This is a genomic window from Paenibacillus yonginensis (assembly GCF_001685395.1).
GTDB classification, from domain to species: Bacteria; Bacillota; Bacilli; order Paenibacillales; family Paenibacillaceae; genus Fontibacillus; species Fontibacillus yonginensis.
Genome location: NZ_CP014167.1, coordinates 518,605 through 575,548 on the forward strand (window position 1 = coordinate 518,605; position 56,944 = coordinate 575,548).

Annotated in this window: 52 protein-coding genes and 3 riboswitches (2 of these 55 running past the window's edge); of the genes, 29 read left to right on the forward strand and 23 right to left on the reverse strand. The window is 52.5% G+C overall.

The window, feature by feature from the left end:
- From AWM70_RS02315 to AWM70_RS02330, 4 genes are all read left to right on the forward strand, one after another.
- On the forward strand, positions 1–1,278 hold the 3' portion of the coding sequence (locus tag AWM70_RS02315) for a glucose-6-phosphate isomerase (protein ID WP_068694006.1). The gene continues 78 nt to the left of window position 1, outside the view; only the last 1,278 of its 1,356 coding nucleotides appear in the window; the start codon falls outside the window, past its left edge; the stop codon is at positions 1,276–1,278.
- A 188-nt stretch (positions 1,279–1,466) separates the two neighbouring features.
- Positions 1,467–2,099 carry a YigZ family protein gene (locus AWM70_RS02320; RefSeq protein ID WP_068694008.1) on the forward strand — a complete coding sequence of 211 codons (633 nt, stop codon included), beginning with the start codon at positions 1,467–1,469 and terminating at the stop codon, positions 2,097–2,099.
- 3 nt (positions 2,100–2,102) lie between these two features.
- A complete protein-coding gene (locus AWM70_RS02325) occupies positions 2,103–2,693 on the forward strand; it encodes a TetR/AcrR family transcriptional regulator (RefSeq protein ID WP_068694009.1) in 591 nt (196 codons plus the stop codon).
- Positions 2,694–3,009: 316 nt separating this feature from the next.
- The gene (locus AWM70_RS02330; RefSeq protein ID WP_068694011.1) at positions 3,010–4,074 is read left to right on the forward strand and encodes a sulfate/molybdate ABC transporter ATP-binding protein; all 1,065 of its coding nucleotides are present in this window, start codon (positions 3,010–3,012) and stop codon (positions 4,072–4,074) included.
- 116 nt (positions 4,075–4,190) lie between these two features.
- Here AWM70_RS02330 and AWM70_RS02335 read toward each other — a convergent pair whose 3' ends face one another.
- From AWM70_RS02335 to AWM70_RS02345, 3 genes are read right to left on the reverse strand one after another with little or no spacing between them, the layout of a single operon-like run.
- Positions 4,191–5,300, reverse strand: coding sequence for an ABC transporter permease (locus AWM70_RS02335; RefSeq protein WP_083180098.1), 1,110 nt, complete (start codon positions 5,298–5,300; stop codon positions 4,191–4,193).
- The gene (locus tag AWM70_RS02340; protein ID WP_068694013.1) at positions 5,297–6,313 is read right to left on the reverse strand and encodes an ABC transporter ATP-binding protein; all 1,017 of its coding nucleotides are present in this window, start codon (positions 6,311–6,313) and stop codon (positions 5,297–5,299) included. The genes AWM70_RS02335 and AWM70_RS02340 overlap by 4 nt, the downstream gene beginning before the upstream one ends.
- 3 nt (positions 6,314–6,316) lie before the next feature.
- The gene (locus AWM70_RS02345) at positions 6,317–7,477 is read right to left on the reverse strand and encodes a COG1470 family protein (protein ID WP_068694015.1); all 1,161 of its coding nucleotides are present in this window, start codon (positions 7,475–7,477) and stop codon (positions 6,317–6,319) included.
- Positions 7,478–7,769: 292 nt separating this feature from the next.
- Here AWM70_RS02345 and AWM70_RS02350 point away from each other — a divergent pair, with 292 nt between their 5' ends.
- The 3 genes from AWM70_RS02350 to AWM70_RS02360 all read left to right on the forward strand — a co-directional run bounded on the left by AWM70_RS02350 (position 7,770) and on the right by AWM70_RS02360 (position 10,159).
- Complete coding sequence (locus AWM70_RS02350; protein WP_068694017.1) at positions 7,770–8,381, forward strand: RNA polymerase sigma factor; 612 nt, start codon at positions 7,770–7,772, stop codon at positions 8,379–8,381.
- Positions 8,356–9,267 (forward strand): anti-sigma factor, encoded by a 912-nt coding sequence (locus AWM70_RS02355; protein WP_068694019.1) that lies wholly within the window; start codon positions 8,356–8,358, stop codon positions 9,265–9,267. The genes AWM70_RS02350 and AWM70_RS02355 overlap by 26 nt, the downstream gene beginning before the upstream one ends.
- A 103-nt stretch (positions 9,268–9,370) precedes the next feature.
- Positions 9,371–10,159, forward strand: coding sequence for an MBL fold metallo-hydrolase (locus tag AWM70_RS02360; RefSeq protein WP_068694021.1), 789 nt, complete (start codon positions 9,371–9,373; stop codon positions 10,157–10,159).
- Between the two features lie 98 nt (positions 10,160–10,257).
- Here the strand turns inward: AWM70_RS02360 and AWM70_RS02365 are convergent, their stop codons facing one another.
- Both AWM70_RS02365 and AWM70_RS02370 read right to left on the reverse strand, forming a co-directional pair.
- Positions 10,258–11,058: a Cof-type HAD-IIB family hydrolase gene (locus AWM70_RS02365; protein WP_068694023.1), complete on the reverse strand. Its 801-nt coding sequence runs from the start codon at positions 11,056–11,058 to the stop codon at positions 10,258–10,260.
- Positions 11,059–11,132: 74 nt separating this feature from the next.
- Positions 11,133–12,137: a lipoate--protein ligase gene (locus AWM70_RS02370; RefSeq protein WP_068694025.1), complete on the reverse strand. Its 1,005-nt coding sequence runs from the start codon at positions 12,135–12,137 to the stop codon at positions 11,133–11,135.
- 205 nt (positions 12,138–12,342) lie between these two features.
- Positions 12,343–12,513: riboswitch (cobalamin riboswitch) on the forward strand.
- A 191-nt stretch (positions 12,514–12,704) separates the two neighbouring features.
- Between AWM70_RS02370 and AWM70_RS02375 the strand changes: the two genes are divergently transcribed.
- The 4 genes from AWM70_RS02375 to ltrA all read left to right on the forward strand — a co-directional run bounded on the left by AWM70_RS02375 (position 12,705) and on the right by ltrA (position 17,456).
- Positions 12,705–13,715 carry an ABC transporter substrate-binding protein gene (locus AWM70_RS02375; protein WP_068694026.1) on the forward strand — a complete coding sequence of 337 codons (1,011 nt, stop codon included), beginning with the start codon at positions 12,705–12,707 and terminating at the stop codon, positions 13,713–13,715.
- A complete protein-coding gene (locus AWM70_RS02380; RefSeq protein WP_068694028.1) occupies positions 13,712–14,758 on the forward strand; it encodes a FecCD family ABC transporter permease in 1,047 nt (348 codons plus the stop codon). Before AWM70_RS02375 ends, AWM70_RS02380 begins: the two co-directional genes overlap by 4 nt.
- Entirely contained in the window at positions 14,755–15,549 is a 795-nt protein-coding gene (locus AWM70_RS02385) for an ABC transporter ATP-binding protein (RefSeq protein WP_068694030.1), read from the forward strand. Before AWM70_RS02380 ends, AWM70_RS02385 begins: the two co-directional genes overlap by 4 nt.
- Positions 15,550–16,037: 488 nt before the next feature.
- Positions 16,038–17,456 carry a group II intron reverse transcriptase/maturase gene (gene ltrA / locus AWM70_RS02390; RefSeq protein WP_068693838.1) on the forward strand — a complete coding sequence of 473 codons (1,419 nt, stop codon included), beginning with the start codon at positions 16,038–16,040 and terminating at the stop codon, positions 17,454–17,456.
- 149 nt (positions 17,457–17,605) lie between these two features.
- On the opposite strand, the gene AWM70_RS02395 is transcribed toward ltrA, so the two are convergent.
- Positions 17,606–19,294, reverse strand: a complete 1,689-nt coding sequence (locus AWM70_RS02395) for a methyl-accepting chemotaxis protein (RefSeq protein ID WP_083180099.1) — start codon at positions 19,292–19,294, stop codon at positions 17,606–17,608.
- A 222-nt stretch (positions 19,295–19,516) separates the two neighbouring features.
- On the opposite strand from AWM70_RS02395, the gene AWM70_RS02400 reads away from it, so the two are divergent.
- Positions 19,517–20,218 (forward strand): queuosine precursor transporter, encoded by a 702-nt coding sequence (locus AWM70_RS02400; protein WP_068694032.1) that lies wholly within the window; start codon positions 19,517–19,519, stop codon positions 20,216–20,218.
- 108 nt (positions 20,219–20,326) lie between these two features.
- Here AWM70_RS02400 and AWM70_RS02405 read toward each other — a convergent pair whose 3' ends face one another.
- From AWM70_RS02405 to AWM70_RS23385, 3 genes are all read right to left on the reverse strand, one after another.
- The gene (locus AWM70_RS02405) at positions 20,327–21,415 is read right to left on the reverse strand and encodes a M24 family metallopeptidase (RefSeq protein WP_068694034.1); all 1,089 of its coding nucleotides are present in this window, start codon (positions 21,413–21,415) and stop codon (positions 20,327–20,329) included.
- A gap of 131 nt (positions 21,416–21,546) precedes the next feature.
- Complete coding sequence (locus AWM70_RS23380; protein WP_169823392.1) at positions 21,547–21,747, reverse strand: MBL fold metallo-hydrolase; 201 nt, start codon at positions 21,745–21,747, stop codon at positions 21,547–21,549.
- A 123-nt stretch (positions 21,748–21,870) separates the two neighbouring features.
- Positions 21,871–22,044 (reverse strand): hypothetical protein, encoded by a 174-nt coding sequence (locus AWM70_RS23385; protein WP_169823393.1) that lies wholly within the window; start codon positions 22,042–22,044, stop codon positions 21,871–21,873.
- Between the two features lie 167 nt (positions 22,045–22,211).
- Between AWM70_RS23385 and AWM70_RS02410 the strand changes: the two genes are divergently transcribed.
- Positions 22,212–22,439, forward strand: coding sequence for a hypothetical protein (locus AWM70_RS02410; protein ID WP_068694036.1), 228 nt, complete (start codon positions 22,212–22,214; stop codon positions 22,437–22,439).
- Between the two features lie 82 nt (positions 22,440–22,521).
- On the opposite strand, the gene AWM70_RS02415 is transcribed toward AWM70_RS02410, so the two are convergent.
- Both AWM70_RS02415 and AWM70_RS02420 read right to left on the reverse strand, forming a co-directional pair.
- Positions 22,522–23,490 (reverse strand): 2-hydroxyacid dehydrogenase, encoded by a 969-nt coding sequence (locus AWM70_RS02415; protein WP_206093413.1) that lies wholly within the window; start codon positions 23,488–23,490, stop codon positions 22,522–22,524.
- Between the two features lie 311 nt (positions 23,491–23,801).
- A complete protein-coding gene (locus AWM70_RS02420; protein ID WP_068694038.1) occupies positions 23,802–24,272 on the reverse strand; it encodes a MarR family winged helix-turn-helix transcriptional regulator in 471 nt (156 codons plus the stop codon).
- A gap of 214 nt (positions 24,273–24,486) precedes the next feature.
- Between AWM70_RS02420 and AWM70_RS02425 the strand changes: the two genes are divergently transcribed.
- Together AWM70_RS02425 and AWM70_RS02430 are read left to right on the forward strand one after the other, a co-directional pair.
- On the forward strand, positions 24,487–25,452 hold the full coding sequence (locus tag AWM70_RS02425; protein WP_068694040.1) for an alpha/beta hydrolase family protein: 966 nt from the start codon (positions 24,487–24,489) through the stop codon (positions 25,450–25,452).
- A gap of 41 nt (positions 25,453–25,493) precedes the next feature.
- Positions 25,494–26,441 (forward strand): alpha/beta hydrolase family protein, encoded by a 948-nt coding sequence (locus AWM70_RS02430; protein ID WP_237167809.1) that lies wholly within the window; start codon positions 25,494–25,496, stop codon positions 26,439–26,441.
- Positions 26,442–26,619: 178 nt separating this feature from the next.
- On the opposite strand, the gene queF is transcribed toward AWM70_RS02430, so the two are convergent.
- From queF to AWM70_RS02465, 7 genes are all read right to left on the reverse strand, one after another.
- Complete coding sequence (gene queF, locus AWM70_RS02435) at positions 26,620–27,117, reverse strand: preQ(1) synthase (protein ID WP_068694044.1); 498 nt, start codon at positions 27,115–27,117, stop codon at positions 26,620–26,622.
- Between the two features lie 61 nt (positions 27,118–27,178).
- Positions 27,179–27,853: a 7-carboxy-7-deazaguanine synthase QueE gene (queE, locus tag AWM70_RS02440; protein ID WP_237167891.1), complete on the reverse strand. Its 675-nt coding sequence runs from the start codon at positions 27,851–27,853 to the stop codon at positions 27,179–27,181.
- Between the two features lie 119 nt (positions 27,854–27,972).
- Positions 27,973–28,482 carry a 6-carboxytetrahydropterin synthase QueD gene (gene queD, locus AWM70_RS02445; protein ID WP_068694046.1) on the reverse strand — a complete coding sequence of 170 codons (510 nt, stop codon included), beginning with the start codon at positions 28,480–28,482 and terminating at the stop codon, positions 27,973–27,975.
- Positions 28,479–29,147: a 7-cyano-7-deazaguanine synthase QueC gene (gene queC, locus AWM70_RS02450; protein ID WP_068694049.1), complete on the reverse strand. Its 669-nt coding sequence runs from the start codon at positions 29,145–29,147 to the stop codon at positions 28,479–28,481. The genes queD and queC overlap by 4 nt, the downstream gene beginning before the upstream one ends.
- Positions 29,148–29,285: 138 nt before the next feature.
- Positions 29,286–29,329: riboswitch (PreQ1 riboswitch) on the reverse strand.
- Positions 29,330–29,547: 218 nt separating this feature from the next.
- Positions 29,548–30,450 (reverse strand): cation diffusion facilitator family transporter, encoded by a 903-nt coding sequence (locus AWM70_RS02455; protein ID WP_068694050.1) that lies wholly within the window; start codon positions 30,448–30,450, stop codon positions 29,548–29,550.
- Between the two features lie 234 nt (positions 30,451–30,684).
- Positions 30,685–31,491, reverse strand: coding sequence for an adenosylmethionine decarboxylase (gene speD / locus AWM70_RS02460; RefSeq protein ID WP_068694052.1), 807 nt, complete (start codon positions 31,489–31,491; stop codon positions 30,685–30,687).
- A gap of 179 nt (positions 31,492–31,670) precedes the next feature.
- Entirely contained in the window at positions 31,671–32,552 is an 882-nt protein-coding gene (locus AWM70_RS02465; protein WP_068694054.1) for a radical SAM/SPASM domain-containing protein, read from the reverse strand.
- 248 nt (positions 32,553–32,800) lie between these two features.
- A riboswitch (cyclic di-GMP riboswitch) is annotated at positions 32,801–32,886 on the forward strand.
- Between the two features lie 197 nt (positions 32,887–33,083).
- Between AWM70_RS02465 and AWM70_RS02470 the strand changes: the two genes are divergently transcribed.
- From AWM70_RS02470 to AWM70_RS02490, 5 genes are all read left to right on the forward strand, one after another.
- Positions 33,084–33,521 (forward strand): GAF domain-containing protein, encoded by a 438-nt coding sequence (locus AWM70_RS02470; RefSeq protein WP_068694056.1) that lies wholly within the window; start codon positions 33,084–33,086, stop codon positions 33,519–33,521.
- 17 nt (positions 33,522–33,538) lie between these two features.
- Positions 33,539–35,164 carry a thiamine pyrophosphate-binding protein gene (locus tag AWM70_RS02475; protein WP_068694058.1) on the forward strand — a complete coding sequence of 542 codons (1,626 nt, stop codon included), beginning with the start codon at positions 33,539–33,541 and terminating at the stop codon, positions 35,162–35,164.
- A gap of 47 nt (positions 35,165–35,211) precedes the next feature.
- Positions 35,212–35,553: a hypothetical protein gene (locus AWM70_RS02480; protein ID WP_068694060.1), complete on the forward strand. Its 342-nt coding sequence runs from the start codon at positions 35,212–35,214 to the stop codon at positions 35,551–35,553.
- A gap of 19 nt (positions 35,554–35,572) precedes the next feature.
- Complete coding sequence (locus tag AWM70_RS02485) at positions 35,573–36,562, forward strand: ketoacyl-ACP synthase III (protein ID WP_068694062.1); 990 nt, start codon at positions 35,573–35,575, stop codon at positions 36,560–36,562.
- Positions 36,563–36,877: 315 nt separating this feature from the next.
- Entirely contained in the window at positions 36,878–37,255 is a 378-nt protein-coding gene (locus AWM70_RS02490; RefSeq protein ID WP_068694064.1) for a hypothetical protein, read from the forward strand.
- Between the two features lie 56 nt (positions 37,256–37,311).
- Here the strand turns inward: AWM70_RS02490 and AWM70_RS02495 are convergent, their stop codons facing one another.
- Both AWM70_RS02495 and AWM70_RS02500 read right to left on the reverse strand, forming a co-directional pair.
- Complete coding sequence (locus AWM70_RS02495; protein WP_068694066.1) at positions 37,312–38,463, reverse strand: anthranilate phosphoribosyltransferase; 1,152 nt, start codon at positions 38,461–38,463, stop codon at positions 37,312–37,314.
- An 18-nt stretch (positions 38,464–38,481) separates the two neighbouring features.
- Positions 38,482–39,084 carry an ANTAR domain-containing response regulator gene (locus tag AWM70_RS02500; RefSeq protein WP_068694068.1) on the reverse strand — a complete coding sequence of 201 codons (603 nt, stop codon included), beginning with the start codon at positions 39,082–39,084 and terminating at the stop codon, positions 38,482–38,484.
- 278 nt (positions 39,085–39,362) lie between these two features.
- Here AWM70_RS02500 and nirB point away from each other — a divergent pair, with 278 nt between their 5' ends.
- The 3 genes from nirB to cobA all read left to right on the forward strand — a co-directional run bounded on the left by nirB (position 39,363) and on the right by cobA (position 43,144).
- Positions 39,363–41,804 (forward strand): nitrite reductase large subunit NirB, encoded by a 2,442-nt coding sequence (gene nirB / locus AWM70_RS02505; RefSeq protein WP_068694070.1) that lies wholly within the window; start codon positions 39,363–39,365, stop codon positions 41,802–41,804.
- 52 nt (positions 41,805–41,856) lie between these two features.
- A complete protein-coding gene (gene nirD / locus AWM70_RS02510) occupies positions 41,857–42,213 on the forward strand; it encodes a nitrite reductase small subunit NirD (protein WP_068694072.1) in 357 nt (118 codons plus the stop codon).
- A gap of 109 nt (positions 42,214–42,322) precedes the next feature.
- Positions 42,323–43,144, forward strand: a complete 822-nt coding sequence (gene cobA, locus AWM70_RS02515; protein WP_068694075.1) for a uroporphyrinogen-III C-methyltransferase — start codon at positions 42,323–42,325, stop codon at positions 43,142–43,144.
- 115 nt (positions 43,145–43,259) lie between these two features.
- Here cobA and AWM70_RS02520 read toward each other — a convergent pair whose 3' ends face one another.
- The gene (locus AWM70_RS02520) at positions 43,260–44,312 is read right to left on the reverse strand and encodes a phosphotransferase (RefSeq protein ID WP_068694077.1); all 1,053 of its coding nucleotides are present in this window, start codon (positions 44,310–44,312) and stop codon (positions 43,260–43,262) included.
- Between the two features lie 257 nt (positions 44,313–44,569).
- Here AWM70_RS02520 and AWM70_RS02525 point away from each other — a divergent pair, with 257 nt between their 5' ends.
- Positions 44,570–47,806, forward strand: a complete 3,237-nt coding sequence (locus tag AWM70_RS02525) for an alpha-mannosidase (RefSeq protein ID WP_068694079.1) — start codon at positions 44,570–44,572, stop codon at positions 47,804–47,806.
- Positions 47,807–47,942: 136 nt separating this feature from the next.
- Here the strand turns inward: AWM70_RS02525 and AWM70_RS02530 are convergent, their stop codons facing one another.
- Positions 47,943–48,878 (reverse strand): helix-turn-helix transcriptional regulator, encoded by a 936-nt coding sequence (locus AWM70_RS02530; RefSeq protein ID WP_068694081.1) that lies wholly within the window; start codon positions 48,876–48,878, stop codon positions 47,943–47,945.
- An 88-nt stretch (positions 48,879–48,966) separates the two neighbouring features.
- Between AWM70_RS02530 and AWM70_RS02535 the strand changes: the two genes are divergently transcribed.
- The 3 genes from AWM70_RS02535 to AWM70_RS02545 all read left to right on the forward strand — a co-directional run bounded on the left by AWM70_RS02535 (position 48,967) and on the right by AWM70_RS02545 (position 52,155).
- Complete coding sequence (locus tag AWM70_RS02535) at positions 48,967–49,530, forward strand: dihydrofolate reductase family protein (RefSeq protein WP_068694083.1); 564 nt, start codon at positions 48,967–48,969, stop codon at positions 49,528–49,530.
- Positions 49,531–50,088: 558 nt separating this feature from the next.
- Positions 50,089–51,237 (forward strand): ribosome small subunit-dependent GTPase A, encoded by a 1,149-nt coding sequence (rsgA, locus tag AWM70_RS02540; RefSeq protein WP_083180102.1) that lies wholly within the window; start codon positions 50,089–50,091, stop codon positions 51,235–51,237.
- 123 nt (positions 51,238–51,360) lie between these two features.
- Positions 51,361–52,155 (forward strand): SDR family NAD(P)-dependent oxidoreductase, encoded by a 795-nt coding sequence (locus AWM70_RS02545; RefSeq protein WP_068694085.1) that lies wholly within the window; start codon positions 51,361–51,363, stop codon positions 52,153–52,155.
- 69 nt (positions 52,156–52,224) lie between these two features.
- On the opposite strand, the gene AWM70_RS02550 is transcribed toward AWM70_RS02545, so the two are convergent.
- Complete coding sequence (locus AWM70_RS02550) at positions 52,225–52,644, reverse strand: cupredoxin domain-containing protein (RefSeq protein ID WP_068694087.1); 420 nt, start codon at positions 52,642–52,644, stop codon at positions 52,225–52,227.
- Positions 52,645–53,467: 823 nt separating this feature from the next.
- On the opposite strand from AWM70_RS02550, the gene AWM70_RS02555 reads away from it, so the two are divergent.
- Both AWM70_RS02555 and AWM70_RS02560 read left to right on the forward strand, forming a co-directional pair.
- On the forward strand, positions 53,468–55,207 hold the full coding sequence (locus AWM70_RS02555) for a methyl-accepting chemotaxis protein (protein WP_068694089.1): 1,740 nt from the start codon (positions 53,468–53,470) through the stop codon (positions 55,205–55,207).
- A gap of 130 nt (positions 55,208–55,337) precedes the next feature.
- Positions 55,338–56,944 carry the 5' portion of a non-ribosomal peptide synthetase gene (locus AWM70_RS02560; RefSeq protein WP_068694091.1) on the forward strand. 1,456 nt of this gene lie beyond the right edge of the window, so the window shows 1,607 of its 3,063 coding nt (coding positions 1–1,607); it begins with the start codon at positions 55,338–55,340; the stop codon falls past the right edge of the window.

Sequence of the window (56,944 nt, forward strand, 5' to 3'; positions counted from 1 at the left end):
CCTATTCGTCTGGCTCATGAGCAGCTGCATAAAGGCACTGGCGCAGGTTCCGACTACCTGGGCTGGATTGACCTGCCTACAGCTTATGACAAAGAAGAATTCGCCCGCATTCAGCAGGCTGCCAAGAAGATCCAAAGCGATTCCGAAGTTCTGATCGTAATCGGCATCGGCGGTTCTTACTTGGGCGCACGCGCAGCAATCGAAGCGTTGCAGCATTCTTTCTACAACCTGCTTCCTAAAGACAAACGGAAAACACCAGAAATCTATTTTGCCGGCAACAACATCAGCTCCACTTATGTAACGCATCTGCTGGACCTGATCGAAGGCAAAGATTTCTCGGTTAACGTCATTTCCAAATCCGGTACAACAACTGAACCTGCGATCGCTTTCCGTATCTTCCGCAAAGCTTTGGAAGAGAAATACGGTAAAGAAGAAGCCCGCAAACGGATCTACGCAACAACGGACCGCGAAAGAGGCGCGCTGAAGAAACTGGCTAATGAAGAAGGCTACGAAAGCTTCGTCATTCCTGATGATGTAGGCGGACGTTATTCTGTTCTTACCGCTGTAGGTTTGCTGCCAATCGCGGCTGCCGGCATCAACATCGAAGAAATGATGAAGGGTGCGGCAGACGCGGCTAAAGAATACAGCAACCCTAACGTGGCCGAGAACGGCGCCTACCAATATGCAGCTGTCCGCAACGCTTTGTACCGCAAAGGCAAAGTCACTGAAATTCTGGTGAACTACGAGCCATCCCTGCACTATGTTTCCGAATGGTGGAAGCAGCTGTACGGCGAAAGCGAAGGCAAAGACTACAAAGGCATTTATCCGGCTTCCGTAGACTTCTCGACGGACCTTCACTCGATGGGCCAATTCATCCAGGAAGGCAACCGAAACATCTTTGAAACCGTCATCCAGGTTGAAGAAGCTAAAGCCCATATCACGATCGAAGAAGATCCGGCCGATCTGGATGGATTGAACTTCCTGACTGGCAAAACGATGGACTTCGTTAACAAAAAAGCGTTCCAAGGAACGCTGCTGGCGCACACGGACGGTCAAGTGCCTAACCTGATCGTAAACGTGAAAGACATGAGCCCGTATTCCTTCGGCTACCTCGTTTATTTCTTCGAGAAAGCCTGCGGCGTGAGCGGCTACTTGTCCGGCGTTAACCCATTTGACCAGCCGGGCGTTGAAGCTTACAAGAAAAACATGTTTGCCCTGCTTGGCAAACCAGGCTACGAGAAAGAAAAAGCCGAGCTGGAAGCCAGACTTACCGAGTAGTTTTTAGCGGTTAGTTCTTAACTTTCAAGCCTCAAATAGGCTATAATAATAGTCAGACCTCAAGAAGCAGTTCGCGGCCTTCAGGCGGAACTGCTTTTTGATTACAACAAGACACATTTATTTGTGGAAAGCTTGCGCTTTTTATCGAACCATGCATCATTAACGGCATAAAAGGAAGGATCACACATATGCTTACTACATACAAAACGGTCCGCCGCGAAGGCAGCAAAGAAATTGTCATCAAGAAATCGAGATTTATCGGACATATCCGGCCTGTGGAGACGGAGGAAGAAGCGGTCGCTTTCATCGAAGAAATCAAGAAGCAGCATTGGAACGCTACACATAACTGCTCAGCTTACATGATTGGCGAGCGGGATGAAATTCAGAAGCAGTCGGATGATGGAGAGCCGAGCGGAACGGCGGGTAAACCTATTTTGGAGGTGATCAGAAATCAGGGGCTCAAAAATGTCGCAATCGTAGTTACCCGTTATTTTGGCGGAATCCTGCTAGGGGCTGGAGGCCTTATCCGGGCCTATACGGACGGAGCCGTCGCAGCTATTGAAGCTGGAGATCCAATTATTCGTGTACTGCACCGCGAAATTGTTGTAGAATTGGACTATACCTGGTTGGGCAAAGTCGAGAATGAGCTGAGAAATCGGGGAATCCGAATGGGACAAACCGAATTCACCGACAAAGTGAGACTCACTTGCCTTCCGCTTGAGCCTGAGGCCGAGCAGTTTAAAGCATGGATGACCGATTTGACACAAGGACAGTCTCAGATTACGGAAGGTGAAAGCATCTTTTATATCGAAGGAGAGTAGTCTATGGCGAGAAGAGCAGTAGAACATGAATTGACGAGAGAGAGGATCATGGAGGCAGCCAGGCATTTGTTTATTACCAAAGGATACCGATCGATTTCCATGCGAAGCATCGGTCAGCATCTGGGCTACAGTCATGGTTCGCTGTATTATCATTTTAAGGAAAAAGCCGAGTTGTTTTACGCGATTGTCATCCAGGATTTTCACCATGTTGCCCTGCTGTTTGACCAGGTTATGGAGAGGCCGCTGGAGCCGGGTTTAACTCGAATTGAGCAGCTGATGCTGGAATTTATCAAATTTGGTTTGGATCACCCGCATCAATACGAAATCATGTTTATGCTTCGGGACGAGGAGATTCTGGCTTACTGCAGATCCGAACAAACCAAATGCTATGAGCATTTCGCCTCGATCGTCCGCAAGCATTTGAAGGAAGAAGGACACCCGCTTCGGAATCATGTTACAATCCCACATCATATGTTCCTCAGTTTGAACGGATTTATTTCCAACCATATTCAAGGCCGGGTGAGTTTTGAGGAGATCAAACCTTCAGCCATTGCACACGTTCAATTTCTGAACTACAACATCAATGCCGGATAAGCGGCTTTTTATTTAACCTTATCGCTTTAGTCAATTACATCAATATAACGTTAACTCATTAATTAATTAAACCAATAAGTTTATAAAGTCAGAGTAATAATCATCTTTTCCGTTCCCTGCAGGCTGCAAAAAGCTTGTCCAGCGATGAATCAGCAGATTGGCTTTTTGCGGCAGCATAAGGGACAACCCTGGGCTTTTCCAGATTCTCCTATTCCTCGTTGACGATCCCGCTCCGGTCTGTTAAAGTATTTTTAAAATCATAGTAATTTGATGAGATTAATCAATTAAAGCAGGGGCACAGGGAGGTCGAACTGGAATGCATGTCGAAGTCCGGCATTTGGATAAACATTTTGGAGATTTCCATGCCGTCAAGGATGTCAGCTTTGAAATTGAAAAAGGAAAATTAATTGGTCTGCTGGGTCCAAGCGGCGGGGGGAAAACATCCATTCTCCGCATGCTGGCCGGCTTGGAGCAGCCGGATCAGGGAGATATTTTATTTCATGGCGAACGTGTAAACCGATTGAGCCCGCAGGATCGCGGCATTGGGTTTGTATTTCAAAGCTATGCCCTGTTTAGGCACATGACGGTTTTTGACAATATAGCGTTTGGACTAAAGATCAAGAAACTGGCAAAAGCCCAGATCCGGGAGCGGGTCATGGAGCTGGTTGAGCTGACGGGTCTTAAAGGTTTTGAAAAAAGACTTCCGCACCAGCTGTCCGGCGGACAGCGCCAGCGGGTTGCTTTTGCCCGCGCGCTTGCCCCGAGTCCCCAGCTGCTGCTGCTGGATGAACCTTTTGCGGCGATTGACGCCAAGATCAGGCAGGAGCTGCGCTCCTGGCTGCGCGAGCTGATCGATGAGGTTGGAATTACGTCCATCTTTGTAACCCACGATCAGGAGGAAGCCATCGAAGTGGCGGACGAAATTATGATTATCAATCAAGGAAAGCTTGAGCAGAAAGGCACTCCTTGGGATCTATATAAGGAGCCGAATACGCCGTTTGTGGCCTCTTTTATCGGTCAATCTACGCTGGTCGAGCATGCCGCCGCTTTAAAAGGGTTTGAAGAAGAATCCGGGGGCGGCAGCACACAGGCGTTGATCCGACCTGAATATATTGAAATTGGACCGGAATCCGAGTTTGCGCTGCTTTCGGCAACGGCCGGCGGAGTGGTCAAGCACCTGCATTTCCGCGGCAGCGAGTGGCTGGTGGAAGTCGAGGTTGGCGGACAATCGCTGACGACCTTCCGCTCGCTGGAGAAAGAAAATCTGGAGGTTGGACAGGAAATCCGAGTGCTTGTTCACCGTGCTTACCTGTTTAATGAAGAGCGCAGCTGGATTGCCGAAAATCCGCTGAAACGGGACCCGTTCAGCGTTATCATTTAAAAAATATCCGCGTTAATGCACATAAAACGCCAGGCCGCTTTTTCCAACATAGGAGAAGGCAGCCTGGCGTTTGTGCAATGAACCTCATCGGCAGTTATATACGCTTAGGGGTTACGTTACACTCTGGAACGGACTTCCTGACGCATGAACAGAACATACGACAGACCAAAGCAAATAATCGTTGCGGCGAGCAGACCGGTCAGCTGCGGCCAAATCAGCAGCAGGCTTTGCCCCAGCGACAGAGGGCTGGCAATCGCTCCGACGAGCTGATCCATGGTCAGCGGGCCCAGCGAACGAACGCCGGGCGAAAGCATGGTCGTTATGGTCTCCGAGAACAGCTCCGTCGGCGAAATCCGGTTCAGCGTCAAGATGAAGTTGATATGGTTCAGCTGGGTTTCCGGCGCCGCCGTTTGCGCTACCGCCGTCGCGCTGTCGATCATGTTGATGATCATGCTGTAAAAAATAGTGAAAAACAGCCAGATGGCGATTGAAGACAAAGCTGAAGTCGCCGCCTGCCGGAAGCGGATTGAGAAGAGGATCGACAGGTTCAGCCAGAAGCCGATATAGATGACAGCCATCAGCAGGAAAACAATAATCCGCAAAAACTCCTCCGGCGTAGGCGGATACCCGATCGTAAACAATCCCAGCCCCATCACCAGAAAACCAAGCGAAAAAACAACAACGGTGATGACGAACAGGGCGGAAACAAATTTGGCTTTGATGAAGTCGTCCCTGTAAATGGGCTGCGACAACAGCCGCCCCAAGGTGCCTTTGTTCCGCTCGGAGTTGACGGCGTCAAAACCAAGCGTAATCCCGATCAAAGGGCCAAGCCAGGACAGGAACGTGGAGAAGGACGGCACGGCCAGCGACGAACTCGTTAAGGTATACATTTTTAGAAATAAAAATGTATCGCTGGTGCCGGAAGCGTCTTTGGCAGCTGCATCGCCGGAGCGGATGGCGGTAACCGCTGCATAAATGGAGCCGATGCAGGCCAGCACAATAATGGCCATCAAGATGCCAAAACGCCAGCTTCGGAAATGGTCGCCGCATTCTTTCTCCACCATCACCCAAAAGGAGGAAGCAGTGCGGGAGCGTTCACCCGTCTGCTCCAGATCGCGGCGGGGACGAAGCTGTGCCCAGACCTTCCTTGCCGTCTCCCGAGCCGTATTCAGCCGCAGCGTTTCGGCAAGCGGACGGTTCGACTGCGTTTTGTTCAAGGAAGTCATGACTCCTCTCTCCTTTCAAAATAGCGGTGGTAAATGTCGTCCAGACCGTATTCCTTGCGGCGGATGTAAAAGAGCTCCGCCCCGCTGTGAATGACAGCTTCGGCGATTTGCGCCGTCAAGTCGCGGTCGCAGACGATCGTGGCAATCGGGCCGTGTTCCATCCGGTTCCCGGCTGCCGGCCTGCGGATTTCGGTTACCCCTTCCAGGGCGGAAATGGCTTTGTCCAGCGGCTCCAGCCACTCTTTGACCCCAACCTCAACATAATAATTGCCGTCTTCGTCAAGCTGCTCGGACAAAGAGCGGATGTCGCCGGCGGCGATCAATTGGCCTTGAACGAACAGGCCGACCCTGTCGCAGATTTGCTGCACCTGATGCAGATGGTGGGAGGACAGCAGTACGGTCAGCTGCTCATCGCGGCTGAGCGCCGAGATCAGCGCAAGCAGCTCGCGCACCCCTTCGGGGTCAATCCCAAGTGTCGGCTCGTCGAGGATGATGACCTCGGGAGTTTTGATCAGCACGTCCGCGAGTCCGAGCCGCTGCCGCATCCCGCGGGAAAATGCCCCTACCTTTTTGCCCGCATGTTCAGACAAGCCGGTCTTATCAAGCAGGGCGGCGGCTTTGACAACCGCCTCCTCCCTGGAGATCCCGTTCAGTCTGGCGGTATAGATCAAATTATCCAAAGCGGTTCTGTCTTCGTAAAAGCCGATGTCGTCCGGCAGGTAACCAACTTTGCGTTTCACCTTCAGCGCTTCCCTGGCCGGGTTAAGCCCGCATATTCTGGCTTGGCCGGAAGTAGGCTCGGTTAGTCCAAGCATCATCAAAATAGTGGTCGTTTTTCCGGCGCCGTTGGGACCAAGCAGCCCGAAGATTTCACCCCGGGAGATCGTTAAATTCAAATGATTCACAGCAGTCGTAGCCCCGTATTTCTTGGTCAGTCCTTTGAGCTCAATAACAGGCGCCTCAGCAGGCGGCGCGGCTGCAGCAGCCGGAGTGGGTGTCATGCCGGCGGTCATCGTTTATCTTCTCCCGAACTTCCGGAACAGATAATAAATGCCGGCGATGACAACCAGTATGATGAGAATCCCCACCCATCCCCATAATACCGATGATTTAACCGTCACCCGGATATCCGCGTTGGCGCTTTTGCTGGCTGAAGACGCCGTCAGGCTGACGACATAGTCGCCGGAAAGGGCTTTGCTGCTGGATTTAATCGTAGCCTGCACCTGTTTGCTTTCTCCCGGGGCAATAGAGCTGATGGAGGAAGGTTCAAAGGAAACTGACCAATCCGTTGGTGTGTTGGATGAGAAAGACAAGTCCTGCAGCTCGGCGGAGCCGGTATTTTGCACGACCAGTGTCAGCTTGCGCTCCGCACCGGCTTTGACGTCCGTGCTCAGGACATCGTCCGATGTGGAAAATTTCATATCATACGTACCGGTTACCACGGCTTCAATGCTGGCATTGGCCGTCGTATCGCCGCTGGTGGCCGAAAGCGGAATTTTGTAGGTGCCGGCTTTGACCTGTTCCGGCGGTTTGACCTGAATCGAAATCGTCTTCTCTGAATTCGGATCGACCTCAACCGAAGTCACGCTGTTGCTGTCGAGCTGGAAGCGGACGTCCCAGCCGTCTTCGGCTCCGGCGCTCAAGGCGTAGGTTTGTTTCTGAAGCGTCCGGTTCCGGAGCACCGCACTGTAAGTAAATGTGGAGTCCGAATAACCTTCCATATTGGCTTGATCCAGCGTAAATTCTGTTTTAAAGGTTCCTTGCTCGGAAACGTTGACCACCAGCGGAAGCGATGCCTGGTCCGCTTTAAGAGTGAAGGAGTATCGGCCTTTGTTGATCTTGAGCGGCACGTCCAGATCGAGACTAAAGGTTTGCGTTTCGCCCGGCTTTACGGCAATGCGGGAAATTTCCCGGCCGCCTGCGGACAAATTGTATTTCCAGTCGCTGTTTTGGGTTTCAAGAGAAATATCGGCGGAAGCGGTAGCCGACCCGTGATTGACGAGATCCACCGAATAGGACACGGTTTCTCCGGGCGCAGCCGACCATTCCAAATAGGGAGTATATAATTCCAGCGCCCCTGCTGCCGCAGCGCGGGGTGTTTCAGCCAGAACGCTGCCGCCCAAGGCGATGAACAGGACCATGATGGACAGCGCCGCTTTTCGTAAGGATACAAGCATGTCGTTTCCTCCTGTTTAATAAAATGTCGAAATGCGGTGAGGCAAGCGGATGACGACTTAAGTCTTGGATGCGTTGTTGTTGAACCGTGCTGCTTTGCAGACGCAGGGATGGGCCCCTCGCCTGCGTCTGCAAAGCTTTTTTTCTTTCTCCTCCGCTTGCCCTTCATTTCGGATACGAACGAACAAGCGGTTTGGATTTATGCTTTTACAAAAAAAGTGGTTTTCAAATTCTTTGGTTTTTGGTAAAACGGGAGAAGGATGAAACTGAAGGCTTTTGCGGGAGGGCGGAGGAATGGACCTGCAAAATGAAGAGATGGCCGGGCTGCTGCGCGAAATGTGCAGCGGTTCGGTGAAAGCATTTGACGCGTTTTATGCCCATTATGCTCCATTTGTGCTGCAGGTGGCCTTGCGCCTGGCAGGAGACCGGATGGAAGCGGAGGATATCTGCCACGAAGTATTTTTGGAAGTGCTCCGCAAAGGGGGAGCTTACGATAAGGGGCGCGGGTCGATCAGAGCCTGGCTGGCGGTTTTGACGCGCAGCCGCAGCATCGACCGGCTGCGCCGCAAATCGCGGCTGCAGTATCCGGGAGACGAAGCGCTGGAAGCGGAAGCCGGCGGCGTCTCCGGCTCGGGTGAAGACGAAGCGCTGTCCAGGCTGGAACGCGAGGCTTTGCAAACGGCGATTTATGCGCTTCCGGAACCGCAGAAGAAAGCGATCATGGGTTCCTATTATTCGCTGCAGACCCAACGGGAAATGTCGGAGGCGTGGAACGTGCCGATTGGCACCGTCAAATCGTGGGTGCGGTACGGGCTTGGCAATCTGCGCAGGCAAATGGAGAAGCAGGGCTGGGGGGATCAACTGGAAGGAGGAAGCCGGCATGAGCGAACAGATCGGTCTCAATAAAACGATGTTGGGGATCAAGGGCCTGAATGAACAAGGCGAGCAGGACGCCTGCCTTCGCCTTTATTCCGAACAGGATTGGATTGATTGGCTGCTCGGCTCCATACCGGAAACCAGGGCCGCTGAAATGGCCGCCCACGCTGCCGGTTGTCCTTCCTGCCAAATGCTTAAACGACGATGGGAGGGCATTTTCGGGACAAACCTGGATGAGGATCAAGGACAAGATGGTGAGTATGAAGCGGTTGAAACCGTTGATACCGTTAGAGCGACTCAAGCCGCTGTAGCGGCTGCCATCCATGCTTATGATCCTGAAGCTGAATTTCCACGGGACCGGATCAGGAAGCAGCTGCGGCATAAAGTCAGAATGATCGGCTTTCGCCGGAAAATCAAAGGGTTGTTTGCATCGCGCTGGAAATGGACCCTTGGTTTTGCGGCAGCGCTTATGCTGCTGGCCCTCTTCTGGGCGGCGCTTCCGCTGGCTCATCCGGATACCGAGTGGAACCGTTATGTGAAGATCTATGAACCGGAGGCGCTGCCTGTCCTGTCCGATCCGCAGACGGTATCCTACCCGCTTCATTGGGGAGGGAAGGAGCCGCAGCTCGGTAAAATGTGGTATAATGCGGATTCCAAAGAGGTGCTCATGCTGGTGGGAGGTCTGGTTCCCGGCAAAGGACAGACCGTCCGTGTGTGGCTGGTGAATCAAAGCAGTGAAGACAATTTGGGTTTGCTGCGCTATGACGCCAACCGAGCTCATCTTTATGTAAAAGACAAGACGATTTCTCCCGCGGACAATATCGTATTGACGATTGAGCCGGAGGGAGGACCAGCGCGTGTTCATGCCGACTCGGACGCTGCGGGAACTATATCCGTTGATCTTAATGAACGGTAACAACAACCGGAGCCGGTTTAACCGTCGAGACTAAGAATCAAGCCACCCCGTCAGGTTGTCCAGCGGCAAGCGCTTGGCCATAGAAAGGGGAATTTCCAATACCATGGATCAGAACGTAGACCGGCTAGTGTTTGCCGGAACAGGGGACGCGATGGGAGTCCCCCGGGTATACTGCGATTGTCAAATATGCGAAGAAGCGAGATCAACCGGGGTGAACCGGCGGTTTCGCTCATCCGTTGTTGTTGCAGGGCCGGACGGAGAGTTTATGATTGATTGCGGACCGGATTGGCGGACTCAGATGGAGATGGCCGGAAAAAGGTTTATTCGCGATATCGTCATTACACATGCCCATTTTGACCATATCGGCGGGCTGCCGGAGTGGGCAGACGCGTGCCGCCGGCTGGGGATCAAAGGGCAGCTGTATACGCCGCAGGAAGTTATAGATATCATTTTGCGGCAGTATCCTTGGCTGAACCGCCATTTGGAATTACATCCGATCGACGAGGGATTGTCGCTGGCCAGCTGGGAAGTCAAAGGCTGGAAGGTCAACCACGGGAAAAATGGCTATTCCTACGCTTACAGGCTCTCCAAGCCGGGGATAACCTGGGTTTACTGCTCGGATTCGATCGGACTGCCCGAGGATCAGAAGCAGCCTTTATACGGCCTTGATTTGCTAGTGCTGGGTACAAGCTTCTACAAGGAGGAAGCGGAATACGCGGGGCGTTCCGTTTATGATATGACGGAGGCGCTGGAGCTGCTTGCCGAGGTTAAGCCGGGGCGGACGATATTTACCCATATGTCTCATGACGTGGACATCCGCAAGGATTATGGCCTACCTGAGCAGGTTGCTCTTGCTTCGACAGGCTGCACGGTCAGCCTGACAAAGGAATAAAGCACCGGCGTTCTCAAGCCCCAAAAGAACCCCCTCCCGTACGGACCAAAGTCCGATGTAGGAGGGGGTTCTGCCATACTATACGTTATTCCAGCTTCTTATTCCGCATTCAGAATAAACTTGTCGATGACCTGCTTAATCCCGTCTTCGTTGTTCGAAGCCGTTACATAATCCGCAATTTCCTTCAGCGGGGCAATCGCATTGCCCATCGCAACGCCAAGGCCGGCCGCTTCAAGCATCTCATGGTCATTCCAGGAATCGCCGCAGGCGATCGTTTCGGACAAGTCGCAGCCGAAGTGTCCGGCCAGGAAGGTCAGAGCCGCGCCTTTGGTGCCTTCCTTGTGCATGATCTCAAGGAAATGCGGTTTGGATTTGGTGATGTGCACGCCGTCGCCAAGCAGCTCACGCAGGACCGGTGAAATTTCGTCGAGGTATTCCGGCGAATCAATAATCAGGAATTTTGGCGTCTGTTTGGACAGCAATTTTTCAAAATCGGGTTCGATGTGGTATTGGGTACCGTTTAAAGTTGCGTAATCGATCAGCTTTTGATTTTCCTCACGGGCATAAAGCTTGTCGTCAATGTAGGTTTGCAGATGCAGGTTGTTTTTGATACAGAAATCGTAAAGCTTTTTCCCTGCTTCGTACGGTACGTATCGTTCATAGAGCACTTTTTCGTCCATCAAATTTTTGACCAGGGCGCCTTGATACGTAATGATCGGCACGTTCAAGCCGGTTTGACGGGCAATGGCCTGGGCGGATGCGTAAGCGCGTCCGGTAGCCAGCGTTACGACAACGCCTTTGGCTACAGCTTTCTCCAGTGCTTCCTGCGTAGCAGGGGTGACTTCTTTATCATCATTAATCAAGGTGTCATCAATATCGATGGCCATCAGTTTATACATCGGTTTCTCTCCTTTGTTGGCCCGTTAAGCGCGGCGGTTCCCCGATCCTGCGCCTACGGACTCATCTCTGCTTTTTATTCCTCTTCCAGAAAAACAAGGCCGACAAAATCGTCCGGCTCCAGATTTCCGAAGTAATGCTTCAAATCAGTTCCTTCCAAAGCGGCTCGTACGGCCGACTCTTCGTATTTTACGCCGCGGAGCAGGTTTTCGATATCCGCAACATCGCCTACGCCGAAGAAGTCGCCATAAATTTTGATTTCCTCGATATGGCCCTCTTTGATGTTCATGCGCAGGTCGATGATCCCGACGGGGAACTTCCGGCTGTGCTTCACATTGGATTCCGGAGACAGGCCATAGTTCCAATCCCAGTTTTTGTAACGTTCCTCAGAGATTTTGTGGATTTTGGCCCAGTCTTCTTCTTTCAGGACATATTTGGGAACCGCATCCGGATCCATGCCGAAGATGTAACGAAGCAGCTCGCTGCGGAATTCTTCGATGGTGATTTTGTTGTCCATAAAATCAATGATATTGGCTACGCGGCTGCGCACCGATTTTGTGCTTTTTGACTTAAATTTCTCTGGATTGGCGTGCAGGGATGCGGCAACGTGATCCAGATTGAGGTTGAACATCAGCGTGCCGTGGCTGAACATCCGCCCGCGGGTGGAGAATTGGGCATTGCCGGAAATCTTCTGGTCGCCGACCTGCAGGTCGTTTCGTCCGGTCAATTCCGCATTGACGCCGAAGTTTCTCAGGGCTTCCACAACCGGCTGGGTAAATTTGCGGAAGTTATGGAAGGACTCTCCGTCGTCTTTGGTAATAAAGCTGAAATTCAGATTGCCGAGATCGTGATATACGGCGCCCCCGCCGGACAAACGGCGAACGACCTGAATTCCGTTCTCTTTGACGTACTCTGCGTTGATTTCTTCAATCGTATTCTGATGCTTGCCGATGATGATCGACGGAGCGTTGATGTAGAACAGCAGATAGGTTTCGTCCGCCGGCAGATGTCTCAGCGCATATTCCTCAATAGCCAAGTTGACCGAGGCGTCCGTAATCCCCTCATTATCAATGAATAACATCCTGATCATGTCCTCCTGTGCGACAAAAATAGATAAAGCTCGTCCTTCTATTGTAAACCAAATAGGCCGGAAACCAAAGAAAGATTGTTGTAAATGGACTTGATTGCCCGGGCAATAATGAAAGAGGGCAGATTTTGACTCATTTTGGTTGTAAGAAGCTTTCCTTTCCCCTATAATCCTATAAAGAGATTCGAACGAAACCATTATCTACATACCTTTTACAGGTTCCGGAGCCTTGGCAGCACGGCTGCACTTCGGATGAAAAGGGAAGACCGGTGTAACTCCGGCGCGGTCCCGCCACTGTAACCGTCTTTTGGGCCTTTCTGAACGGCCCTGTGACCGGAAGCCAGATACCTGCCTGTTTAAGCTGTAACGATCCTTCGCGGAGAGGATAACGTTCTGCCTGTAAATAAAGCCGCTGCCTGACGCTCCCAGGGCTGTTCTGCCCGTTAATCGTTGATGCCAGGCGTGACTGTGCTTTTTTATGCGGACGTGCCCTTCCTGTCATGGAGGGGCTTTTTTCGGTTCGTACTCGATTTTATAGAGTTAAGGGGAGGAACAAGCTGCATGAATAAGTTTCTGAAAAGAGGGGCCATCTGGCTGATCGCTTTGATGCTGGTTGTATTGGCCGGCTGCGGTCAGGCGGCCGACAAGAATCAAGGGGCGGCACCGGCTGAGAGCGCTGTATCGCAAGGCCAGGAATCTTCGGCAGAGCCGTCTGCTTCTTCAGAAGAAGCGGGGAAGACGACTTATCCGTTAAAGCTGACAGATGCCACGGGCACGGAGATTACTTTTGACGCCGCGCCTGAGCGGATCATTTCCATCGCGCCTTCCGAAACGGAAAGCCTGTTTGCTTTAGGACTCGGAGACCAGATTGTCGGCGTTACCGACATCGACGACTATCCGGAAGAAGCCCAATCGAAGCCGAAGGTGGGCGGCTATGAGCTGAATACGGAGGCGATTGTGGCCGCTAAACCGGATGTAGTGTTTGCCGCAGGCATTACTAGTGCCGATACGATTAAAGGTTTGCGTGATCTGGGAATTAAAGTGTTCCAGTTCAATCCCAAGACGGTAGAGGCGATAATTCAGGATCTCCAGCAATATGGACAGATTACGGATCACCAGGCTGAAGCAGCCCAGCTCACGGCCAAAATGGAATCCGAGCTTGCTCAAGTGACAGATAAAGCGAAATCGCTGAGCGATGAACAGAAGAAGAAGGTTTATATCGAATTCTCGCCGGGCTGGACGGTCGGCAAAGGGGAATTTATGGACGAGCTGATTACGTTGTCCGGGGGCATTAATGTAGCAGGAGATACAACGGGCTGGAACGAGATTAACGAAGAGACGATCATCAAAGCCAATCCGGATGTAATTCTATACGCCAATAGCGTCATTGATGACAAAAATCAGACCCTGGACCAGATCATTAAAGCGCGGGCTGGCTGGGACCAGATTACGGCTGTCAAGGAAGGGCGGATCGTTGGTCTTGACGATAATCTGCTGAGCCGGACTGGGCCGCGCATCACCGAAGGTCTGCTTGAAGTGGCCAAGGCTATCTATCCGGATCTGTACCGATGAAAATGAAACTGACAGCCGCTTTCGCTGCCGGTTGTCTTCTGCTGATCCTGACGCTGCTCATCTGCGTCGGGATCGGCTCCGTTTATATCCCGATCGGCGAAATCGCACGTATTTTGCTTCATAAGCTGCCAGGCCTGACGAATGTTATTACCCCGGATTGGGATCTTTCTTCCGAAAAAATCGTCCTTCAGGTCAGGCTGCCGCGCGTCATTTTGGGTTTGCTGGTAGGCTCCTCCCTGGCGGCTGCGGGGGCGGCCTTTCAAGGGGTGCTGCGCAATCCTCTGGCCGACCCGTTTACGCTGGGCGTATCCTCCGGCGCATCCGTGGGAGCCGCCGTGCTGATTTTTTTCGGATGGCAGTATTCGGTGGCCGGGATCTTTACGCTGCCCGGCGCGGCTTTTCTATGCGGGATTGCCACGCTTGCCATTGTGCTTAAGCTGGCCGGCGAACGGGGGAAGATGCCGACCGAAAGCCTGATTTTGTCCGGCGTTATTATGCAGTCTTTCCTGGGGGCGATTGTTTCCTTTCTTACGACCATGTCCAAAAGCACGGTAAATGAAATTTTGTTCTGGACGATGGGCGGCTTGACCCTTCGCGGGTGGTCTTATGACGCCATTTTATTTCCTTATGTCCTGATTGGCACCTTGCTGCTCTGGAGCTGGTCCAGACGGCTGAATCTGCTAGCGTTAGGAGAAAGACAAGCGGCCCACACCGGGCTGGATGTCGAACGGACCAAGCTGGGGGTTTTGATTGTAGCCACCCTAATGTCGGCGGCGGCGGTCTCTGTATCCGGCGTCATCGGGTTTGTTGGCCTGGTTGTTCCGCATATGCTGCGGCTGATTCTAGGTTCGGATCACCGTATGCTGATGCCGATGTCCGTGCTTGGCGGGGGCATCTTTATGATGTGGAGCGATCTGGCGGCCAGGACACTGCTTGCGCCGACAGAGATCCCATTAGGCGTAGTAACCGCTTTTGTCGGCGCTCCCTTCTTTGCATATTTGCTTTATAAGAATAAAAAGCGGCGGCAAGGAGGACGGTTATGATTCGTCTGGAGCAGGTCTACAAATCGTTTGACGGCCGGTGTGTGCTGCAGGGCATGGATATGCAGATTGAACAGGGGCAATTCTGGGGGCTGCTGGGACCTAACGGAAGCGGAAAATCGACGCTGCTGCAACTGATCTCCGGCATGGAGAAGCCGGACAGCGGCAGAATCTGGCTGGAGGGCAAGCCTGTAGGCAGCTACGGCCGCAAAGAGCTGTCCCGGAAATTGGCGATGCTGCAGCAGGAGGGACTGCCGCCCGTTTCTTTCCCCGTCAGAGATGTTATTGAAATGGGCCGTTTTCCTTTTCAGGATTGGCTTGGACGCGATCGCTCCGAACAGGCAGAAACGCTGGTCGAAGACATCATGGACAGGCTCGATTTACGCGAAATGGCGGACCGGCCGGTAAGCGAGCTTAGCGGCGGACAGCGGCAGAGGGCTGCGCTGGGGAAAGTAATGGCCCAGCAGCCGGAGCTTGTGCTGCTTGATGAACCGACTACCTTCCTGGACGTCCATTATCAGATTCAGTTTATGGAGCTGATTTCGGAATGGCGCGGGGATTCGGGGCTGACCATTCTGGCTGCGCTGCATGATATCAATCTGGCAGCTTTGTATTGTGATCATCTGCTGATCATGAAAGAGGGAGGCCTGGCCGCAGCCGGACCAACAAGCGAGGTGCTCACGTCTTCGCTGCTGAAGGAGGTATTTAAGGTGGATTTGGCAGCCGTGGCTCATCCCGACAATGACCTTCCGCAGTTTCTGCTCAGACCCGGCCCAGGCGGAGGCAGTCAATAAACCTTATTAAGCCGAAATAAGTCAAGCTGAGCGAACAGGGAATGACAAAGAAACCGCCGGGGGAAATCCCTGGCGGTTTCTGTTAGTGTGCCACGCATGGCGATTAACTAGGTGGTGAAAGTCCACTGTGGGGGTTTGTAGTTACCAACCACTAGCCAAGAGCAAGGGTGTCCACCGCGAGGTGGAATCCAAAGGAAGCTGGAGGCAAACTTCCGGCCCAAGGAACACGAACATCATCAGGCATAGGATACGGGATGAGTCTGCTAAACAAGACGAAGTCCAATTAACTACACGGACGTACCAATGTAAATGATGTGGGTATATGGAAGGAAAGTGAATCGTCTTACCGTGGGAGGTCTCATGGACGTGAGGAGATGCACTTCGAATCACGGTTGAAACAAGATTTATCATGAGAAGTCAGCAGACGCCATAGTACCGCGAACAGTCGACGGTTCGAGGGAAGGGCTGAACCTTAGGAGGTGAAGTCAATGAAAGTTACCGAAACAGGAGCCAAGGGCAGCCAACTTCTAACGGAAGACTCTTTGCAAAAGAATAGTGCGGAACACGAAGGATATGCGGGAGTGCACAGTCCTGCGAGGATAACCGAAACCGACGACACCAACGCAACCGAGTCGAAGGACCGGTTGCTTGAGAAAATCGTTAGCAGGGACAACTTGAACGAAGCATTCAAGAGAGTCAAAGCGAACAAGGGATCGCACGGAATCGACGGGATGGGAGTAGATGAACTTCTACAATATCTCAGAGACAACGGCGAGACCATCAAGCAACTGATCTTGGGCGGCAAGTACCGCCCGAATCCCGTTCGAAGGGTAGAGATTCCCAAAGAGAACGGAAAGAAGAGAAACCTTGGCATCCCAACAGTGGTTGACCGAGTCATCCAGCAGGCAATCGCCCAAGTGCTTACGCCAATTTATGAGAGGCAGTTTTCAGACAACAGCTACGGATTCCGACCCAAACGGAGCGCACACCACGCGATGAAACGAAGCCAACAATACGTGCAAGAGGGATATCGTTACGTGGTGGATATGGACTTGGAGAAATACTTTGACACCGTCAACCAAAGCAAGCTTATCGAGGTGCTTTCAAGAACGATCAAAGACGGACGAGTGATCTCGCTCATCCATAAGTATCTCCGGGCGGGAGTCGTCGTGAAGCATAAGTTTGAGGACACGGAAATCGGCGTACCGCAGGGAGGGAACCTAAGTCCGATTCTCAGCAATATCATGCTGAATGAATTGGACAAGGAACTGGAAGCAAGAGGACATCGATTCGTGCGATACGCAGACGATATGCTCATATTCTGCCGGAGCAGGAGGAGTGCGGAGCGTACCCTGACGAAAATTCTCCCTTACATCGAGAAGAAGTTGTTTCTCAAGGTAAACCGGGAGAAAACGATTGTGGACGATGCGACAAAAGTTAAATTTCTTGGCTTCTCATTCTACCAGAGCAAAGGGGAAACGCGGGTCAGAATCCATCCCAAATCCGTATCCAAGATGAAAGCTAAAGTGAAAGAGCTAACGTCGAGAAGCAACGGAATGGGCAACACCGACCGGGCGCTGAAGCTTAGGCGTTACATCATGGGATGGGTAAATTATTTCAAGCTTGCTGACATGAAACAACTACTCCAAACCACTGATAAATGGATGAGAAGGCGTATCCGAATGGTCTTCTGGAAGCAATGGAAACGAGTGAGGACGAAACTCGAAAGGCTTATATCGCTCGGAATTCATGAACAGAAGGCGTGGGAATACGCAAACACAAGAAAGGGCTATTGGAGAATCTCCAATAGCCCAATCCTCTCGAAGTCCCTCGGTAACAATAGGCTGAAGAACCTCGGATTCCTTTTCTTTTCTGATTATTATCGACAAGTTACTGCGCATTCCTAATGGAACCGCCGTATACCGAACGGTACGTACGGTGGTGTGGGAGGTCGGCTGCCCAATTAATGGGTAGCCTCCTACCCGATTGGTGCTCGGCTCTTCATCTTATGGCCGGGTTAAACTGGATTAATTGAACAGTGGCAAGTAAGATAAAATTAAACTTTGAATTGTTTAACGGCTTCTCTCAGCTTGTCGGCCTGCCGGCTCAAATGGCTGATTCTGCTGAAGAAGGAGTTCATTTCTTCCTGCTGCGATTCGGCGGCAGCGCTGATCTGCTTGATATTCTCCAGACTTGCCGAAGAGATGGAGGCACTTTCTTCAACGGAAGCCGTAACTTCCTCCGTCCCTGCCGAAATTTGCTGGGTGGACGAGGAAATGTTTTGCATAGTCATATTAATGCTCTGAATCCATTGATCAAGCTGCTGGAATGCTTGTCCGGCTTCGCGCACTTTGCCGGCTCCCGACTGAATCTGCCTATTCACCTGGTTCATGGCGAGCACGGAGTTGCCGGTATCCAGGCGGATTTGCTCCAGCGATTCGCCGATTTCTTTAACCGCGTTGCTGGATTGCTCGGCAAGGCTGCGGACTTCGCTGGCTACAACGGCGAAACCTCGGCCATGTTCGCCTGCACGTGAAGCTTCAATGGCGGCGTTCAGCGCCAGGATTTGAATCTGCTTTGTAATTTCATTGATTGTATTTGCAATAGTGGTGATGGTTTCCGAACGGGCATTCATTTGCTTCATAAGACTGAGCGATTCTGCGGCTGCGCCTTCAATCATATTCATCTGGTTAACGGCTTCCTGAGCCAGCCTGTTGCCGGAATCAGCTTCGCTTGATGCCTGGCTCATCCGTTCAGAAACTTCTGCTGAAGATGAAGCTATGTATTGGACACCTTGCGAAATCTCTTCCATTGCCCGTGCATTCTCAGAGGCCGCCTGGAAGATCATTTCACTGCCGCTGCGGATTTCCTTGCTTGATTCGCCGGACTTCTCCATCATAGATTTCATATTATCGATCCGGCGGGCCATTTCCGAGCTGTCAGAAGCAACCTGCTCCGAGGCGGCAAACACGCTGGCAAACATCGCTTTCAGGCTTTCTGTCATCGTTTTGAAGCTGCCGGCGAGCTGGGCGATTTCGTCTTTGCCCTTTACGGTGATTTCCTCCCGGAAATCGCCCTCCGCCATTTTGCGGGTCACGCTGGACAAGCGGCGAAGCGGAATCGAAATGCTGCGGCTGATTAAATAAGCTGCAACCAGGCAGGCCGCGATGACGAAGACGGACAAACCGATGCAGATCCAAGCGATCTGATGCCTTTTTTCGGTGACGAAGCCGGCGTCAATGCCTACGGCAACTACAAGGTCGGAACCGGATAAAGCGACATAAGCGGTTTTGTGCGTACCAAATTTATCGTTGTACAAATCGCTGAGCTGGGCATTGCCGCTGGACACGGCCTGCTTCATCGCTGGCTGTACTTCGATTTGTTCTTTGGGTTTCATTTCCGAATGGCTGTCTGCAACCAATACCGTTGCCTGATTATCCTGAACCTGAACGAGATAAGCGGTCTCCAGATTAAATTCCTGGATCTTTTTGTCGAAATACGTCTGAAGGGTGTAAACGGAATTTTCGCTTCCCCCCTTGACCTGGCGAGCCTGAGAATCATTCAGGTTCTTGTAGGTGTCCTGAGCGCTAGTCCGAAGCACTTTATCGAACTGTGGCAGCACATTTTCATCAATGATCTTCATGGAGACATAATAAAAGCTTAAACTGAAGAGAAGTGATGACAGGACAATGATGAGTGTAAATGTGACCATGAGTTTCCGGGAAATAGTTTTCATTGAAAACATTTGGTTCTCTCCTTCTCAAATAATGTGCTGAAAGTCCTAGGTCATTGTTCCGCAGAAAATGAAAGTATGGAGCAGCTTTTGTTTATTTTATAGTAAAAATATCCAAGAGGGAATGAAAATTCTACTACTTTCTGCTTTTTTCTGAATAAATAACGAAAAAGAAATGAAAACTTTACAACTTGTGTTATATAATAAGCTTTTAGTGCTGGAGGATGAGATTTGATGTTTAATTTGTATTGGGGGATACTGTTTGTCCTGGTCAACTTTGTTTGTTTCGTGCTGTGCTACCGTTTATTCGGCAAAAAAGGGCTTTATGCCTGGATCGGCATCGCAACGGTTATCGCTAATATTCAAGTGACCAAAACGATTGAAATTTTTGGCGTTGCGCTTACGCTGGGCAATACGATGTACGTCAGCGTATATATGACCAGCGATTTGCTGAATGAGAAATACGGCCGCGCCGAAGCCCGCAAAGGCGTCTGGTTTGGTTTCTTCACCCTGCTGGTCACTACGCTGTTCATGCAGATGGCGCTTAAATTTCAGCCGATTCCGGAAGCCGAAGCCGTGCAGCAATCGCTTGAAACGGTCTTTGGCCTGCTTCCACAGCTGGCCGCAGGCAGCCTGACCGCTTATTTTGTCAGTCAGCTGCTGGATGTCCGGCTGTACGCCTGGATCCGGCACTTTTTCCCAAAACCGCATCAGCTGTGGATCAGAAACAACGGAAGTACGATGATCAGCTCGTTTATAGACACGCTTATTTTCTGTACTATCGCTTTCTGGAATTATGACTTTCCGATCTGGTTCGAGATTCTTCTTACGACTTATGTCATTAAATTCATCCTGACGGCGGCAGGCACTCCCTTTATGTATATCGCCCGCAGCTTTCATAAGCAAGAAGAAACGTCTGAAGCTGCGCGGAACTAAGGATGACGGCTCAAGAGGCGCTCTACCAGCCTTAAGAGCTATAGAAAGCAGGCAGTCCCACGAGCGGGACTGCCTGCTTTCCTAATGTCCAAACTGCCTTAACAGCTCTTAACCGATCACGGTTAATTCCTTCGGATAAGAGGTTAATACGCTGACGCCTTGTTCAGTAACAAGCACGTCGTCTTCAATCCGTACTCCGCCTTTGCCAGGCAGATAGATGCCGGGTTCAACCGTAAAGACATTGCCTGCCTGCAGCAGGTCCTGATTGTCCCCATGTACCGACGGATATTCATGGACATCTATGCCTAGGCCGTGTCCAAGCCGGTGCAGGAAATAAGGGCCGTAGCCCGCTTCCGCAATTACGTCCCGTGCGGCTTGATCAATGCTGCCGAAGGTGACTCCCGGCTTGATCGCGGCAATAGCTGCTTCGTTGGCGGCAAGTACGGTATTGTACATGCGGGTCAACTCATCGGACAATTCGCCTACGGCAAAGGTCCGGGTAATATCGGATGCATAACCGGCAGCGTAAACCCCCATGTCGAACATAAGCAGGTCGCCCGCCTGTATCTTGCGTGTTCCCGGTACGCCGTGCGGCAGAGCGGTTTTCTCGCCGGACAGCACCATCGTATCGAAGGAAGGACCTTCGGCGCCAGCTTTGCGCATCAGGAATTCGATTTCGGCAACCAGTTCGGTCTCCGTCATCCCGATCTGCACTTTGGTTAACCCTTGCTTCAGCACCTCTTCAATCAAATGGACGGCATGCTGCAGCTTATGTACCTCTTCGGCCGATTTGATAACGCGCATGCTCTGAAGCCAATCGCCGATATCACGAGCTTCGGCGAACTGAAGTTCTGCCTGGAGAGCTTCGTACCGCGTCACGGAAAGATTGTTTTTCTCAAGCCCAATGATGCCTGGGTGGCCTTTCAGCGCCTGCTTGAGCAGGGCGTAAGGATTATCGGTATCCGTATGGGTCATGATCTGATCCACATCGCTGGCTGCCCGTGCAGCCGCTTCGTCAAGCGCAGGCACAACCAGAAAAGGCTCGTCGCCGCGTTTGTAGACGGCGCCAAGAAAACGTTCATGCGGATTGCTGGCGAAGCCGGTTAAATAATAAACATGTTTGGGATCGGTGATCAGCAAGGTGTCTATGCCCGCTTGGGACATGTGCCGATCCAACTGGGACCATTTTTCATTCATTCTGCAATTCCCCTTTATGATTTGGAAGATTGGATAAGGTTCTTGATTGCTTCTTCCGATTGTTGGTTATAAACGCCTCCATGGTAACAAAGTACCTGGAGAATCGCAAGCGGCAGCAGCTTAGACATCGACTAGATAGCCAGCAGCATATCCGGCGTAAACGCCTCGTTAGCTCCTGTCAGGACACCGTCATGCACAATCAGCTGATCGGCGGCCACAAGCAGCTTGTCGCCCGGCAGATAGAAGCAAAGAAGCAGAGATGCCCCGGTGTGTGACCCGGCGTGTGAATGACCTGAAGCCGCTGCCAACCGGAAGTTCTTCTCTATCCTCAAGCAGACGGTCAATCCGGATGTCCTTCAAGTCCGCCTTCAGTTGCTCAATCTCGATGCGTATAGGCTCGGGAAGAGTGGCGATCCGGTCTTCTCCCATTTTCAGAAAAGGCGCTTTGCCTTCGATTACATCCGCTCGACCATGCCGGTATCCATCAGCGTGGCTCCGTCCTGGTCGCTCCATATCAATACAGGATGCATGCCGCTATGTTGAAGATTCAAATCAAAAATCCCCTGACCCAGCTTTTGAATCGTCTGCCATTCTCCTTTTCTCTTGAATAGATTGTCAATTACCGTCAACTATTATATCAGAATAGACCTATTTTTTCCTGAAGGTGCCGCATAGACTGGGGCTACCCGGGTCATACCAATAACAGGTTTGAACAGCCCCCGTTCGAGGTAAAAAGCAGTATACGCGGGAAATCTCCATCCCCATCTAAAGGGAGGGATTAAGGGAGGTGAGCCAGATGGCGGAGAACGAGAACAAGGAGCCGAACCCGGGAGCATCCGGAATGGATCAGCCCGAACAATACGAAACGGACACCGAAAGTTTGTTTGACCGTTTTGAAAGCGAACGCAACGTGGATCCGATCCCTGTAGAAGACCTTAATGAGGAGGTTAAGGAGGAGCGGAACAAAGAGGAGACCAAACACCATTCGTCCAGCGAAAAAAAATATTTAACCGGCTTTGAATAAAGCGGGGATGATGAAGACCAGGCCGCCCGAAGTGAGGGCGCCTGGTTTGCTTTTGCAGCTGGCCTTCGCCTGGCTGCGTATGTTATTTCCGGAGTTCGGGAACCACATTTTGCGGAGCGCCCAGCAGAGCGGAGACCAGATTCTCCGCCGCCAGCCGGGCCATATCGTCCCGAGTTTGGGCTGTTGCCGATCCGATATGCGGCAGAGTAACCACATTGCGCAGGGTGAGCAGGGGATGATCGGCCTGAACCGGCTCCCGTTCAAACACATCAAGCCCGGCGCCGAAAATTTCCCCCTGCTGAAGCGCCTCTGTTAAGGCTTCCTCATCGACAACCGGTCCCCGGGAGGCATTGATAAAAATGCCCGTAGGCTTCATCTGCTCAAACTCCTTCCGTCCAAACAGATGACGGGTTTGCGGCGTAAGCGGCGTCATCAGCACCACAAAATCGGAATGGCGAAGAAGCTCCTCCATCTCGGCATATTTGGCGCTGTATTTTTGCTCCGCTTCCGGCTTGCGGTGACGGTTGTAATAGAGGACATCCATGCCGAAACCAAAGTGGGCCCGCTGCGCAACAGCTTCACCGATACGTCCCATGCCGATGATGCCTAACGTTTTATGGTGCATATCCAGACCGAACAGCTCTTCATTATCCCCTTTGCTCCAGCGTCCCTGTTTGACGTATGCATCTAACTCGGGCACGCGGCGGGAAACGGCCAGCATCAGCGACAAAATCAGATCGGCTACGGTATCGTCCAGCACCCCCGGCGTATGGGTGCCTATAATTCCCCGCTCCTTCATCTCCTCCAGGTCAAAATGGTTATAGCCTACACTCATCGTGCTGACGGCTTTCAATTTAGGGGCGCGGCTGAGCAGCTCCGGACCGATCTTGTTGCCTGAGGTCAGCAGTCCGTCCACTTCCGCTAGTTCTTCAAGCAGAACCTCATACGGAACGGCGCCAGGGCCTTCCCATTTCCGGTATTGGACGTGCTGGGCCAGGTAGCTCTCCGTTTCGGAGGGAATCCGGCAGGCAACGTATACGTGTGGTTTCATAATAAAAACTCCTTCCATGACAGGTGTAGTAAACAACGGAGAACCGAAGGACGGTTCTCTCTGCCTATATAACTTTACACCCATGCTGGAAAGGAAGAAACCCCATGCCGCGATTGGCATACAGAGGTACGGGGACTTTACGTAGGAAAAATAGGTTCCGAGCAGCCCTTTAGCAGTATCCATACAGTTCCCGAAGCAGCATCTGAGCCGGGGAAAAATAAAATACCTCTCCGATTCGGAGAGGTATTTGTCATGAGCATACTTTTGAGCATTTTTCAGCTGTCCTGCGCTTCATGACTGAAAAAATACAGTCAAGGCGGGGATATTTTCCCGGAAACGGAAGGGGCTGTATTTGTTCGGTCCGCCAGCTTGGCAATCCATTGAATGTCCTGGTCGGTCAGTCGGCTGAGAAAATGTTCGCGAATAGCCTTGGCGGCTACGGGACGTGCATCCTCAAGCGCGGATTGCCCGGCGGGAGAAATCATTACCTGAACGCCGCGGTCGGAGTCCAAAGGTTTCCTCAAAACAAGTCCGCGCTGCTCCATCCTTGTCAGATGGTGGGACAACCGGCTCTTCGTCCAATCCATGGAGTCGGCCAATTCCTGCTGGCGGAGTTTACCGCCGCCCAGAAGGTCCAGACGGTCCAAAATCCCAAAGTCACCTTCCGACAAGCCGGTATGCTCGGACAGGTCTTTGATTACGCGGTCGAAGATGTTCTTAAAGGAACCTTTCCACATATACCATATATTCATTTCTTCTTCGGTTAACTGGTTCTTATTCATAGGGACATCATAGCATGGTTGACGTATCAACCACAATAATGTTAAAGTGATCACAGGTTGACATGTCAACCATTATCCAGTTTGCAATGTTCTTTATCCAATACGAATTAGCGGACACCTGGCCAGGATCCCCTAAGGTAAGGTTCTAAGTTTCAGAGAAATTTAAGAGACATAGAAGAGAGAGTAAAATCACACACCCAAGGAGGAAGTTCTCATGAACAAACTGATAAATAAAGCCCAAAACATCCCTGTAACTGCGCCTGTCCCTGTTATCTCCATCAGTCCGGTATCCCTGCCGTCACCTGGGCGTGCCGTAGAGCTTCAAGTCCGGGTCTCCGCTCCCATAACCGGTCGCGATCTGCCCGTCATCCTTCTCTCGCACGGGCATGGATATTCGAATCACCTTTCTTCGTTAAATGGTTACGGCCCGCTCGCCAATTTCTGGGCCGCGCACGGCTTTGTCGTTATCCAGCCCACCCATCTGGACTCCAAGACATTGGGTCTTGCTACTGACGGCCCTGAGGGGCCTTTGTTCTGGCGGTCACGCGCAGAGGACATGAAGCGGATATTGGACCATTTGGACATGATTGAGGATTTCGTTCCCGGGCTGAAGGGACGTATGGACCGGAACCGGATCGCTGCAGCCGGTCATTCCATGGGGGGGCACACAATAAGCCTGCTGCTTGGTGCCCGTCTTACGGATCCTGCAGACGGAACGGAAGTCGATTTGTCCGATAAACGGATTAAGGCCGGCGTGCTGCTTGCTGCTCCCGGAAGGGGCGGGGAGGATCTCAGCGCGTTTGCGGCTGAACATTATTCCTTTTTTCTAACCATGAGTTTTGCCGAGATGCGGACGCCGGCTCTTGTGGTGGCGGGGGATAAGGACGTATCCTCCCATCTGACAGTCAGGGGAGCAGACTGGCATGCCGACCCGTATTTTCTGAGTGAGGGTCCGAAGTGCCTGCTTACCTTGTTTGGTGCGGAGCATGGACTTGGCGGCGTAGCCGGATATGATGCGGCCGAAACGACAGACGAGAACCCTGATCGAGTAGCGGCGGTGCAGCGTCTGACCTGGGCCTATCTCCGATCTTCGCTTTACTCGGAGGACCCAGCCTGGTCCGAGGCTTGTAAAGCTTTAATGGACACCCCGGACCCCCTTGGCCGAGTCGAAGGCAAATGAAATTAAATAAAGTGAAGAGGAACGTTGAAATAATGAAAAAGGTGAACAATAGCGAAAACTGGAATAACAATGAATTAACGCCAGCCCCTATCCTGTCAGTGAAGCCTGTAACCCTGCCGGTACCCGGTCGGGGGGAGGACCTGCAGGTAAGGGTCTCAGCGCCGGCAGCAGGACAAGATCTGCCTATTCTCATTTTCTCGCATGGTTACGGCTGGTCGCTGGAGGGTTATGCACCGTTAGCCGATTTCTGGGCTGCTCACGGGTTTGTTGTGATTCAACCCACCCATCTGGACTCCAGATCGCTGAATCTGCCGCCTGAGGATCCCCGTACGCCACACATTTGGCGTATCCGCGTTGAAGACCTCCGGCAGATTTTAGATCAGCTCGATCTCGTCGAAGCTTCGCTTCCTGGCCTAAGCGGACGACTTGACCGAACCCGCATTGCGGTGGCCGGACACTCCTGGGGCGGACAGACGGCAAGTATGCTTCTCGGCGCAAGGGTTTTGGATGAGAGCGGCAAACCGGGGGAGGATTGGTCTGATCCGCGGATCAAAGCAGGGGTGCTGCTCGCCACGACCGGCCTGGGCGGTGCTGACTTAACTCCTTTTGCGGCTGAACATTTTCCCTTTATGAACCCGAGTTTTGCAGACATGACCACGCCGGCTCTAATTGTGGCGGGTGACCAGGATCAATCGTTATTGTCCAACCGGGGACCGGACTGGTTTACGGATCCGTATGTGATGAGCCCCGGCAGCAAAAGTCTGCTTACGCTGTTTGGAGCGGAACATTCGCTTGGCGGCATTCCCGGATACACCGTTACGGAAACGACAGACGAGAACCCCGAACGGGTCGCGCTGATTCAGCAAATGACGTTGGCTTACCTCCGCGATGCCCTAGGCCTGGACGACTGGAGCTGGCCGGCGGCTTGCTCAGCGCTGGAGGAGGAAAAGCCTCATTTGGGGCGTGTAGAGTCCAAAGCAGGACGCTGATAATCCGGCGTTATTAATTAGGGCACCGACTGTAAAAAGATGCTCAAACTGTTAGTTACCCTCTGAGTAAACGGACAAAAAACAGCGGCTGTCCAAGACCGGGAACAGGTCAAAGACAGCCGCTGTTTTGCGTTAGTGCGGATGGTATCTATTTTTTTTGCGAATTGCAATGAGGGGTTTACCGGTTATCCACTTTCTCCGGATACAGGTCGTGGTTAAAGAGACGCTGCTCAGCGAGCTGCTCGTATTTAGTGCCCGGCTTGCCGTAATTGCAGTAAGGGTCGATGGAGATGCCGCCGCGCGGTGTAAATTTACCCCATACCTCAATGTACCGGGGATCCATCAGTTTGATCAGGTCGTTCATGATGATGTTCACGCAGTCCTCGTGGAAGTCTCCATGATTGCGGAAGCTGAACAGGTACAGCTTCAGCGATTTGCTTTCGACCATTTTGACGTCGGGGATATAGCTGATATAGATGGTCGCAAAATCCGGCTGGCCGGTAATCGGGCACAGGCTCGTGAACTCCGGGCAGTTGAATTTAACGAAATAATCCCGGTAAGGATGTTTATTGTCAAAGCTTTCAAGCACTTCAGGGGCGTAGTTGAATGGGTATTTGGTGCCCTGGTTGCCGAGCAGGGTCAGGTCCTGCATTTCCTCTTGTTGTCTTCCGCTCATTGGTCTACCTGCTTTCTTTTCAATTATGATTTTTGAAAAATAAGAACTGTCGTCACCAGGTTTAGACTCCCCGTTTATTGCCCCAAATGAGGGCATGCAGCTGAGGGAGGACCCGGACCCGGTTCAGTTCCGGTTTGGTCATGACCTTCTCCACCAGCTCTTCATAACGCTGAAGCAGGAACAAAGCATGCTCCTGAACGTCCATGCGGACCGTGTCCGGATTGCCGACCTGCACATAGAACTGGGCCTGCGGATACCGCTGATGAACGCGGATCGCATAGTCCAGATCCTGATCATCGAATACGACTACCTTCAGGCTGTAATCAAAAGGGCGCGGACGCCGGGCAAGTCTCGCTACAATGTCGTCCAGCATGTCGAAGTTGGTCTCCATGCCAGAGCTTGGCGGTTTGGGGGACAACGTCACCTCGTCAATGTCGTCCAGCCAGTCCTGCCAGCGGGAACCCTGCGTCTCCACGGCCATGGAGATGCCTTTCTCCCGCAGCAAAGCGACCAGGCTGCCGAGCTGCGGAAGCAGGGCGGGATTGCCGCCCGACAGAGTGACATGGGAGAAGCGGTCGCCGCCCAGCTCGATCAAACGCTGCCAGATGTCTTCCGCGCTGAGGCGCTGGATTTGATCTTTGGCGCTGCCGTCCCAGGTGAAAGCTGAATCGCACCAGCTGCAGCGGTAATCGCAGCCGGCCGTGCGTACGAACATTGTTTTTTGACCGATGACCATGCCTTCTCCCTGAACGGTCGGGCCAAAAATCTCCAGCACGGGAATGGTGGCGGCGGCAGAGGGCGGAATCTGCGGCGTTAAGCCGTCAACAACTTGCGCATCCTGCTTATTCAGCGTGCTCATGCCTGCATCCACTCCCGTCTGATCTCTGCAAAGCTGGTAGGCGTTTCGAACAAACGGACAAATTCTGTCCGTGCTTCGATCATTCGGCCCTCAGCGTTAGCTTGTTCCAAAGCCTGCTCCATTTGTTCATACAGCCAGACGACCATGTTTTCAGCGGTTGTATTCATAGGCGGCAGGGTTTCGTTGAGGTAGCGGTGATCCAGATAACCTTCGATTTCATTTTTCCAGATCTCTTTAATGACGCCGAAGTCGACGGTAATGCCGGTTTCATCCGGCAGCCCGCTGATTCCGAATACGACGATATAGGTGTGGCCGTGCAGGTTTTTGCATTTGCCTTCGTAGGCATGGAGGTGGTGTGCCGCATCGAAGGTGAATTCTTTGCTGACCAGCACTCTCCGGTTATGGTAACGCAGCTGGTCTTTGGTAATGTCCCGGCCAAACTGCTGTAAGGATTCTACGATGCGGAACTCTCCGGCTGTGCGCCTGGACTGATTTACCTGGCTCATAGACGGACACCTTCCGCGCGTGCGGATAGGTAGCGGTCCAGACCGGCTTTTCGCAGCTTGCAGGCCGGGCATTCGCCGCAGCCGTCGCCGATGACGCCGTTATAGCAGGTGAGCGTCCGTTCGCGCACGAAATCAAATGCGTTCAAATCGTCGGCAAGCTGCCATGTTTGGGCTTTATCCAGCCACATCAAAGGCGTATGAATAACAAACTGGTAATCCATGGCCAAGTTAAGCGTAACGTTCAGCGATTTGACGAACGTATCCCGGCAGTCGGGATATCCGCTGAAGTCGGTTTCGCATACGCCGGTCACCAGGTGTCTGGCTCCGACTTGTTTGGCCATAACAGCCGCAAAGCTGAGGAACAGGTGGTTGCGTCCATCCACAAACGTGTTGGGCAGGCTGCCCTCCTCCTGGGCGATGTCGATGTCGCTGCGGGTAAGGGCATTTTCGGTCAGCTGGCCGAGCAGGCTCATGTCGAGCACCGTATTTTTGATGCCCAGTTCTTTAGAAATGGACTTGGCGCATTCAATTTCCAGGCTGTGGCGCTGCCCGTACATAAAGGTAACGGTCTCTACCTCGCGGAACTGCTGAATGGCCCAGTACAGGCAGGTTGTGCTGTCTTGGCCGCCGCTGAACACGACAACCGCTTTTTCATCTTTAAGCATAAAAAAACCTCTCCTTCAAGGATCATGTCAAACGCCCCGCATGCTTGCGGAACCGTCTGCAAATATCGAAGAGAGAGGGTTCATGAACTTCAGGTCTACGCAAAAAAACAAGCCCTGCTGCTTGTTGCATAAGGCAGGTGCTGATTAGTTTTTTATAGAGGGAGTTCTCGAACCTCTCCCATGTTCTTTTAAACATGGACTTGTCTTCGGTTGTAAGGCCCTGTCTGAACAGTTACAGCTTGCAGGCACAGGCGCAACGGTTATTATAACACAAGCGGGCCGAAGCATGAAGGCTTGGCCCGAAATTTCATGGAATTGCCTATTTAGCTGAAGGTGCCCTGGAGACGGGAACGAGGTTTCGATTTCTGCCCCAGGCCCCGGCCCCGGCTACTGCCGTGACTTACTGCCGTCCAGCGGCCCGTTCGCCGGAAGCCGGTTTATAAGGTTCAATATGGATATGCACATATTCGATTTCATAACGATCCAGAATTCGGCGCTCAATTTCTTCTGTAATGGCATGACTTTCGGCTACGCTCATCCGCTCATCAACACCAATGGTGGCATCCACCAGCGTGTTGTTGCCGTTAATCCGCGCCCTCAGGTCGATGATGGCGGCAACGCCCGGCGTGCGCTGAACCGTTTGGCGAATATCCTCCAGCTGCCCGGCGTCAAAGCCGTCGGTCAGATTGTGTGTAGCTTCACGGAAGATCGACCAGGCCGTTTTGCAGATGATAAAACCGACAACGAGGGCGGCAAGCGGGTCGAGCCAAACCAGACCGAACTGGGCTCCAAGAATGCCTGCAAAAGCGCCGATGCTGACCAAGGCGTCGGAGCGGTTGTCCTGGGCGGCTGCGTTTAAAGCGCTGCTGCGGATGCGGCGGGCCAGGCCGGAATTGTAGCGGTAGACCACGTACATGATGACAGCGCAGAATAAGGCGACCCAGGCAGCCACCCAATCCGGCGATGCGGCTTCCGGTTCGCGGAATTTCATGATCGCCTGGTAGAGCACCTGAAGGCCAACCGCGAACATGATAAAGGAGGCGATCAGGGAAGCAACCGTCTCTGCCCGGTAATGGCCGTAACGGTGATCGCTGTCCGGCGGCTTGCGGGATATTTTCAGACCGGCGAATACGGCTATGGAAGCAACGATGTCGGTCGCGTTGTTCAGGCCGTCGGCCAGAAGCGCTTCGGAATGGGCGTGATAACCGAATATAAGTTTGAAAGCGGAGAGCAGGAGATAAACGACAATGCTGAGCAGGGCTCCTTTTTCACCTTGTTTGATATTATCATAGGAACTTTGCACAGCCGATCCCCTCCGCCAGTTTATAAATGTGTTTCATGTCCACTTGATAATCATACCTGACCAATTTCGTGTGGGTCTACAGAAACAGTGTTGTTGCAGGCCTGCAATATGAGGCCGGGGTTACAATGTTGGGGACGTCCAAGAAGCATGGACAAGCCCAATTTATAGCGATCGCAAAAAAACGTGCCGCCCACATCACGCTGTGAGCAGCACGCCCGGGCTGTCGCCAAGCGGCTACGCCATATTTTTCCCGTAATAGATTTCGTCCATCTCGCGTTTCAAGCGCTCCGTAATGGCCCGTTGATCAGCTTCGCTCAGCTTGTCTTTCGTATACCCAAACAAATAATTGTCCAGGTCGAACCGTCTCAGTCTGCATTTGGTGTGAAAAATATTCTCCTGATACACATTCACGTCAATCATGTCGTACAGGTCCCGGATGTCATCCGGAATAAAATTCTGGATGGAGCTGATTTCGTGATCGATAAAAAGCTTGTGCCCGCTGATATCGCGGGTGAACCCCCGGACCCGGTAATCCATCGTCATGATATCCGTATCAAACGAGTGGATTAAATAATTCAGCGCCTTGAGCGGGGAAATTTCCCCGCAGGTCGACACGTCAATGTCAGCGCGGAAGGTACTGATTCCTTCGTCCGGGTGATATTCGGGGTACGTATGAACCGTAATATGGCTTTTATCGAGATGCATGAGAACCAGTCCGGGAAGCGGGCCGGGGGTTTCTTCAAAGGATTCCTCTGCAGCGCCGTCAACGGGGCCTTCGGAGACGAGCATGGTGACGCTGGCGCCTTGCGGTTCGTAATCCTGTTTGGCCACGTTCAGGACATGAGCTCCTATAATATCGGCGACCTGCTTCAGAATATCGGTTAACCGGTCGGCATTGTACTGCTCGTCAATATATTCCAGATAAGCAAGGCGCTCTTCTTTCGTACGGGTGTAGCAGATGTCATACATATTAAAGCTCAAAGACTTGGTGAGATTATTGAAGCCGTGGAGCTGGATGCGCTCTTCACGTGTCAGTTTCATGGTCGACTTCCCCTTATGTCGGTGTTTGACATGTTCCTGTCAGCCGTTATACAGCAGTCTGGACTTAGCATGCACAGAAACAGGCATTTCTACTAATTACCCGTTCTGCTAAACGGCTAAAACAAGGGAAAACCCTTCCGCTAGAGGGACGCGAGAGTGGCGCGCGGGGTGAGCATGCTTTAAGCGCCGGTTCCGAATCTTTTGCGGTAACCGCATTTGCGGCACAGCTCTTCCACGGCTTCTCTTCTAGAGAAACCATAAAACAAGTTGTTCGCCCGTTCGCTTTCCACGATTTCGGAGAAGCTGCTGGACTGCACGTTGCCGAGATTGATGACCCCTTCGCCATCCAGGCAGCACGGGACAACGGTTCCATCTACCAGTACGCCGGCCTGTGTGCGCAGACCATGGCAGAAGCCTTTGCCATCATCCTCCGGCGCGCTGAGGCTCGGCCACTGAAATTCATAATCCTGGTTCAGGTAGATGTTCTTGGCGATCTTAACGCCTTTGCCGGGCTCGACTTTCTCTTCGATCTTATAAGCAAGCTCAAATTCTTTCTCCAGCATGGAAAGGGTTTCGCGGTTCCGCTGACGCTGAGCGTTGGTCAGGTTGTCTTCGGTCAGATTCCATAAACGGAAAGAGATCAGTACGCCTTGCTCTGCGGCTTCCCTGGCGAACCGGAGCACGGAACCGACGTAGCCTTCGCGGTCTTCCGAGCCTTCATGGCCGTCAAAGCTGTGCAGCGAGAAATTCATCTGACGCAGCGCCGGTTTGCCCAGAATTTTGGCCCCGGCTTTGTGCAGCAGCGTACCGTTGGTTGTAATATTGACCTTAAAGCCTTTCTCATGGGCGGCGTCGAGCAGCAGGTCGATCTTGGGATGAAGCAGCGGCTCGCCCTTAACATGAAGATAAATATGGTTTGTATGCGGTTTAATCTGATCCAGAATGTCATTGAACATTTCCGGTTTCATGAAATTGGCTTTTCGTGCCGTCTGGGGGCAGAAGCTGCATGCCAGATTACATACGCTTGTAATTTCGATATAAACTTTTTTGAATGTTTTCAATGTATAGTCCCCAATCTGCTAATGTTGGCCTGTTCTTTATTTTATAAGAAGAGTAAGCCTGCCTTCAAGGTTTGGATGGAAATGCAGAAAAAGAGGCAAATAGTTGAAAAAAATTGAATTTTACATGCAAACTATGAAAAATATTACCTGCAGTTCCGATATATAATATAGTCTAGTCTTCGAACGATCTATTGAGGGATGCCGCGGTTCGATAGATTGTGGAGTTACAACATCATAGCTGAATGATAAGAAGTAAATAGCAAACCAGTCCGAAAGGCTGGGACGCAAAACCACGGATCTAAGGTGATTGAACTACGACCGCCGGGCTGCCAATCTTAGGCTTCTCACTTCTTTGTTTTTTGGCCGCCGGGACTTTCTGAGCTTGAAAGTCTCTTTTTTTGTGTCTTTAACCTGGAGGATTCGCCTCATTGCCGCGGGAACTTCCAAGAAAAGGGGGGGCCGATACAACTAAAGGAACCAGCTAATCAAACAGGCACCTTCATAATCAACGACTGATAAGGAGGGGCAGGAGTGGAACAATTGCCTTTGCTATTTGAAGAACTTAGCCGGCTTACCGGTGTACCTGACATTGCCTACCATCAAATTGTGGAGGGCCATCTCGAACCGGTGCTCAAGACCAAAACCGATCATTTGGGGATCGAGAAGTGGAAGCAGACGCATGCCGCGAACCCGGTTTATATCGAGAACGACAAGCTTCTTCAGTCCATCATTGCCCGGCCGCACACCGCTGTGGTGCAGGACGTCAAAAATGATCCCCGTTCCGTTGATGAATTTTTTCTCTTCGGCATCGACAGCATTATGATTTTGCCGGTTGTGGAGGAAGGAACCGTGGAAGGCATTGTAGTCGTGGCCTCTATCGGACAACTTCATTATTTTGGACAAGAGGAAATTCAGCGCGCCGAACGTCTGGTGGAACAATACCGGAGTGTTTTTCAAATTCTTGGATAAGGGGTTGGGAATAGATCATGAATATTGCCGAAGCCATGCTGAAGTATTTGAAACAAACCGGAGTTGAATTCGTATTTGGAATTCCGGCGGGAATTATCGGACCGATCTACGATGCTTTAATTGATGTGGACATCAAACCGATCATTACGAAAAATGAAGCCGGGGCCGCCTACATGGCCGCGCGGTATGCCAGCACAACAGGCCGGCTTTCCGTCTGCGCCGGAGCGGGTGCGGTGGGCGTGGGGAACATGATGAACGGCATCGCCGACGCGATGCGGGCCAAAGCCCCGATGCTGATTGTCACCGGTTATGTGAACCGCTGGCAGATTGGCAAGGGCGCGATCCAGGAGATGGATGCCCAGCATATCGTCAGACCGATTACAAAATACAGCCATACGGTGATGGATGAAGCCGATGTGCTTGCCGAACTGGATAAAGCCGTCCGTATTGCGCTTACGCCGCCTTGTGGGCCTGTACATATTTCGGTGCCGATTGATGTCCAGCGCAGCGAAGCCATTCTGCCGCTCCCGGCGGCGCCCGTTGCTTCTGAACTGCAGCGCCCGGACTACGAGCCGGTAAAGCTTGGCCAGGCTGCTTCGATTATGAGCGGGGAAGAACGGGGGTTGATTATGGTTGGCCGGGGAGGAAGAGCCGTTTCCGGGGAAATCATGGCGCTGAGCGAACGGCTGCAGTGGCCTATCATAACCACCCCTTCCGCCAAAGGGATTATTCCAGCGGAGTTCCCGCTGAATCTCGGCAATTACGGATTCTCAAGTACGGATGCAGCCAGTGATTACGTTGCTTCTGGTGAGGCTACCTGCTTGCTGATCTTGGGAACAAGCCTTGGCGAAGCGTCGACCTGTAATTTCAACGACGTGCTGGTACAGGGCCGCAAGGTGATCCAGATTGACCGGGATGCCAAAGAGCTGGGCAAGGTGTTTCCGGCGGAGGTTGCGATCCATGCCGACTTGCGGGATGTGCTGCCAAGACTGCTTGAGCAGGTCGAACCGTCGGATCGGCCGTTTGTTAAACCGCTGCCGCTGAATACTCCGTATGAGAAGAACCATACCGGGTTATCGCTGCGTCTCTTCCTTGAGAAGCTTGCCAGGGTGATGCCGAAGGAAACCCGCTATGTTTGCGATATCGGCGAATTTACCAACTTTGTCGTGAAGTACCTAGAGGTTCCGGACGGCGGGGATTTCGAAATCAATCTGAATTACGGAGCCATGGGTTCAGCAATGGCCGGCGGGCCCGGCGTTTACCTTGGAGATTCATCACGTCCGGTAGCGGTGATCGCCGGGGACGGCTCCTTTTTCATGAACGGGACGGAAGTGCTGACAGCCAAAGAATACAAGCTCCCGGTCATTTATTTCATTATTAACAATGCCATGCTTTCTTACGTGGAACGGGGGCAGAAATTCCTGTTCAACCGGACGATGCCGGATTATAAGCAGGAGCGCATCTCCATAGCGGATATGATGCGGGTTGCCGGTGTCCGCGGACTGTCGGTCGACAGCCTGGAGGATATGGATGAGATTCCGGGGTTTATCCGGGAGATGACCGGTCCTTGCATTATTGAGGTCAATACGGACGGCAGCGAACCTGCGCCGATTCTGGATCGTTTGAAAGCTCTTAAGAAATAGCAGTTCACTTAAGCAACTATAACTTAATCGTGTTGGAGGAAATACTTATGGGAAGTTTTTTGATCAATGTGGATAAAGAGGCTAAAGTTTTTTATGCCGAAGTGGAAGGAACCTTCTCTCCGGAAGACGGAATGAAATCTCTAAATGCTTATAAAGAGGCCGTTTCTGCTATTCATATCCCGGAATACGCCATTGATATTGACTGCACGAAGCTGAATGTCTCCGCGCCGGATGCCTTGCCGCTGCTCGAAGCCAACTTTCAGCAATTTAAAAATGACGGCTTCCATCAAATTACCTTCCGTATCGCGAAGAACCCGATTTTGAAGATGCAGCTGTCCCGTGTAGCACGTACGGTTCAAATGGACAAATACGAAATCATCGAACAATAAACGACGAGGAGGATGCCTTATGGGCGGCGTGCAAATCAGGGAAATTGCGATCTATCATCCTGCCAATGAAGTAGGGAACGATTATTATATCCAATATTTTGCCGAAAAAGGCACGGATGTCACAAGTCTGGTGAACGGTCTTGGCCGCAATAAACGTTTTGTTATTGACAACCCGGAAGAGAACACCTTTACGATGGCCTTTGAAGCCTCGAAAGCCGTGCTGGAGAAGGCCGGTCTTCAGGCGCCGGATGTCGATCTGATCATCTTCACTTCCCAAACACCTGAATATTTGCTGCCAAGCAATGCGCTGAAGCTGCATCATTCGCTGGGCGGGGATCTGAATACGGCCTGCTTCGACATCAATGCCAACTGCGCCGGCATGCTGGTCGCGATTGAGCAAGCCTCCCGCTACATGAGCTCCAATCCCCGAATAGAACGCGCCTTGGTTGTAGGCGCTGATTATTTGTCCGTTCATACGCCAGATGAGCCCGTATACCACTCCAATGTCGGGGAAGCAGCCGTTGCCGTTATTCTGGAGCCTGCTGAAGATAGCCGGGGATTTATCGACTCGGTTTATCAAACGGATACGTCTGTTATCGACAACTCCAAATTTCCGGCTTATGGACTTTCGAATCTGTACCGTGAGGAATTTACGGCCAAAGATGCCCAGCTGCAATTCGAACCCTTTGACGATTCCGTATGCGCCGCTTCGGCCATTGATTCGATCCGGGCGTTGCTTAACCGCAATGAGGTGGATAAAGACGAAATCGCCGCTTTTATGTTCTCCCAGTTCACGCCGGGCAACATCAAACGGGTGTCGGAAGGACTCGAATTGGACCCGGACAAGGTCGTTTATATCGGAGACCGTTTCGGCTATACGCTTTCCACCAGTCCGCTGCTGGCTCTTCATGAAGCCATACAGGCCGGAAAGGTCCAACGCGGGGATTACCTCGTTCTCTGGACAGTCGGCGCAGGCTGGCAGAATGTAAGCTTGCTTATGCAGTATTAACTGGATTCTTTAAGTTAAAAGAAAATATATAGTCTGCAAGGCCAGGGAAACACCGGAGCTGACGTTCCGGTGTTTTTCTATTTGTCCGATAGAAAGGCAATCAAGTTTCTTGGTTTATGTCGCATATTGTAGAAAAGAAGAAAAAACAGTCGAATATTTCTCCGGACCATAGTATATTAGTGAAAGTAATAGAAGGTAAATCCATAAGAATTTAGAGGATTAATGAACATAAAATAGATGCTGTAGTTATCCTTTTCTCGCAGCCAATCCTTTGCACTTGCAACAGCCAGACTTACATACTTTGGAGGAATTGTTATGGGGAGCTTTAGTATCGAGCTGCTTAAGGCAGCAAAAACCATGAAGGTTCGGGTAGAGGGGGTGTTCTCTCCGGAGGACGGGAAAGCCTCCATCGAGGCCTATCATCGGTATATCTCGGAGATCCATGTGCCGGATTATGTAATCGACCTGGACTGCAGAGGGCTGGAGGTTTCGGCGCCGGAATCGCTGCCGCATTTGGGACATTGCTTTGAGCTGTACAAGAAAGACGGGTTCAAGAAAATCATCTTCCGGATTTCAGGCAACCCGATTCTCAAGATGCAGCTAAGCAGTGTGGCAAGAACAAGCAATCTGACCAACTTCGAGTTTATTGAAATGCCGGCAGAGCAGCCTGAGATTGAGCCTAAATGTTCGTGAGAAAAGGTATAGGTACAATAAAAGATATAAAGACGATAAAGCTTAAAGAACCTTCCTTAAGCAAAAGGAAGGTTTTTTAAGCTGTCAAGGGTTTGATCAGGAGCATTTATCTTTTCATTTTCTGGACAGGTCCAGCTGTTCCTGCCCGTTGTGTTCGTGTTATCGGCGTCCGGAAGCGAACCGGTGCAGGCCAGAAGGGAACCTTTCCAATCATTGTAGGTTCTCCAGGCTTCGCCGGTGTCGAGCAGGCTTTTGCAGATATAAAGGCCTTCTTCAATTGAGTCGGCTTTCCCGGCTATGTACAGCCGCACTGCGGCATTCAGCAGGGTTTGATTATAAAAGGCCATATGCCCGCCTCCCCGGAGGACCTCTTCAGCCGTTCGAAGCTGCAGGGCGGCCGACCAGTCCAGCTCGGGCACCTGGGTGTCGAGCCCCATCATCTCCGGATCGATGACGTCGATGGAAGAGGTTCCATTCCGGACGATATAAATCCGGGTGGCCCGGTCAATAAACAGATCGTCCGAACCTTCCTGCCCCTGGATTACCCAAGCATTCTTATAGTTTAGTTGGGTCAATAAACGGGAGATGCGGTCGAACACCGTGTTGTGGTAAATGCCAAAGGTCAGGTAGGAAGAGGTCCCGTAATCCACCAGCTTCTCGGCCGTATTAAAGATCGTGCGCATCCCCAGCTCCTCGCGAATAGGGCGCAGCGCGGCCAGCTTGGGGGACCAGTTATCGGCATTGACGTACAAGACACCGCTTAGGCGTGCGGCGGCGATGAAGGCTTCTGGCAACAAGCTTTCGGCATCAACGCCTGCTGCGGCAAAAATGTCCTGCAGGGTAATGCCCCATTTCGGCGGCAGGGAAGCGCTGCCGTGCAGCGTAACAGGCAGCCCGGCCGCAGAAAGCAGGAAGGCGGCCGGAAAGGTGGAAACAAACGATGATTTCCGTCCGTCATAAGGGCCTGAACAGTCGAGATTGTCCGGGAAAATCGTAACCCGCCGGGCATATTTCCGGCAAGCATGGACGAAGGCCTCCAATTCAGGAATGGATTCCAGTTTAATCCGTTCAGCAGCCAGAAACGCTCCGGTCTGAGCCGGAGTGGATACGGAATTCAGGATCGCTTCGGCTGCATGGAAGGCGTCTTGGTAGCTTAGATCTCTTGCCCCGCGTTTGCCCCGCGCGACTTCTTTCAAATGATTGATCATCAGATAAGCGTCCTCCTCTTAAGGTTTATGCAGCAGCTGGTAAGCTTTGACGATCGAGGTCGCTACATCGACCAGACGTTTTCGTTCGTTCATGGCTTCTTTGCGCAAATATTCGTAGGCTTCGGATTCGGAAATGTTCCGGGTTCTGGACAGGATGCCCTTGGCCATATCGATCCACTTTCGCTCCTCGAGCCGTGATAGAAGCTGCTCCCGTTCCTTCTTCCATTGCTGCTCGGCAAAAAACTGCCTGGCACTGAAATGCAAAGCCCAATGGATCTCTGCCGGAAGCATCGATGAGGAAAGGATGCCGTCCGCCGTAAAATCATCCTCACAGGCGGCGGCGGACAAATCCGAGGTGATTTCCGAGCACCACCAGAGCGCCGGGACGGATTTACTGCTCAACAGCTCTTTGCGCCAGTCCGAATAATCCGAAATCGGAATAACCAGGATGGAAGCATCGGCATCAGCCAGCTTCCGCTTCGCTTCCTCCAAACTCGTTGCAGCCGTCACCTGATAACCGCTCTGAATCAGCAGCTTTTCGGCGGAAGCAGCTTCAGAGGCGAGGAGGCGGTTCTGTTCTGAATGGGCTAACCTGCTTCTGATGACCATTAGGGAGTGCATGGTTCGGGACTCCTTTAGTTTGATTATGTAACATTATATAACACGTCTTTATGTTGTCTAGCTGATTTTAAATAAAAAAATTTTATATGTCAGAATTATTGACGTCATCCGCTTCAGCCTGTATAGTTTTGCTATAAATAACTTGCACGGATACAATGGCGTATTCGTTACATGAGGCAATGAAGCCTGTTTTCATTCCTGCTGGAAGCTTGCAGCTGTCCGGTAGGGGTGATGCAGGCTTTTTCTGTTTTCCTCTAAGACAAAGGAGCGTGGAGTGGATGAACAAGAAACAAAGGCTGGTCATGATTGGGAATGGAATGGCTGGACTGCGCATGCTGGAGCATCTGCTCAAGCTGGCGCCTGAACGTTATGAAATAACCATTTTTGGGGCCGAACCCCATCCCAACTACAACCGAATCATGCTGTCCTCAGTGCTCGCCGGGGGAGCCGATATGAACGAAATTATTATTAATGATCTCAACTGGTATAAGGAACATCAAATCACGCTGCATATGGGGCATACAGTAACACAAGTAGATACTGGCGAGAGGAAGGTTGTTTCGGATCAGGGTATTGAGGCCGGTTATGACGTCCTGGTGTTGGCGACAGGCTCCAATCCTTATATGCTGCCGCTTCCGGGCGCGGACAAGGAAGGGGTGATTGCCTTCCGGAGCATTCGGGACTGTCAAACCATGATAGAGGCCTCCAGGAAATACAGCAAAGCCGCCGTAATCGGCGGGGGACTGCTTGGACTGGAAGCGGCTAGAGGGCTGCTTAATTTGGGGATGGAGGTTTCAGTCGTTCATATTCATCCTTATTTGATGGAAAGACAGCTGGACGAGACCGCCTCCCGGATGCTTCAGCGAGAGCTTGAGAAGCAAGGGATGAAATTTCTGTTCTCCAGGCATTCGGAAGCGATTCTGGGCCATAGGCGAGCAAGAAGCCTGACATTTGCGGAAGGCGGAAGGATTGAAGCCGATCTTGTTGTTATGGCGGTTGGCATCCGGCCTAATGTAGAGCTGGCTAAACGGGCGGGGCTGCAGGTGAACCGGGGTATCGTGGTCAACGACTTCTTGGAGACGAGTACGGCCGGCGTTTATGCGCTTGGCGAATGTGCGGAGCATCGGGGAATCGCTTATGGTCTGGTCGCTCCGCTGTATGAGCAGGGGGCGGTATTGGCCAAACGGCTTGCGGATGTGCCTGCGGAAGGTTACGCAGGTTCGGTTACCTCGACCAAACTTAAGGTGTCGGGGGTGGATGTTTTTTCGGCAGGGAATTTTAGAGAGCAGGAAGGAACCCGTGTTCTCCGCTACCAGGACGAGTTGGAAGGGACATACAAGAAGCTGGTCATCCAGGATAACAGGCTGGTGGGGGCCGTATTGTTCGGAGATACTTCGGACGGAGCCGAGTTGTTCTCATTAATGAAGAAAGGCGAATCGGTACAGGGCCGGGAAAAAGAATTGCTGTTAGGCGTTCCGGCAGACGCCTTATCCAAGGGACCCGGCAGCGGCAGACTTGAGACCATGCCGGAAGATGAAATCGTCTGCGGCTGCAACGGCGTATCCAAAGGAACGATCGTGCAGGCCATTCAGGAGCAGGGCTGCGCCAGCGTGGGCCAAATCAAGGCGTGCACCAAGGCCTCCGGCTCCTGCGGCGGCTGCAAACCCGAGGTCGAAGGACTGCTCCGGATTTATGCAGGCGAAGCGGCGCTTGACGTGAAGGAAGGGATATGCGGCTGCACCTCCTTGTCCCGGGATGAAGTGGTGGCCGAAATCAAACGGATGCGGCTCATGACCGTCAAGGAAGTGATGAATGTGCTTGGCTGGAGCACCGAAGAAGGCTGTACGAAATGCCGGCCAGCCCTGAACTACTACCTTGGCATGCTGTGGCCGGAGGATTATGTGGATGAGAAGGAATCCCGGGTGACCAACGAGCGGTTCCATGCCAATATTCAGAAGGACGGCACTTATTCGGTTGTGCCGCGGATTTACGGAGGCGTAACTTCTCCATCGGAGCTTAAGAAAATAGCCGAGGTGGCTGAGCAGTTTGAGGTGCCGATGGTCAAGTTCACCGGCGGACAAAGGCTCGACCTGCTGGGGATCAAGAAGGAGAATCTCCCGAAGATCTGGGAGGCGCTGGATATGCCCTCCGGCCACGCTTACGGCAAAACGCTGCGTACGGTCAAAACCTGCGTCGGCAATACGTTTTGCCGCTTTGGAACTCAGGATGCAATCGGAATGGGCATCCGGCTTGAGAAGGAATTTGAACGTCTGAACACACCGGCCAAGGTGAAGCTGGCCGTATCCGGATGTCCGCGCAACTGCGCAGAGGCGACGATCAAGGACTTTGGGGTGGTGGCCATTGACGGCGGCTGGGAGCTGCATATCGGCGGGAATGGAGGTGTGCATGTGCGGGCAACCGACCTGCTGTGTGTGGTGAAGACGGAAGACGAGGTGATTGAATGGGCTTCGGCATTTCTGCAATATTACCGGGAAAATGCCAACTGGAACGAACGGACCTCGAGCTGGGTTGAACGGGTGGGGCTGGACCAAATCAGGACAGCGTTAGAGAGCAAAGAAGAAAGGGCTGCCCTGCAGTCCAGAATCCGAGCTGTATTGGATAAAACAACGGACCCTTGGAAGCAGATCCTTAGCCAGCCGGAGCTCCGCAAAAATTTTGAACCGCTGAATCGCGAGGAAGTCAGCCGGGCAGGGCACTAGCTGTTGGATTCAATGTGGAGACATTTAGATAGGGGAAAGGGGGAGATGCTTTATGGAGACTGTAAAAATGCTGGTCGGTTCCGTCGAAGAAATTGATCCGAAAGGGTCCCGGACTATTCAGGTGGAAGAGATGGAGATAGCGCTGTTTCGGCTTTCAGACGGCGAAATTTTGGCCGTGGAGAATAAATGCCCGCATAAAGGCGGGGTATTGTCGGAAGGCATGGTATGCGGCCGGATGGTGCATTGCCCGCTTCACGATTGGCGGATTGACCTGCAGACCGGTGCTGTACAGGAGCCGGATACAGGCTGCATCGCTACCTTTCCGGTAGAGGTAGATGCCGAGCTGGGACTTGTCTATTTGCAGCTGCAGCGGGGGCAAGCGGCGACTAACGCTAAGGCAGGTGCTTGAAGCGTGCAGGCCGTTTTGGCGGCTGTTCTGGCTAGTCTGGCCAAGGCAGGAACATCGCTCAAAGGCCGGACTTTCATTTCTCTGAATTCCGAAGGAGGGGAGAAAGAATATGGGAGATAAGCGCTATAGGGAACTGAAAGATTATAAGGCTGCTGGGACGAACGCCGGCAAGGTTTCGATTGTGGGAGCAGGGCCGGGCGACCCGGAGCTGATTACCGTCAAGGCACTGCGCCGGCTTGAGGAAGCGGACCTCCTTTTGTACGACAGACTGGTGAACCGGAAACTGCTGGATTACGCCAAACCTGAAGCGGTGAAGATCTACTGCGGCAAAGCGCCGGGCCGACACACGCTGCCACAGGAGCAGATTCAGGCGCTTATGGTGCAGCACGCCTTGTCCGGGAAACATGTGGTCCGCCTCAAAGGCGGCGACCCGCTGGTGTTCGGGCGCGGGGGAGAGGAGGCGCTGGCGATGGCGAAGGCCGGGATTTCATATGAAATCATTCCCGGCATCACTTCGGCGCTTGGAGCCGCCGCTTCCGGAGCTATTCCCCTGACGCACCGGGGAATATCCGCATCCTGCGCTTTTGTTACGGGCAGCCGCTGCGGAAGCGGGCAGCGCCAAGTCCGCTGGGACCTGCTGGCTGGCGCTGTAGATACGCTGGTGATCTACATGGGAGTGGGAGAGCTGGCTGCTCTATGCGGAGAAATGCTGCGCAGCGGGAAAGCTCCGGATACGCCAGCGGCCATTATCGAGCGTGGAACGACGGCCAAGCAAAGAATCCTTACCGGGCGGCTGGATCAACTGGATAAGCTGGCCGTCTCCATGCAGGCCGAGAATCCGGCTTTGATTGTAATCGGCGAGGTAGTCCGGGTCCGTTCTGAGCTTCTGGAGCTGGAAGCCCGGATGATGGAGCAAACCAGTTCAGCGTAGAAGAACCGGGAACAGTACAGAAGGAGACACGTACCAGCCGGAGTCCGGGGGTAGACGACGATTAACGAGAGGGGCAGACCTGTGAAGGCTGCTCTTTTTTATTTTGCCACACCGGTCAACACGCTATATTTTTAAAAAAAAACGGCTCTTCCAGCTCCCGCAGCATGTTGTGCAAATGCCGGTTGGCGGCTTGGGGATTTTCGGCTTCCAGCTTCTCCTCCAGCAGCTCTATATTCGTCCACAGGAACGGGAAAACGAGCTGATACAGCAGATTCAGAACGCTCTCTTCCTCATTTGCTAAAGGCCTTTGCTCTCGGTAAGTCCGGACGAATAAACGGAGCAGGTCGTGGCGGCAGTCTTCCGGCAATCCCGGCTCCAGGTCCATAATAAAACAGATAAAAATGCCTTCCGTAACGAGATCGTTCACCAGCTTCTCATCCCCGGCAATATTAAAATCAATAACGGCCCGAATCGAGCCGTCCTTATTCAACATGACATTGTTGGTGGAGAAGTCGCCCTGCACCGCATAGGATGGAAGCTGCGGCCAGACTCGCTTTAGTTCGTTTCGTTTGAGAATATATAACTGCTTGATTCTCTCATAAAGAAGAACATCGATTTTATTAAACCCGTCCTTAACCGGCAGATCCAGGAAACGGTTCCCTCCGCGGCTGATATCCGAGCGGGGATTAAACAAATCCCAAATAGTACCGTGGTCCAGCCGGCAGTTATGCCGGGCGGAAATCTTGTGCATATTGGCCATTAGAACGGCAAGCTCCCGGACATACCGGGGATTTATGCAGGGCAGTTCCCGCTGACCCTCCTGATCTTCTACCGTGACCGCACATTCAATGCCGTGTATGGCAAGAACCTTGCCATACCGCTGATCCGGCAGAGGGTGCCTTTTAGGAACGGGAAATCCGTTTGCTCTTAATGTTTCGCTGAATTCGCTTTGCCGGTTAATTAGTTCAGCCGGGTGCTCGGTTTCTTTAATGATTTTAATGATAAAGGTTTGTCCGGTATCGGTTTGGACGGAAACGATAATTCGGATTCGTGGTTGGCCGTCTGCCTTTCTTTGGCTCTCATAGAGGATAGAATAATGCTGGACGGCGGACGGAAGCCGGAACAAGTCAAGCGAGCTTGCAAACAGCGGGACAGATAATTCGATCATAAGAGCTCCTTCACACAAAAATTGAATAATAGGCATATTTCCATTATTTTATGACTTCATAAGGGGCTCTGCAAGCGATCATTTAGCGCTTTTATATAGAACGATAATTTTTTCTCTCTTTTGATATAACACGTGTTATAATCGGATGGGGTCACACGAACAGCTTACATACCGGAAACTCCGGGAGCGTATTTTTAGGTTTAGCGGGATTTGTATTCTTTAATAGATTTTGTATGGAAAAGGTGAGGTGTAAGATCATGCTGTTTACTTTGGAAAAATTGGAACGCCGCATCAACGAACTGGCCGGGCTCCGCTACCGGGAGCCTTTGATGCTGGAAACGCTGCGGATCGTTCCGGGAGACTTAGCTTATGATGACGCGGTTAAGCAAGCGGGCGATTATCCGGTTGTGCGGATCGGGGACCGCTGGGGCGGGAGAGATGTATATGCCTGGTTTGTGGCGGAGCTAAGCTTCCCGGAGAGCTGGAGAGGGCAGGACATCGTTGGACTGATCAAGCTTGGTGAAACCGGTGGAGGCAACTGCAGCGGATATGAAAGCCAGGTTTACTGGAACGGGGAAGCGCTGCAGGCGCTTGACCGGAACCATGGGGAACTGTTTGTGCCGGCCGCTTCGGTGGAGGCGGGACAGGCGCTGCTGGCCATCCGGGCGTGGAGCGGGCTGACTGCCCCGAACGGCGACCAGGTGCCTTTTGACCACCGCGTCGACCGGCTGGAATTCGCCGTGCTGGACGGAGTGGTGGACGATCTGTATTACACGGCGCTGCACATGCTGCAGACGGTGAAGGTGCTGGACGACCGGGTGCTGGAGAAGCAGGCGATGATCGCCGCGCTGAACAAAGCTTTTGCCTGCATCGACTGGAGCGTGAAGGGATCGGACAACTTCTACCGCTCTGTGGCGGAGGCCAGACAGCTTCTGCATGAGGAGCTGGCGTCCATTCCGCGCGGACCGCGCCCGCAGATCACGGCGGTGGGACACTGCCATATCGACGTGGCCTGGCTGTGGCGCCTGAAGCATACGCGGGAGAAATCGGGCCGCTCCTTTTCCACGGTGCTGCAGCTGATGGACCGCTTCCCGGAATATGTGTTTATTCAGTCCCAGCCGCAGCTTTACGCTTATTTAAAGGAAGATTTTCCTGAGCTGTATGCGAAGATCAAACAACGCGTGCAGGAAGGCAAATGGGAAGCGACCGGCGGGATGTGGCTGGAATCGGACTGCAACATTCCGTCCGGCGAGTCTCTGGTACGCCAGCTGCTGGTCGGCAAACGGTTTTTCCGGGAGGAGTTTGGCGTAGACAACAAGGTGCTTTGGCTGCCGGACGTGTTCGGCTACAGCTGGGCCTTGCCGCAGATTCTGAAGAAAAGCGGCATTGATTATTTTATGACGACCAAAATCAGCTGGAGCCAATTCAACCGGTTCCCTTACGACACCTTTACCTGGCGCGGCATTGACGGCACGGAGCTGCTGACGCATTACATCACGACGCCGGACAGCGACGGCAGCTGGTATTACACCTATAACGGCAATGTGACCGGCTCCTCGGTTCAGGGGCTGTGGGACAACTACCGGCAGAAGGACATCAACGACAAGCTGCTGCTCGCTTACGGCTGGGGCGACGGCGGCGGCGGACCAACCCGCGACATGATCGAAGCGGTGCGGCGGTATGAAGATATGCCGGCTGCTCCCCAGGTGAAACCGGGCGGGGCGGAGACCTTTTTCAAGGAGCTTGAAGAAAGTGTCCGGGGCGAGCAGCGGCTGCATTTATGGGACGGCGAGCTTTACCTGGAATACCACCGGGGAACCTACACATCGCAGGCTTATAACAAAAAAATGAACCGCCGCATGGAGCAGCTTCTCCATCAGGCTGAATTTATAAATACTTTGGCTTACGTGCTGAATCCGGCCCACCGTTATCCGGACGCCGAGCTGGGCGGCGTCTGGCAGACGGTGCTGCGCAACCAGTTCCATGACATCATTCCGGGTTCCTCGATCCGCGAGGTGTATGAAGACAGCCGGGTGGAATATGAGGAAGCGCAGCAGACCGCCCTGAAGCTGATGGCCGAAGGCATTGCAGGGCTTCATCCGTCCGAATCCCAAACCGCGGGGGCGGCTTATCCAGGCTCCGCTCCAGCAGCCGGACAGCGGATAGTCCGCGTCTTTAACGGATTGGGCTGGCAGCGTTCTTTTATGGCGGATGTAGTTCTTGAGGACGGCGAGGATACCGGAAACGCGGAGGATTGGAGCTGGTATTCGGCAGACGGCGAACTTCTGGAGAGCCAGGTTCAGGCTCAGGCTGAGGCCGGTTCCGGCAAGACCGTTTCGGTCAGCGTCAGAAACGTTCCGGCTTACGGGTATACGACCCTGTACGGGCGGAAGGAAACGCCAGCTGCGGCTGCAGAGCCTGCGGTGAACACGGATTGGGCAATTACAGAGGGAGCGGTTGAAACGCCGTTTTACAGCATCCGTCTGAACGAGGCCGGCCAGCTGGTTTCGCTGCTGGATAAGCGGGCCTTACGTGAGGTGCTCAAACCGGGCGAACCGGCCAACGTGCTGCAGGTGTTTGAAGATAAGCCGATGAACTTTGACGCTTGGGATATCGATATCTTTTACCAGGAGAAAATGAAGGTCATTGACGATCTGCAGGAGATCAAGGTGTTGGAGGAAGGTCCGCTGCGGGGCGTGCTGCTGCTCAAATACCGGTACCTGAATTCCGAGATTACGCAAAAAATGACCGTCTACCGCGACAACCCGCGCATCGACTTTGTGACGGAAGCGGACTGGCATGAACATCAGCAGCTGCTTAAAGCGGCGTTCCCGGTGGACATTCGTTCGACCAAAGCGACCTATGAAATCCAGTTTGGCAACGTAGAGCGGCCAACCCATTGGAACACGAGCTGGGATTACGCCCGGTTTGAATCGGTGGCGCAGCGCTGGGTGGATTTGTCCGAAGGCGGTTATGGCGTCAGCCTGCTGAACGACTGCAAATACGGCCATGATATCCGCGGCCATGTCATCCGGCTCAGCCTGATCAAATCGGCGACATGGCCGGACGGCTCGGCCGATCAGGGGCATCATGCCTTTACGTATTCGCTGCTTCCGCACAGCGGCGGCTGGCTGGAAGGCGGTACGCAGCAGGCGGCCTGCGAATTAAACCAGCCGCTTGCGGCCGTGGGTCTGGAAGCGGGCCAAACGGCAGGGCCTGCCGAGCTTGGCATGCTGGACATCAATCTGCCGAATGTGCTGATCGATACGGTCAAGAAAGCCGAAGACAGCTCGGCGATGATCGTCCGCCTGTACGAATTCGGCGGCAGCCGCGGAACGGCGCGGTTAACGCTGGCTTCCGAGCTTGGCGGCATTCTGCGGGCCGAGGAAACCGATCTGCTGGAGGAGAATCCGGAGCCGCTCAAGGTAACGGGGCAATCGGTGGAGTTGTTTTTCAAACCTTACGAAATCAAAACGCTGCGTATTACGCTGTAGCCATCGGACGGGCGAACGAGCAAACGAGTGAACGAACAAACAAACAAACGAACAAACCGATTTCGATAAATAAGGGCAAGGGCATCAAACTCCGCATAGCGGGTTTGATGCCCTTGTTTTTCTTTGTTGTTTTCCCCTATTCCAGATAAGAGGCAAGGTTCTCCTCCAGCAGCTTCCGCATTCGCTCTCGCAGCTCCTGCGGCTCCAGCACCCGCACATCGGGCCCGTATCCGAGCAGCTTGCGGGACAGATAACGGAATTCCGAAGGAGGCACGGACCCGACCCACTCGCCGTCATGAATCGGCTGAAAAAGCGGTTCATCCGCAGCCAGTCTGGCCCCGAATTCCGTGAACCGCAGGACGACCCTTACGCCGGGCCTTTCGTCTACAGCGCTGATCCATGCCTTCAGCGTGGGGAGCTTCGCGGCAGCACCGGCATTGCCGTCCGGGACAGGGAACGGCTCCAGCACTTCCAGCTCGAGCACCCGGTCTACCCGGTATAACAACACCCGTTCATTCGCCAAAGCAGGCATATACCACCGCTGGTTGTCGTAATAAATGCCCAGCGGATAAGCTTGTTTGGCTTCGGGGCGGCCGGCAGGCGAAGCATAAAGGAAACGGATTTCCCTCCGCTCCAGCGCGGCATTCAGGATGTCCGTCGTAAAAGGGGAAGACGGCGTATTCCGTAAAGCAGGGAAAACCAGATGGTCCTGCAGCCGGTCGATCCGCTCCTGCACATCCCGGGGAAGTTCCGCGAAATACTGCAAAGCGAGATGCTCACGCACGGCGGAATAAGGGAAATCCTTGATCTGCTCCAGCAGCCGGAGCATCAGAAATAATCCCAAAGCTTCCGTAAGGTTCAGCTGGAGGGGAGGCAAAATCCGGTTGGGCAGCACCCGGTAGCCTCCATGCGGGCCGGTTTCGGTATATAGAGGGAAACCGCTCTGCTGCAGATGGTCGAGATCCCGCTGAATCGTACGTACGGAAACCCCGAAACGTTCGGCCAGCTCGCGGGCCGTGATTTTGGTGCGGGAATCGAGCAGCCTCATGATCGCAAGACGGCGTTCATTCATGGCGGTTCCCCTTTCTTTTTGATCTACGACAAGTTTTGTCATAAATACAGTTTATCATAAATCCAGATCAAGAAAGGAGTGAATTTGAATGGATAAACAGGAAGTGGTTTTGTACGTGGCGATCAGCCTGGACGGTTATCTGGCCCGGGAGGACGGCTCCGTGGACTGGCTCGATCAAGTAGAGGGGGACGGAGGAGATAACGGGTACAGCGATTTCTACCGGACGATCGGATCCCTTGTGATGGGACGGTCTACTTATGAAGTGGTCCTCAAGCTGAGCGAGGAGTTCCCTTATGCCGGGAAGCCGGTCTATGTTTTTACTTCCGGGGCAGAAGGGATTACGCCCAACGAACATGTTGTGTTTACCGCTGAATCGCTGGAGGTCGTGACGGAACGATTAAAAGCCGTGTCCGAAGGCGACATTTGGCTTGTCGGGGGCGGCAAGCTGGTGAAAGGATACCTGGAAGCCGGTCTGATCGACCGCGTGGAGCTTGCCGTAATTCCGGAGGTTCTTGGCGCGGGAATTCCGTTATTCCCGAAAGGAGTGCCGGATACTAAATTCCGTTTGACGGGGATTCGGCAGCTCGGACAAATCGTAATGTTGTCCTACCGAACCATCCGGGAGAACGGAGAGAATACGGCAAACCGTTGATCCGGAAAAGGGAAAAAACAAGTATAGCCAGTTGTTCCGTTTAAACCCGCCTTATTATACAGTACAATACAACTAACCACTTATCGGAAGGGAGCTGTGTAACGATGAAAAAGATTTCTTATTCGCAGGTTTGGCAAAAGGCTCAGTATGCACAGCTTTCCGGCAGCCGCTAAGGGTAAGACAAGGAATGGACGATTGAACCGGATGCTTCCGGAATTCGGCCGGAGTTCTCCGGAAAAGTCCAGCTTGGTCTAAAAGTGAACCTGACCGGGAAAGCCAGTGTGCTTTCGCGGTTTTTTTTGCGTCCTGAGGAATCAGGACGGCTTCTTCCATAGACTCATGAACAGACGGAACCTGGTCAGAGCATCGGCAGGCGGTAGGCGGTAGGCAGCGGTATGTTAACCGCCGGAGGCAAGCCTGTCGGGCTGGATAGGACCGTTTGGAACATGAGGCATGGAGGGCAAGATCGCGAAGAAAGCTTCGCGGTCTTTGTTATTTTTAGGGAAGGGGTTTAAAGCACGATCAACGATGGAAGATACGAAAAATAGGAGGAATTGGATGAATAAATACAATGAAACGCTGCTCGCGCCTTATGGCTGGAACCAGGAGCTTCAGCAGCGGTGGATGCAGGCATTCGCAAACGGGGAGCAGGAGCAGAAACAGGAGGTCCGGCCCGAAACAAGTCGGGGTACAGGCACGGCCCTGCTTCCGGCTCGGGTTATTGCCGATCTTGGGCATAAATACCGGCTGATTACGCCGCTTGGGGAGCTTTGGGGCGAGCTGTCAGGCAAATACCGCTTTATGCTGAGTGAAGGAGAAGGCGGACTGGTGCCGGTAGTCGGCGATTGGGTGGCTGCGGACTGCCGTCCATCAGACGGCAGCGCAACGATCCGGGGAGTGCTGGCGCGCAAGAGCCAAATCTCCAGACAGGCGGCGGGTCAGGAAACCAAAGAGCAGATCGTGGCCGCCAATGTGGATGTGCTGTTTCTGGTAGCTGCGCTTAACCACGATTTTAATGTGCGGCGACTTGAACGTTATTTGATTATGGCTTACAGCAGCGGAGCAATGCCGGTGATCGTGCTCAGCAAAGCGGATCTGTGCAGCGATCTTCCTCTCTACCTGGCGCAGGCGGAGGGGGCGGCGCCGGGTGTGCCCGTGCTGGCGGTCAGCGCGCTGGAGGATCATGGGATCGAGCAGTTGGCTCCCTACTTGAGCGGAGCGCGGACGTGCGCGCTTGCAGGTTCTTCCGGTTCGGGCAAATCGACGCTGCTGAACCGGCTTGCCGGCCGGGAAATCCAGGCTACCGGCGGCATTCGTGAAAGCGACAGCCGCGGCAGACATACGACCACGCACAGGGAATTGTTTCCGCTGCCGGGCGGGGGTGTCCTGATCGATACGCCGGGCATGCGCGAGCTGCAGCTTTGGGACGGCGGCCATGACGGGCTGAGCAGCGCTTTCTCAGATATCGAAGAGCTTGCGCAGCGCTGCCGCTTCCGAGATTGCCGGCACCGCGGCGAAGAGGGCTGTGCCGTGCGTGAGGCGGTGGCCTCCGGAGAGCTTGAGAACTCACGGCTTGTTAACTACCATAAGACGCAGCGCGAGCTCGATTATCAGGCAGCCAAAGAGAGAAAGCAGCAGGCCGTCCGGGTAAGGGGCGGAAGCAGAAAGAAAAGCAGAACCCCGGCGGATTGGAGAAAGGAGTACTGAACAAAGGAACTTTTTGGTGCCTATAGGACCGAAAAGTACGTACTGTTAAGAGCTTCCGTTCCGGTTAATAATAGAGGGGGATCTTACGATTACCTATATGAATAAATCCGGAGGGATTCTACGATGGACTTGCAGTTAACAGGTAAAACAGCGCTGGTAACCGGTTCGACTTCAGGCATCGGCAAAGCCATTGCGGCCGTTCTTGCATCCGAAGGCGCGAAAGTGCTTATTAACGGGCGTTCGGAGGCTAAAGTGAACGAAGTGATCCAGGAGATTGGGAAGCAGGTTCCCGGGGCTCTTCTGGAGCCGGCAGCCGCAGATTTAGGAACGGAGGAAGGCTGCAGCCGAATGTTGTCGGCTTACCCGGCGGTAGATATTCTCGTTAACAATTTGGGCATCTTTGAACCGAAGGAGTATTTCGATATTCCGGACGAAGACTGGCTGCGGTTCTTTGAAGTGAATATCATGAGCGGAGTACGTTTAACACGCCGGTATTTAAAAAACATGATCGACGCCGGCGATGGCCGGGTGATCTTTATTGCCAGCGAAGCGGCGGTGATGCCGTCGCTCGAAATGGCGCATTACAGCGCAACCAAAACGATGCAGCTTTCGTTGTCCCGAAGCCTGGCCGAGCTTACCAAAGGTACCCGGGTCACGGTAAATACCATAATGCCCGGCTCCACCTTGACTGAAGGCGTAGAGACGATGCTGAACACGCTTTATCCAAATGAGAATCTGAGCGTGGAGGAAGCCGAGAAGAAATTTATGAAGGAGAACCGTCCGACTTCCATTATTCAGCGGCTGATCCGTCCAGAGGAGATTGCGAGCCTGGTTGCTTTCGTTGGCAGCCCGTTGTCTTCGGCCATTAACGGAGCCGCGCTGCGCATCGACGGCGGACTGGTGCGCAGTATTTTCTAAGAGGACGACACATTAAACCAAATCCCCCTTGTCCGATGACTCGGGGGATTTTGCTGTGTCCTGACAGGGCTACTTCACCGTAAGGGTACCGGAATACATATACATTCCGCAGTGGAATTCATAAGTGCCAGGCTTAAGATTGTCCAGTGTGTAATAGTTGTCCCCTTTCTTCAGATAGACATTCATGCCCAGGTCGAGAGAAGCGACGTCGCGAATGCAGGATATGCCCTTCTCTTTTTTGAAATTGAGCAGCACGGGGGTTCCGGCCTGAATTTCGATGTGATTCGGGAAAAATCCGTTCTTGCGCACATCAACGGTCACAAGCTGGGACTGGCTGTTCTGCTGCGCACGAGCCGTCTGGGCAAAGACCGCCAGATCCGGCTGCGGCTCCGGCATATGATCCCGAATATAAAACAAAGCAAACCCTCCAAACAGAAAAGCGGTTAACCCGACGGTCAGAAACGGCCAGACGGCGGCTAATTTCTTCACTTCCTTTATTCCCTCCTCAAGAGATTCTTCAGGTTATATTCGCAGGTTCTGGAAGTCAGACAGCCGGAATTCATTCCGGACTTTATATTATTGTACGAGCCGGGGCGTACAATCATGCCAAAGCTGGGAAGGACTAACTCTCTTAGTTTATTTTGTTTCTGATGTTGAGGAGAACAGCAATATTTTTAACTTGATGGGGAAAAAAGCTCAATATTTTGTGCCGTTTACCGATATTATGAAAGGATGTTGTAAAACTTCACAGCCTGCTTAGAGACGAAATGGCAGATTTATTTTTAGTTGATAAGTGCAGCGGTTCACAAATATGGCAATGAAAGCGGAAAGCGGGGAAGATTATCGATTAGGAATAACATGAATTTTACGTCAAGTCAGGCAGCGGGAGAGAGTAAACGTTCTAAGTTAAGAAATTCGTTTTCCTCATACATAAAATCCCGGATTTGGATGTCCCGTTTAGTTTTATTCAAGCTTTTGAAGGAACAAACAAGTCTCTAGTGAAAAGGAAGGCCGGTTTAGGTGAGCTAGGTGCAGCATCCACGGATACGATTGAGAATGAGTTGCCACGCCAAGCGGCGGCTGGACAGAGGATACCCTCCTTATGTCCAGCTAGTCGAACCTTTTTGTGCTGATTTTGGAAAGGAAGATGTAAATTTTCAAGATTATTGGGAATTTTCCAAGGAAAATACTTTTTGATTCATCTCTGCTTTAAGTAGCTAGAAGTGCAAAAGTGTAGAAGTGCAGAAGGTCAGCAAGCGAGCAACAAATAAGTTTGGAAGAAGCAATACACTCAGGAGGTTTTGACCGAATTATGAAAGGGAATAAAAACTACTTCAGCAAGAACTTATGGTTTTCCATGCTTAATATTTTGATTATCGGCATTTTATTGATCGGGGTAAGTGAATATCTGCAGACGGATATTTTGCTGAAAACCCTCAAAAGCCAGACGGAAACCGTAACGACGAAATGGGCCAAGGACTTTGATCATCAAGACGTTGCCGCTGCTTTGGCAGACACAAGCTGGGATACCAAAGCCCAGAAGGATTTGACCGCCCAGTTCAACAAGTTGTCTGAATACAACCCGAACGTAGCGCAGGGTTATTTGTTCGGTACCGAACTGAAGGACGGCAACCAAACAAGCTTGATTGCTTTCCCGGATAATGTGCTGGATGCCTTCAAGCAGGAGGGGATGAAGGTTGGCGATTTCTATGAGCAGCCAGGTCCGGTTGCAGACGGCATCAGAAAAATGCTGAAAACAAGAGAAAAAACCTTTACGTCCGTGTACAGTGACGGTTTTGGCACCTGGATGACGATTCTGTATCCGATTGCCGATGCTTCCGGAAAGATCGATTCGTATTTTGGTGTTGACGTGGATGCCAGCATGATCCCTGACGGGCGTAAAACCTTTTTGGAAGAAACCTTGGTTCTGCTTCTAATCGCCTTGATTATTTGCGGCGGTTTGCAATATTTCGTAGCCCGCAAAACCCTTCTTCCGCTTAATGAACTGGTGGGCGGCATCCAAAAGGTATCCCAAGGCAAGCTGAATTTCTCACTTAATGAAAAAGGCGCATTCGGAGAACTAAACAAACAATTCAACAGCATGGTCAATCATGTCAGATCCGTTATTCAAGGCATTCAGGAAACGGCAGTCAGCTCTTCCGAGGTTTCCAAACACCTCTTTACGATTACGGAACGAAATAAAGAAGGCGTAGAAGTCATCACAGCTGAAGTGGCGGTTATGAATGACAGTGCGGGTACCCAGGTGGTATCGACGGCCAATGCCGGAGCTTCCATGCAGCAGATTTCCGCTTCCCTGCAGACGATCGCCAGCAATGCGAGCCATGTCTCCAGCGCTTCCCAGGAGATGCAAAGCAAATCCGAAGAAGGAAATATGGCGATGCAGAGCATCGCGACCCAAATCAGCCAGATCAGCGAAACCTCTTCCGTAACCTATGAAACGATGAAGGTGCTTGAGTCGAAATCCGAAGAAATCGGGTCTATTCTGAATCTGATCAAAAATATTACCGAACAGACCAATCTGCTTGCGCTGAATGCAAGTATTGAAGCAGCGCGTGCAGGGGAGAACGGCCGCGGTTTCTCCGTCGTTGCCGGTGAAGTTCGCAAGCTGGCCGAGCAGTCCAAAGAGGCAACCGACCGCGTTGGCGCCCTGGTTGAAGAAATTCAGCAGGAGACCGGTAAAGCGGTAACTTTTGTCTCCCGCAGCACGGAGGAAATTAAAATGGGTCTGGCGCTGGCAGCTGAAACCGAGCTGAAATTTGAAGAAATCATGCACGCCACCCAGCAGGTAGCCGATCAAGTCATTGATATTTCCAGCTCTACCGAACAGATTTCGGCTGGAACGCAGGAGGTTACGGCTATGGTGGCCGAGCTGTCCGAGATTTCCACGCGCACTTCAAGCAATGCTCAAAGCATTATGAATACCGTATCCGAACAGGAGAAATCTTTTGAAGAGCTTCACGATTATGCGACCGAGCTTTCAGAAGTAGCTGAGCAGCTGAGCCAGCTGGTAGGCAAATTCGAAACCAAATAATGCGAATCGTAATCAATCGAATTAGAGATAGAAACGTGAACCTTATATAAAACCTAACAGACACCAAAACTGGAGCCGGATTAACCCGCTTTGTTTTGGTGTTTGGTTCCTAAGGAGAAGGAGAGACAAGATGGTACTGGAACAACTGATGGAGAGGAAGCAGCGGGCTTCCCGGCCTTTAACAGAAGAACAGCTTCACAACGAGACCCTCGCCAGCCTGTTTAGTAGAGCGGCCTCTCAACACCTGGACAAGATCGCCATTTCCTATGGTTCAAGGGAGATCACCTATCAGCAGCTTAAACAATTAAGCGGACAGGTCGCCAACGCTCTGGTGCAATCCGGCCTGAAAAAAGGGGATTTTGTCGGTCTTTATATGGAACGCAGTCCGGAGACGGTCATTTCGCTGTTAGGCGTTCTGCGCGCCGGCGGGGTATATGTGCCCATTGATCCTGAACATCCGATCGAAAGGGTTCGTTACATCGTCGAGGATTGCAGCAGCAGATTTATTATCTATAAGGAACGTTATCAAGAGAGTGCGGCTAATTTGGCGGGAGACGGCGGAGAGACCAAGCTGCTGTGCCTGGAATCCGTGTTGGCCCAGTTTCCGGCGGAATTCATCAATGTCCCGCTGCAGCCGGATGATCTGGCTTACGTGATTTATACTTCGGGTTCTACCGGCAAACCGAAAGGGACTTTGATTGCGCATCGCGGGGTTGTTAACCTATATGATTCGATGACCCGCTCCCTTCAGCTGTCTTCCGAGGACGTAGTGACCCAGTTCTCGACGTTCAGCTTTGATGCGTCTGTGGTCGATACCTTTGAGGCGCTGCTGAACGGCGCGCATCTCGCTCTGCTGACCAAAGAAGAACAGCTGACGCCGGAGCTGCTCGTTGACTTGCTGGAGCGCCGCGGTGTAACCCACATCGGTTGTCTGCCAACCTCCGTATTCAACCGAATTGCAGAGACGACAACTCCGGAGATGAAGAAGAAATGGAAGACCGTTAAGACGGTGCTGGTAGCAGGTGAAGCTCTGCTGTCCGAGCATGTCCGCAAGTTCCAAAGTAAATTTGGCACGGAAATTACCATTATTAACGGCTACGGTCCAACGGAGTGTACGGTGCTTACGACGATATACAAGGTTACAGAGCCTTGGGAAAGCACGGCGAATACCGTCCCGATCGGGTATCCGCTGGATAACTACGAGTTATATGTCGTGAAGGAAGACGGCCAGCTTGCCGAGGACGGGGAAGAGGGCGAGCTTTACATCGCTACCCCGGGTTTATCCAAAGGTTATCTGAACCTGCCTGAGAAGACAAAGGAAGTGTTCATCACGAACCCATTCCGCACGGATAAATCCTCTATGCTGTACAAGTCCGGGGATATTGTCAGAAGACTGCCGGACGGCAGCATTGAATTTCAGCACCGCAAAGACGGCCAGCTGAAGCTGCGCGGCTTCCGAATTGAAATCGGCGAAATCGAAAACGCGCTTTCCAAACATCCGCATATTCTGGATGGTGCGGTTGTGGCGGTTGTGGAGCAAAGCGTGGTTAAACATTTATCCTGCTTCTATACCGAGAAGGCGCCCGTGTCCGTCAAAGCTTTAAAGGAACACCTGAAAAATTATGTGCCGCAGTACATGATCCCTGCTTATTTCTACCGTCTGCCGGAAATTCCGTTGTCCCCGACGGGCAAAGTGGACCGCAAGCAGCTGCTTGCGCTGGATCATCCGGAAGCGGC

What these genes read in the sequence shown, in the direction of transcription:
- nirB (WP_068694070.1), top strand. Translation starts at nt 39,363, where the DNA reads ATGAACAAGAAACAAAGGCTGGTCATGATTGGGAATGGAATGGCTGGA.
- AWM70_RS02495 (WP_068694066.1), bottom strand. Translation starts at nt 38,463, where the DNA reads ATGATCAATCATTTGAAAGAAGTCGCGCGGGGCAAACGCGGGGCAAGA.
- AWM70_RS02480 (WP_068694060.1), top strand. Translation starts at nt 35,212, where the DNA reads ATGGGAAGTTTTTTGATCAATGTGGATAAAGAGGCTAAAGTTTTTTAT.
- AWM70_RS02325 (WP_068694009.1), top strand. Translation starts at nt 2,103, where the DNA reads ATGGCGAGAAGAGCAGTAGAACATGAATTGACGAGAGAGAGGATCATG.
- rsgA (WP_083180102.1), top strand. Translation starts at nt 50,089, where the DNA reads ATGAATAAATACAATGAAACGCTGCTCGCGCCTTATGGCTGGAACCAG.
- AWM70_RS02385 (WP_068694030.1), top strand. Translation starts at nt 14,755, where the DNA reads ATGATTCGTCTGGAGCAGGTCTACAAATCGTTTGACGGCCGGTGTGTG.
- AWM70_RS02335 (WP_083180098.1), bottom strand. Translation starts at nt 5,300, where the DNA reads ATGACTTCCTTGAACAAAACGCAGTCGAACCGTCCGCTTGCCGAAACG.
- AWM70_RS02330 (WP_068694011.1), top strand. Translation starts at nt 3,010, where the DNA reads ATGCATGTCGAAGTCCGGCATTTGGATAAACATTTTGGAGATTTCCAT.
- queC (WP_068694049.1), bottom strand. Translation starts at nt 29,147, where the DNA reads ATGCTTAAAGATGAAAAAGCGGTTGTCGTGTTCAGCGGCGGCCAAGAC.
- AWM70_RS02530 (WP_068694081.1), bottom strand. Translation starts at nt 48,878, where the DNA reads ATGAATGAACGCCGTCTTGCGATCATGAGGCTGCTCGATTCCCGCACC.
- AWM70_RS02500 (WP_068694068.1), bottom strand. Translation starts at nt 39,084, where the DNA reads ATGCACTCCCTAATGGTCATCAGAAGCAGGTTAGCCCATTCAGAACAG.
- AWM70_RS02365 (WP_068694023.1), bottom strand. Translation starts at nt 11,058, where the DNA reads ATGTATAAACTGATGGCCATCGATATTGATGACACCTTGATTAATGAT.
- AWM70_RS02350 (WP_068694017.1), top strand. Translation starts at nt 7,770, where the DNA reads ATGGACCTGCAAAATGAAGAGATGGCCGGGCTGCTGCGCGAAATGTGC.
- speD (WP_068694052.1), bottom strand. Translation starts at nt 31,491, where the DNA reads ATGAAACTGACACGTGAAGAGCGCATCCAGCTCCACGGCTTCAATAAT.
- AWM70_RS02360 (WP_068694021.1), top strand. Translation starts at nt 9,371, where the DNA reads ATGGATCAGAACGTAGACCGGCTAGTGTTTGCCGGAACAGGGGACGCG.
- queF (WP_068694044.1), bottom strand. Translation starts at nt 27,117, where the DNA reads ATGAGCGGAAGACAACAAGAGGAAATGCAGGACCTGACCCTGCTCGGC.
- AWM70_RS02520 (WP_068694077.1), bottom strand. Translation starts at nt 44,312, where the DNA reads ATGATCGAATTATCTGTCCCGCTGTTTGCAAGCTCGCTTGACTTGTTC.
- AWM70_RS02415 (WP_206093413.1), bottom strand. Translation starts at nt 23,490, where the DNA reads ATGAAACCACACGTATACGTTGCCTGCCGGATTCCCTCCGAAACGGAG.
- AWM70_RS02320 (WP_068694008.1), top strand. Translation starts at nt 1,467, where the DNA reads ATGCTTACTACATACAAAACGGTCCGCCGCGAAGGCAGCAAAGAAATT.
- nirD (WP_068694072.1), top strand. Translation starts at nt 41,857, where the DNA reads ATGGAGACTGTAAAAATGCTGGTCGGTTCCGTCGAAGAAATTGATCCG.
- AWM70_RS02490 (WP_068694064.1), top strand. Translation starts at nt 36,878, where the DNA reads ATGGGGAGCTTTAGTATCGAGCTGCTTAAGGCAGCAAAAACCATGAAG.
- AWM70_RS02355 (WP_068694019.1), top strand. Translation starts at nt 8,356, where the DNA reads ATGAGCGAACAGATCGGTCTCAATAAAACGATGTTGGGGATCAAGGGC.
- AWM70_RS02525 (WP_068694079.1), top strand. Translation starts at nt 44,570, where the DNA reads ATGCTGTTTACTTTGGAAAAATTGGAACGCCGCATCAACGAACTGGCC.
- AWM70_RS02400 (WP_068694032.1), top strand. Translation starts at nt 19,517, where the DNA reads ATGTTTAATTTGTATTGGGGGATACTGTTTGTCCTGGTCAACTTTGTT.
- AWM70_RS02410 (WP_068694036.1), top strand. Translation starts at nt 22,212, where the DNA reads ATGGCGGAGAACGAGAACAAGGAGCCGAACCCGGGAGCATCCGGAATG.
- AWM70_RS02380 (WP_068694028.1), top strand. Translation starts at nt 13,712, where the DNA reads ATGAAAATGAAACTGACAGCCGCTTTCGCTGCCGGTTGTCTTCTGCTG.
- AWM70_RS02545 (WP_068694085.1), top strand. Translation starts at nt 51,361, where the DNA reads ATGGACTTGCAGTTAACAGGTAAAACAGCGCTGGTAACCGGTTCGACT.
- AWM70_RS02375 (WP_068694026.1), top strand. Translation starts at nt 12,705, where the DNA reads ATGAATAAGTTTCTGAAAAGAGGGGCCATCTGGCTGATCGCTTTGATG.
- queE (WP_237167891.1), bottom strand. Translation starts at nt 27,853, where the DNA reads ATGGTCATCGGTCAAAAAACAATGTTCGTACGCACGGCCGGCTGCGAT.
- AWM70_RS02535 (WP_068694083.1), top strand. Translation starts at nt 48,967, where the DNA reads ATGGATAAACAGGAAGTGGTTTTGTACGTGGCGATCAGCCTGGACGGT.
- AWM70_RS02340 (WP_068694013.1), bottom strand. Translation starts at nt 6,313, where the DNA reads ATGACCGCCGGCATGACACCCACTCCGGCTGCTGCAGCCGCGCCGCCT.
- AWM70_RS02420 (WP_068694038.1), bottom strand. Translation starts at nt 24,272, where the DNA reads ATGAATAAGAACCAGTTAACCGAAGAAGAAATGAATATATGGTATATG.
- AWM70_RS02345 (WP_068694015.1), bottom strand. Translation starts at nt 7,477, where the DNA reads ATGCTTGTATCCTTACGAAAAGCGGCGCTGTCCATCATGGTCCTGTTC.
- ltrA (WP_068693838.1), top strand. Translation starts at nt 16,038, where the DNA reads ATGAAAGTTACCGAAACAGGAGCCAAGGGCAGCCAACTTCTAACGGAA.
- AWM70_RS02555 (WP_068694089.1), top strand. Translation starts at nt 53,468, where the DNA reads ATGAAAGGGAATAAAAACTACTTCAGCAAGAACTTATGGTTTTCCATG.
- AWM70_RS02395 (WP_083180099.1), bottom strand. Translation starts at nt 19,294, where the DNA reads ATGTTTTCAATGAAAACTATTTCCCGGAAACTCATGGTCACATTTACA.
- AWM70_RS02425 (WP_068694040.1), top strand. Translation starts at nt 24,487, where the DNA reads ATGAACAAACTGATAAATAAAGCCCAAAACATCCCTGTAACTGCGCCT.
- AWM70_RS02405 (WP_068694034.1), bottom strand. Translation starts at nt 21,415, where the DNA reads ATGAATGAAAAATGGTCCCAGTTGGATCGGCACATGTCCCAAGCGGGC.
- AWM70_RS02475 (WP_068694058.1), top strand. Translation starts at nt 33,539, where the DNA reads ATGAATATTGCCGAAGCCATGCTGAAGTATTTGAAACAAACCGGAGTT.
- AWM70_RS02370 (WP_068694025.1), bottom strand. Translation starts at nt 12,137, where the DNA reads ATGTTATTCATTGATAATGAGGGGATTACGGACGCCTCGGTCAACTTG.
- AWM70_RS02485 (WP_068694062.1), top strand. Translation starts at nt 35,573, where the DNA reads ATGGGCGGCGTGCAAATCAGGGAAATTGCGATCTATCATCCTGCCAAT.
- queD (WP_068694046.1), bottom strand. Translation starts at nt 28,482, where the DNA reads ATGAGCCAGGTAAATCAGTCCAGGCGCACAGCCGGAGAGTTCCGCATC.
- cobA (WP_068694075.1), top strand. Translation starts at nt 42,323, where the DNA reads ATGGGAGATAAGCGCTATAGGGAACTGAAAGATTATAAGGCTGCTGGG.